The organism is Streptomyces cirratus (assembly GCF_014650775.1).
In the GTDB taxonomy this organism is placed as follows: domain Bacteria; phylum Actinomycetota; class Actinomycetes; order Streptomycetales; family Streptomycetaceae; genus Streptomyces; species Streptomyces cirratus.
This window is the reverse complement of record NZ_BMVP01000016.1, coordinates 56772-113967: the sequence shown is the minus strand read 5'-3', so window position 1 is coordinate 113967 and position 57196 is coordinate 56772. Positions and strand designations below refer to the sequence as shown.

General features: G+C 71.7%; 55 protein-coding genes and 1 riboswitch (2 of these 56 only partly in view). Of the genes, 41 read left to right on the top strand and 14 right to left on the bottom strand.

Annotated features, from left to right (window positions below; all coding sequences use genetic code 11):
* The 27 genes from IE207_RS28175 to IE207_RS28045 form a co-directional block, all read left to right on the top strand.
* Window positions 1–1601 carry the 3' portion of a thiamine pyrophosphate-binding protein gene (locus IE207_RS28175; protein ID WP_190187133.1) on the top strand. The gene continues 37 nt to the left of window position 1, outside the view, so only the last 1601 of its 1638 coding nucleotides appear in the window; the start codon falls outside the window, past its left edge; its stop codon occupies window positions 1599–1601.
* Between the two features lie 60 nt (window positions 1602–1661).
* Window positions 1662–2093: a nuclear transport factor 2 family protein gene (locus IE207_RS28170; protein WP_190187132.1), complete on the top strand. Its 432-nt coding sequence runs from the start codon at window positions 1662–1664 to the stop codon at window positions 2091–2093.
* Window positions 2094–2122: 29 nt separating this feature from the next.
* The gene (locus IE207_RS28165) at window positions 2123–2578 is read left to right on the top strand and encodes a nuclear transport factor 2 family protein (RefSeq protein ID WP_190187131.1); all 456 of its coding nucleotides are present in this window, start codon (window positions 2123–2125) and stop codon (window positions 2576–2578) included.
* A gap of 13 nt (window positions 2579–2591) precedes the next feature.
* Complete coding sequence (locus IE207_RS28160; RefSeq protein ID WP_190187130.1) at window positions 2592–2972, top strand: nuclear transport factor 2 family protein; 381 nt, start codon at window positions 2592–2594, stop codon at window positions 2970–2972.
* A 12-nt stretch (window positions 2973–2984) separates the two neighbouring features.
* Window positions 2985–4589 (top strand): GMC family oxidoreductase, encoded by a 1605-nt coding sequence (locus tag IE207_RS28155; protein WP_190187129.1) that lies wholly within the window; start codon window positions 2985–2987, stop codon window positions 4587–4589.
* Window positions 4582–5193, top strand: a complete 612-nt coding sequence (locus tag IE207_RS28150) for a DJ-1/PfpI family protein (RefSeq protein WP_190187128.1) — start codon at window positions 4582–4584, stop codon at window positions 5191–5193. The genes IE207_RS28155 and IE207_RS28150 overlap by 8 nt, the downstream gene beginning before the upstream one ends.
* Window positions 5193–5648 carry a VOC family protein gene (locus IE207_RS28145; protein WP_190187127.1) on the top strand — a complete coding sequence of 152 codons (456 nt, stop codon included), beginning with the start codon at window positions 5193–5195 and terminating at the stop codon, window positions 5646–5648. Before IE207_RS28150 ends, IE207_RS28145 begins: the two co-directional genes overlap by 1 nt.
* Before the next feature lie 3 nt (window positions 5649–5651).
* Window positions 5652–7472 carry an AGE family epimerase/isomerase gene (locus IE207_RS28140; RefSeq protein ID WP_190187126.1) on the top strand — a complete coding sequence of 607 codons (1821 nt, stop codon included), beginning with the start codon at window positions 5652–5654 and terminating at the stop codon, window positions 7470–7472.
* Between the two features lie 52 nt (window positions 7473–7524).
* Window positions 7525–7857 (top strand): STAS domain-containing protein, encoded by a 333-nt coding sequence (locus tag IE207_RS28135; RefSeq protein WP_229874074.1) that lies wholly within the window; start codon window positions 7525–7527, stop codon window positions 7855–7857.
* Entirely contained in the window at window positions 7854–10001 is a 2148-nt protein-coding gene (gene glgX, locus IE207_RS28130) for a glycogen debranching protein GlgX (RefSeq protein ID WP_190187124.1), read from the top strand. The genes IE207_RS28135 and glgX overlap by 4 nt, the downstream gene beginning before the upstream one ends.
* A gap of 16 nt (window positions 10002–10017) precedes the next feature.
* Entirely contained in the window at window positions 10018–10329 is a 312-nt protein-coding gene (locus IE207_RS28125) for an STAS domain-containing protein (RefSeq protein ID WP_190187123.1), read from the top strand.
* Between the two features lie 14 nt (window positions 10330–10343).
* Window positions 10344–10799 carry an ATP-binding protein gene (locus IE207_RS28120; RefSeq protein ID WP_190187156.1) on the top strand — a complete coding sequence of 152 codons (456 nt, stop codon included), beginning with the start codon at window positions 10344–10346 and terminating at the stop codon, window positions 10797–10799.
* Window positions 10781–12031 carry a PP2C family protein-serine/threonine phosphatase gene (locus IE207_RS28115; RefSeq protein ID WP_190187122.1) on the top strand — a complete coding sequence of 417 codons (1251 nt, stop codon included), beginning with the start codon at window positions 10781–10783 and terminating at the stop codon, window positions 12029–12031. Before IE207_RS28120 ends, IE207_RS28115 begins: the two co-directional genes overlap by 19 nt.
* Complete coding sequence (locus tag IE207_RS28110; protein WP_190187121.1) at window positions 12031–12774, top strand: MinD/ParA family ATP-binding protein; 744 nt, start codon at window positions 12031–12033, stop codon at window positions 12772–12774. The genes IE207_RS28115 and IE207_RS28110 overlap by 1 nt, the downstream gene beginning before the upstream one ends.
* 70 nt (window positions 12775–12844) lie before the next feature.
* On the top strand, window positions 12845–13585 hold the full coding sequence (locus IE207_RS28105) for a type 1 glutamine amidotransferase domain-containing protein (RefSeq protein ID WP_190187120.1): 741 nt from the start codon (window positions 12845–12847) through the stop codon (window positions 13583–13585).
* 33 nt (window positions 13586–13618) lie between these two features.
* On the top strand, window positions 13619–15112 hold the full coding sequence (locus tag IE207_RS28100) for an aldehyde dehydrogenase family protein (protein WP_190187119.1): 1494 nt from the start codon (window positions 13619–13621) through the stop codon (window positions 15110–15112).
* Between the two features lie 9 nt (window positions 15113–15121).
* A complete protein-coding gene (locus IE207_RS28095; RefSeq protein WP_190187118.1) occupies window positions 15122–15736 on the top strand; it encodes an NADPH-dependent F420 reductase in 615 nt (204 codons plus the stop codon).
* Complete coding sequence (locus tag IE207_RS28090; RefSeq protein WP_190187117.1) at window positions 15721–16233, top strand: (2Fe-2S)-binding protein; 513 nt, start codon at window positions 15721–15723, stop codon at window positions 16231–16233. The genes IE207_RS28095 and IE207_RS28090 overlap by 16 nt, the downstream gene beginning before the upstream one ends.
* Before the next feature lie 4 nt (window positions 16234–16237).
* The gene (locus IE207_RS28085) at window positions 16238–18643 is read left to right on the top strand and encodes a xanthine dehydrogenase family protein molybdopterin-binding subunit (RefSeq protein ID WP_190187116.1); all 2406 of its coding nucleotides are present in this window, start codon (window positions 16238–16240) and stop codon (window positions 18641–18643) included.
* Complete coding sequence (locus IE207_RS28080) at window positions 18640–19464, top strand: FAD binding domain-containing protein (protein ID WP_190187115.1); 825 nt, start codon at window positions 18640–18642, stop codon at window positions 19462–19464. Before IE207_RS28085 ends, IE207_RS28080 begins: the two co-directional genes overlap by 4 nt.
* A 30-nt stretch (window positions 19465–19494) precedes the next feature.
* Window positions 19495–20754, top strand: coding sequence for an MFS transporter (locus IE207_RS28075; protein ID WP_190187114.1), 1260 nt, complete (start codon window positions 19495–19497; stop codon window positions 20752–20754).
* On the top strand, window positions 20751–22229 hold the full coding sequence (locus IE207_RS28070; RefSeq protein ID WP_190187113.1) for an ATP-binding protein: 1479 nt from the start codon (window positions 20751–20753) through the stop codon (window positions 22227–22229). Before IE207_RS28075 ends, IE207_RS28070 begins: the two co-directional genes overlap by 4 nt.
* A 31-nt stretch (window positions 22230–22260) precedes the next feature.
* Window positions 22261–22602, top strand: a complete 342-nt coding sequence (locus IE207_RS28065; RefSeq protein ID WP_190187112.1) for a nuclear transport factor 2 family protein — start codon at window positions 22261–22263, stop codon at window positions 22600–22602.
* An 84-nt stretch (window positions 22603–22686) separates the two neighbouring features.
* On the top strand, window positions 22687–23334 hold the full coding sequence (locus tag IE207_RS28060; RefSeq protein WP_190187111.1) for a TMEM175 family protein: 648 nt from the start codon (window positions 22687–22689) through the stop codon (window positions 23332–23334).
* 72 nt (window positions 23335–23406) lie between these two features.
* Window positions 23407–24690, top strand: a complete 1284-nt coding sequence (locus IE207_RS28055; RefSeq protein ID WP_190187110.1) for an IS701 family transposase — start codon at window positions 23407–23409, stop codon at window positions 24688–24690.
* Entirely contained in the window at window positions 24690–25844 is a 1155-nt protein-coding gene (locus IE207_RS28050) for an XdhC family protein (RefSeq protein ID WP_190187109.1), read from the top strand. Before IE207_RS28055 ends, IE207_RS28050 begins: the two co-directional genes overlap by 1 nt.
* Before the next feature lie 227 nt (window positions 25845–26071).
* Window positions 26072–27514, top strand: a complete 1443-nt coding sequence (locus tag IE207_RS28045; RefSeq protein ID WP_190187108.1) for a GuaB1 family IMP dehydrogenase-related protein — start codon at window positions 26072–26074, stop codon at window positions 27512–27514.
* Between the two features lie 68 nt (window positions 27515–27582).
* On the opposite strand, the gene IE207_RS28040 is transcribed toward IE207_RS28045, so the two are convergent.
* The 6 genes from IE207_RS28040 to IE207_RS28015 form a co-directional block, all read right to left on the bottom strand.
* Window positions 27583–28830 carry a sensor histidine kinase gene (locus tag IE207_RS28040; protein ID WP_373304779.1) on the bottom strand — a complete coding sequence of 416 codons (1248 nt, stop codon included), beginning with the start codon at window positions 28828–28830 and terminating at the stop codon, window positions 27583–27585.
* Window positions 28827–30569: a sodium/solute symporter gene (locus tag IE207_RS28035; RefSeq protein ID WP_190187107.1), complete on the bottom strand. Its 1743-nt coding sequence runs from the start codon at window positions 30567–30569 to the stop codon at window positions 28827–28829. The genes IE207_RS28040 and IE207_RS28035 overlap by 4 nt, the downstream gene beginning before the upstream one ends.
* A gap of 128 nt (window positions 30570–30697) precedes the next feature.
* The gene (locus IE207_RS28030) at window positions 30698–30973 is read right to left on the bottom strand and encodes a hypothetical protein (protein ID WP_190187106.1); all 276 of its coding nucleotides are present in this window, start codon (window positions 30971–30973) and stop codon (window positions 30698–30700) included.
* A gap of 204 nt (window positions 30974–31177) precedes the next feature.
* Window positions 31178–31987, bottom strand: a complete 810-nt coding sequence (locus tag IE207_RS28025; protein ID WP_190187105.1) for a LytR/AlgR family response regulator transcription factor — start codon at window positions 31985–31987, stop codon at window positions 31178–31180.
* A 119-nt stretch (window positions 31988–32106) separates the two neighbouring features.
* On the bottom strand, window positions 32107–33039 hold the full coding sequence (locus IE207_RS28020; protein WP_190187104.1) for an SCO0930 family lipoprotein: 933 nt from the start codon (window positions 33037–33039) through the stop codon (window positions 32107–32109).
* 117 nt (window positions 33040–33156) lie between these two features.
* On the bottom strand, window positions 33157–34173 hold the full coding sequence (locus tag IE207_RS28015; RefSeq protein WP_190187103.1) for a GDSL-type esterase/lipase family protein: 1017 nt from the start codon (window positions 34171–34173) through the stop codon (window positions 33157–33159).
* A gap of 370 nt (window positions 34174–34543) precedes the next feature.
* Here IE207_RS28015 and IE207_RS28010 point away from each other — a divergent pair, with 370 nt between their 5' ends.
* Both IE207_RS28010 and IE207_RS28005 read left to right on the top strand, forming a co-directional pair.
* Window positions 34544–35998 (top strand): amino acid transporter, encoded by a 1455-nt coding sequence (locus IE207_RS28010; RefSeq protein ID WP_190187102.1) that lies wholly within the window; start codon window positions 34544–34546, stop codon window positions 35996–35998.
* 10 nt (window positions 35999–36008) lie between these two features.
* A complete protein-coding gene (locus IE207_RS28005) occupies window positions 36009–36464 on the top strand; it encodes an Lrp/AsnC family transcriptional regulator (protein ID WP_190187101.1) in 456 nt (151 codons plus the stop codon).
* A 58-nt stretch (window positions 36465–36522) separates the two neighbouring features.
* Here the strand turns inward: IE207_RS28005 and IE207_RS28000 are convergent, their stop codons facing one another.
* Window positions 36523–36825 carry a WhiB family transcriptional regulator gene (locus IE207_RS28000; RefSeq protein WP_190187100.1) on the bottom strand — a complete coding sequence of 101 codons (303 nt, stop codon included), beginning with the start codon at window positions 36823–36825 and terminating at the stop codon, window positions 36523–36525.
* A 234-nt stretch (window positions 36826–37059) separates the two neighbouring features.
* A complete protein-coding gene (locus IE207_RS27995) occupies window positions 37060–37806 on the bottom strand; it encodes a GNAT family N-acetyltransferase (RefSeq protein WP_190187099.1) in 747 nt (248 codons plus the stop codon).
* A gap of 331 nt (window positions 37807–38137) precedes the next feature.
* Here IE207_RS27995 and IE207_RS27990 point away from each other — a divergent pair, with 331 nt between their 5' ends.
* On the top strand, window positions 38138–38938 hold the full coding sequence (locus IE207_RS27990; RefSeq protein WP_190187098.1) for a carbon-nitrogen hydrolase family protein: 801 nt from the start codon (window positions 38138–38140) through the stop codon (window positions 38936–38938).
* A 65-nt stretch (window positions 38939–39003) separates the two neighbouring features.
* A complete protein-coding gene (locus IE207_RS27985) occupies window positions 39004–40698 on the top strand; it encodes a flavin monoamine oxidase family protein (protein WP_190187097.1) in 1695 nt (564 codons plus the stop codon).
* An 87-nt stretch (window positions 40699–40785) separates the two neighbouring features.
* Here IE207_RS27985 and IE207_RS27980 read toward each other — a convergent pair whose 3' ends face one another.
* From IE207_RS27980 to IE207_RS27955, 6 genes are all read right to left on the bottom strand, one after another.
* Entirely contained in the window at window positions 40786–41463 is a 678-nt protein-coding gene (locus tag IE207_RS27980) for a DUF5995 family protein (RefSeq protein ID WP_190187096.1), read from the bottom strand.
* 76 nt (window positions 41464–41539) lie between these two features.
* The gene (locus IE207_RS27975) at window positions 41540–42934 is read right to left on the bottom strand and encodes a uracil-xanthine permease family protein (RefSeq protein WP_190187095.1); all 1395 of its coding nucleotides are present in this window, start codon (window positions 42932–42934) and stop codon (window positions 41540–41542) included.
* Between the two features lie 79 nt (window positions 42935–43013).
* The gene (locus tag IE207_RS27970) at window positions 43014–44234 is read right to left on the bottom strand and encodes an MFS transporter (RefSeq protein ID WP_190187094.1); all 1221 of its coding nucleotides are present in this window, start codon (window positions 44232–44234) and stop codon (window positions 43014–43016) included.
* 463 nt (window positions 44235–44697) lie between these two features.
* The gene (locus IE207_RS27965) at window positions 44698–45456 is read right to left on the bottom strand and encodes an SDR family oxidoreductase (protein ID WP_190187093.1); all 759 of its coding nucleotides are present in this window, start codon (window positions 45454–45456) and stop codon (window positions 44698–44700) included.
* Between the two features lie 30 nt (window positions 45457–45486).
* Complete coding sequence (locus tag IE207_RS27960) at window positions 45487–46407, bottom strand: RNA polymerase sigma-70 factor (protein WP_268250209.1); 921 nt, start codon at window positions 46405–46407, stop codon at window positions 45487–45489.
* A 72-nt stretch (window positions 46408–46479) separates the two neighbouring features.
* Window positions 46480–48849 (bottom strand): chitinase C-terminal domain-containing protein, encoded by a 2370-nt coding sequence (locus IE207_RS27955; RefSeq protein ID WP_190187092.1) that lies wholly within the window; start codon window positions 48847–48849, stop codon window positions 46480–46482.
* A gap of 321 nt (window positions 48850–49170) precedes the next feature.
* A riboswitch (FMN riboswitch) is annotated at window positions 49171–49301 on the top strand.
* 216 nt (window positions 49302–49517) lie between these two features.
* On the opposite strand from IE207_RS27955, the gene ribD reads away from it, so the two are divergent.
* From ribD to IE207_RS27905, 10 genes are all read left to right on the top strand, one after another.
* Window positions 49518–50600, top strand: coding sequence for a bifunctional diaminohydroxyphosphoribosylaminopyrimidine deaminase/5-amino-6-(5-phosphoribosylamino)uracil reductase RibD (gene ribD, locus IE207_RS27950; protein ID WP_229874092.1), 1083 nt, complete (start codon window positions 49518–49520; stop codon window positions 50598–50600).
* Window positions 50601–51224: a riboflavin synthase gene (locus IE207_RS27945; RefSeq protein ID WP_190187090.1), complete on the top strand. Its 624-nt coding sequence runs from the start codon at window positions 50601–50603 to the stop codon at window positions 51222–51224.
* Window positions 51221–51874, top strand: coding sequence for a nicotinamide mononucleotide transporter family protein (locus IE207_RS27940; protein ID WP_190187089.1), 654 nt, complete (start codon window positions 51221–51223; stop codon window positions 51872–51874). Before IE207_RS27945 ends, IE207_RS27940 begins: the two co-directional genes overlap by 4 nt.
* Entirely contained in the window at window positions 51871–53172 is a 1302-nt protein-coding gene (locus IE207_RS27935) for a bifunctional 3,4-dihydroxy-2-butanone-4-phosphate synthase/GTP cyclohydrolase II (RefSeq protein WP_308433673.1), read from the top strand. The genes IE207_RS27940 and IE207_RS27935 overlap by 4 nt, the downstream gene beginning before the upstream one ends.
* Window positions 53173–53221: 49 nt before the next feature.
* Window positions 53222–53707 carry a 6,7-dimethyl-8-ribityllumazine synthase gene (ribH, locus tag IE207_RS27930; RefSeq protein ID WP_007262951.1) on the top strand — a complete coding sequence of 162 codons (486 nt, stop codon included), beginning with the start codon at window positions 53222–53224 and terminating at the stop codon, window positions 53705–53707.
* 35 nt (window positions 53708–53742) lie between these two features.
* Window positions 53743–54024 (top strand): phosphoribosyl-ATP diphosphatase, encoded by a 282-nt coding sequence (locus IE207_RS27925; RefSeq protein ID WP_190187088.1) that lies wholly within the window; start codon window positions 53743–53745, stop codon window positions 54022–54024.
* A gap of 78 nt (window positions 54025–54102) precedes the next feature.
* Window positions 54103–54951, top strand: a complete 849-nt coding sequence (hisG, locus tag IE207_RS27920; protein WP_190187087.1) for an ATP phosphoribosyltransferase — start codon at window positions 54103–54105, stop codon at window positions 54949–54951.
* Between the two features lie 64 nt (window positions 54952–55015).
* Window positions 55016–55477, top strand: coding sequence for a PH domain-containing protein (locus tag IE207_RS27915; protein ID WP_190187086.1), 462 nt, complete (start codon window positions 55016–55018; stop codon window positions 55475–55477).
* 196 nt (window positions 55478–55673) lie between these two features.
* Window positions 55674–57023, top strand: coding sequence for a hemolysin family protein (locus IE207_RS27910; RefSeq protein ID WP_190187085.1), 1350 nt, complete (start codon window positions 55674–55676; stop codon window positions 57021–57023).
* Window positions 57020–57196, top strand: the start of a protein-coding gene (locus IE207_RS27905) for a hemolysin family protein (RefSeq protein ID WP_190187084.1). 900 nt of this gene lie beyond the right edge of the window; the window shows 177 of its 1077 coding nt (coding positions 1–177); it begins with the start codon at window positions 57020–57022; its stop codon lies off the right edge, out of view. Before IE207_RS27910 ends, IE207_RS27905 begins: the two co-directional genes overlap by 4 nt.

Here is a 57196-nt window from a genome sequence, read left to right as displayed (position 1 = left end):
AGTTCAAGGCCGACGGCCTGAATGTGATGTTCGGAAATCCGGGGACGGTCGAACAGGGATTCCTCGACGCGGTCGACGCGGCAGCGGACTTCCGGTACGTCCTCGCCCTCCAGGAGACCGTGGCCGCCGGCATCGCCGACGGCTACGCCCGGGCCACCGGCGGCGCGGCCCTGCTCCAGCTGCACTCGGGGGTGGGGCTGGGCAACGGCATCGGCATGCTCTACCAGTCGCTGCGCGGCCACACCCCGCTCGTCGTGGTCGCCGGCGACGCCGGGGTCCGCTACGACGCCATGGACGCGCAGATGGCGTCCGACCTGGTGGCGATGGCCAAGCCGGTGACGAAGTACGCGACCCGGGTCACCGACCAGCGCTCCGTACTGCGCACCGTCCGGCGGGCCGTCAAGATCGCCCTGACCCCGCCGCGCGGACCGGTGTTCGTGGCGCTGCCGATGGACGTGCTGGACGAGCTGAACTCCGAGCCCGTACTGCCCGCCACCGTGCCGCTCACGGACGTCTCGCCCTCACCCGCCTCGGTGGGCCGGGCGGCCGAGCTGCTGGCGGCCGCCGAACGCCCGGTCGTGCTGGTCGGCGACGGGGTGGCGCTCTCCGGAGCCCAGGCCGAACTCGTCGCCGTCGCCGAGCTGCTGGGCGCCGACGTGTACGAGGTCGACTCCTCCGAGGTGAACATCGCGGCGTCGCACCCGCTGCGGCGCGGCCAGACGGGCCACATGTTCGGCCCGCACAGCAAGCAGCTGATCGAGGACGCGGACGGGGTGCTGATCGTCGGCACGTACGTCTTCCCCGAGGTGTTCCCCGAACTGGAGAGCCCCTTCCGGGCCGGCGCGAAGGTCGTGCACATCGACCTCAACGCCTACGAGATCGCCAAGAACCACCCCGTGGACCTGGGCCTGGCCGCCGATCCCAAGCAGGCGCTGCGCGCGCTGGCGGGCGTACTGGAGCACCGGCTGACCACCGCCCGGCGAGCCGCGGCGGCCGCCCGGCTCGACGCCCGCTCCCGGGAGCGGGCCTCGCAGGCGGACGCGCCGGACACCGACGGAACGCCGATGGCGGCCTTCCTGCGGACCCTGGCCGAGCGGACGGGCGGCGACCTCATCGTCTTCGACGAGGCGCTGACCACCTCGCCCCTGGTCACCAAGTACCTCCCGGCGGAGCGGCCCGGCGACTACCACCTCACCCGGGGCGGCTCGCTCGGGGTGGGCTTCCCGGGGGCGGTCGGAGCCAAGCTGGCCCGCCCGGACCGCCTCGTCGTCGGCTTCGCGGGCGACGGCGGGTCGATGTACACCTACCAGGCGCTGTGGACCGCGGTCCGGCACGGGATCAACGCCAAGTTCGTGGTCTGCAACAACCGCAAGTACCGGCTGCTCGACGACAACATCGCCCAGTACTGGCGGGAACGGGACATCGCCGAACACGACTTCCCGGGCTCCTTCGACCTCTCCCACCCCGAGATCGACTTCGCCGGGCTGGCACGGGCCCTCGGCGCGGACGGGACGCGGGTGGAGAAGCCGGACGAGGCGGTCGCGGCCGTGGGCCGGATGCTGGCCCACCCCGGCCCGTACCTCGTGGACATCCAGATCTGATCACCGCACCACCCACCACGCCCTGACACCACCGCACCGGTACGGACAGGAGGAGACCGCATGCCCGTCGAGCGGCTGACCGAGGACGCGATCCGCACTTTCGCCGAGAACTGGTACGTGGCCCTGGACCAGCACCTTCCGCTGCAACAGGTACTCGCCATGATCACCGAGGACCTGGAGTTCAAGGTCCCCGAGGACACCTTCCTCGGACACGAGGGCTTCGGCCGCTGGTACGCCGCCGTGACCTCCCGCTTCTTCGACGAGGTCCACACCGTCACCAAGGTCGAGCCCGTCATCGAGGGCGACCGGGCGATCGTCCGGGTCCTCGTGAACTGGCAGGCCAAGATCTGGGACCCACCGGCTCCGCGCAGCCAGTGGCTCGGCTTCGACGCCGACCAGACCTGGGTCGTCGTGGCCGGCGAGGACGGCCCGCTGATCAAGCAGTACACCGTCAACGAACTGGCGCCGATGCCCGGTTCCGGCTCCCTCTGACCGGCTGCGAAGACGTAGGAGGAACGGCGATGACCGAAGTGACACGGGAGCGGGTGCAGGCGGCCTACCAGGCGCTCGGCTCCGGCGACCGGGCGCGCATCCTGGAGTACTACTCCGAGGACCTGCGCTGGCTGGTGCCGGGCAACCATCCGCTGGCCGGCTGGTACGAGAGCCTGGACGCCTTCCTGGAGCTGATGGGGCAGACCCACAAGCTCACGGGCGGCACCTTCCGGATGGACGTCCAGGCGGTGCTCGTCGGTGAGGACTGCAGCGCCGACGTGTGCCGCAACGTCGCCGTGCGCGACGGCGCGGACGAGGCGAGCGCGTCCCCGTACGAGCGGATGGACTACCCGGTCTTCCACTTCATGCGGTGGCGGGACGGGCGGATCGTCGAGGGCCGCGACGGCCTCTTCGGCGACACGGCGACCGCCTTCAGCCAGTTCTGGGCGCCCTTCGCGCCGGACGGAACCCGCAGGGACCGATAGGGGGATGAGTGCGATGAGCGCGTCGGACGCACGAGAGATTCTGCGCAAGTACTACGAGTACGCCAATGCCGGGGACTGGGACAGCTGGTGCGACCTGTTCGCCGACGACCAGGTCATGGACGAGCAGCTGGCCGGACACATCGAGGGCCTGGAGGTCCTGCGCTCGATGATGAAGGGCATGGGGACCATGTACCGGGTCTTCCGGAACGAGCCCGTGCACTTCCTCGTCGACGGGGAGAAGGCCGCGGCCGTCTCCCACCTCACCGCCGTCAGCGCCTCCGGCGAGGCCATCGAGGCCGAGGTCATGAACTTCTTCCGGATCGTGGACGGAAAGATCGTCTACATGGCGAACTACCACGACACCGTGCCCTTCCAGGTGCTCGGCCAGGGCTGAGGGGCGGGCGTGATGGCGAGAGATGAGTACGACTACATCATCGTGGGATCCGGTACCGCCGGCAGTGTCCTGGCGAACCGGCTCTCCGAGGACCCGGACGTCTCCGTCCTCGTCCTGGAGGCCGGCGGCGACCGCATCCCGCCCGAGGTGGACGACCCGTCCTCCTGGTACAAGCTGCTGGGCGGACCCGTCGACTGGGGCTACACCAGCGTCCCGCAGCCGGGGCTCGACGGCCGCCGTACGTACGAACCGCGCGGCAAGGCCCCGGGCGGCAGCAGCAACCTCTACATCATGATGCACATCCGGGGCCACGCCTCGGACTTCGACAACTGGGCCTACCAGGGCGCCGCGGGCTGGTCCTACGAGGACGTACTGCCCTACTTCGCCCTCCTGGAGGGCCAGGAGGACGCCACGGCGCCCACCACCGGCACCCGTGGCCCGCAGCGCATCACCAACGCCGGGCAGCACGGCCCGAACCCGGTCTCCCGCGCCTTCATCGACGCGGCCGTCGAACTCGGCCACCAGGAGATCGCCGACTTCAACACGGACGGGCCCCGGCGCGGCCTCTTCGGCACCGGCTGGCACCACATCGACGTCGCGGACGGCCGCCGCCAGGGCGCGCTCGCCGCCTACCTGGAGCCGGCGCTGGAGCGGGCCAACCTGACCCTGCGCACCAGCGCGCAGAGCACCCGGCTGCTCTTCGACGGCGACACTTGCACGGGAGTCGAGTACGTCCAGCTCGCACCGCCCGCCCCGATCCCGGGCCGCGTGGTGGGCGACGGGCACAGCGCCGAGGCCGAGCCCGGCCCGCACACCGTACGGGCCCGCCGGGAGGTGATCGTGGCCGCCGGGGCGATCGAGTCCCCGAAGCTGCTGCTGCTCTCCGGCATCGGCCACCCCGAGCAGCTGCGCGAACACGGCATCGGGGTCACCGCGGCCCTGCCCGGCGTCGGCGAGAACTTCCACAACCACGTGCTGACCGGGCTGATGGCGGAGGTCACCCAGGAACTGCCGCCACCGGCGCAGAACCTGTCGGAGAGCGCTCTGTTCCTGTCCTCCCGGCCCGGCCTGCCCGCCCCGGACCTGCAGATCGCCTTCGTGCACGTGCCGTTCGACGTGATCGTCGGCAAAAACCACCCCAACACGGTGAGCATCCTGCCCGGCGTCGTCCGGCCCGTCTCGCGCGGCTGGATCAGGCTCGCGAGCACCGACCCGCTGGCCCACCCGCTGATCAACCCGAACTACCTGGGCGACCGGTGGGACCTGGAGCGCATGGTGCAGGGCGTCAAGCTCGCCCGGGAGCTGTTCGCGACCTCCGCGTTCTCGCCCTGGTACAAGCAGGAGCTCCAGCCCGGGCCGGGCCACGCGGGCGACGACGAGCTGCGGACCTTCGTGAAGCAGAAGTCGGAGAGCTACCACCACCAGGCCGGTTCCTGCCGCATGGGCATCGACGACCTGTCCGTCGTCGACCCGGAGCTGCGGGTGCACGGCGTACGCAACCTGCGCGTCGTCGACGCCAGCGTGATGCCCGCCGTCCCGTCGGGCAACTGCCACACCGCCATCGCGATGATCGCCGAGCGCGCGGCGGACTTCCTGAGGGGGACCTCCCGTGCCTGACGCCGTACTGCGCGAGGGCGCGCTGTCCGGGACCCGGATCGCGGTCCTGGTCGAGAGCGACTTCTACGAGCCCGAGATCTCCTACTACCAGCGCCGGTTCGCCGAGGAAGGCGCCGAGGTCGACTTCCTGACCCGGCTGTGGGGCAACGACTCCATCACCTTCACCGGGCACGAGTACCGGGCGCCCTTCACCGCCGACAAGTCCCTGGAGGGGCTGAGCGACGAGGAGCTGCGCCGGTACGCGGCGATCATCGTGCCCTCGGGCATGGTGGCCGACCGGCTGCGCTACACCGAGGACGTGGACGTGCTGGCGCCCGCCACGGAGCTGCTGCGCCGGGCGTTCGAGGAACCGACGGTCCTCAAGGGGATCATCTGCCACGGCATGTGGCTGGCCGCCTCGATCCCCGAGAAGATCCGCGGCCGCAAGGTGGTCTGCCACAACAACCTCATCGGCGACGTCCGGAACATGGGCGCCGAGTACGTCAACGAGGACGTGGTGGTCGACGGTGACCTCGTCACCGGCCGCACCGGGGCCCACCACCACCTCTTCGCCCGCCGGCTCATCGAGCTGATGGCGGCCGGGCGGGGCCGGGGGGCGGCCTGATGGCCGGGATGGTCTGGTCGCACGTGGGCCTGAACTGCACCGACCAGAAGACCACCGAGGAGTTCTACACCCGCTACTTCGGCTTCGCCCGGGCCAGGGTGGTCGACCTCGGCGAGTCGCAGATCGTGTTCCTGCGCAAGGGGGACGCGTACCTGGAGCTCTTCGCGGCCGGCCCCGGACAGGGCCGCCCGGCGCCGGGGCCCGCGACGGCGCAGGCCGAGGGGGACGGGCCCCAGACGCCGGGCCGGATGCGCCACCTGGCCTTCCAGACCGACAGCGTGGACGCGTTCCTGGCCGATCTGGGCGACGCGGCGGAAGTGACCCTGGGCCCGCTGGACTTCGACGACTTCATCTGCGGGTGGCGGACCGTGTGGGTCCGCGATCCCGACGGGGTGATCGTCGAGGTCAGCCAGGGATACGAGGACGACAGCTCTCACGACAAGGACGGTGTGTGAAACATGGCTGACGCCGTGAGTTTCTCCTTCTCCGACACGATCGCGGGCTACGTCGTCCGCTTCGACTCCCACGGCCGGCTGCTGCGGCTCAAGACCTCCGACGGCCGCGAGTTCGACGTGTCGCTGGCCGGGGACCCGAGCGCCGAACTGGTCCGCAACCTGGACGAGCCGTACATCGACGCCTCCGGACACATCGACGAAATGCTTTCGCCGGGCCGGCTGCTGTTCGTCTACGGCGTGCACTACCCGGGTCCCGGCGGGCGCTTCGACGCCAAGCGACTGGTCTTCCTGGGCCGCGGCGCCGAGGACTACCGGTTCGAGGAGCCCAGCTGGTGGATCAAGCAGATCGAGTCGCTGGCCGACTTCTACAAGCGGGCCCAGTTCGGTGACGGGCCGGTGGACTTCACCGAGTACCGCACCGAGATCCGGCTCGGCGGCGACAAGACCGCCAGCCACGTCCAGGAGACCGACACGATCTCCCGGCTGGTCTACGGCATGGCCTCGGCCTACCTGCTGACCGGCAAGGACGAGTACCTGGAGGTCGCCGAGCGCGGCACCGAGTACCTGCGCAAGCACATGCGGGTCGTGGACAGCGAGGAGGACGTGGTCTTCTGGTACCACGGCATCCGCGTCGACGGGGACAGCGAGCGCAAGCTGTTCACCTCGGAGTTCTCCGACGACTACGACGCGATCCCGATGTACGAGCAGATCTACGCCCTGGCCGGCCCCGTCCAGACGTACCGCGTCACCGGAGACGTACGCATCAAGAACGACGCGGACGCCACCATCCGGCTGTTCGACAAGTTCTTCAAGGACGAGGAACTGGGCGGCTACTACTCGCACATCGACCCCATCCTGTTCAGCGCCGACCACGAGTCGCTGGGCGAGAACGCGGAGCGCAAGAACTGGAACTCGGTCGGCGACCACGCGCCCGCGTACCTGATCAACCTGTACCTGGCGACCGGCGACCAGAAGTACGCCGACTTCCTGGAGTACACCTTCGACACCATCGCGGACAGGTTCCCGGACTACAAGAACAGCCCCTTCGTCCAGGAACGCTTCTACCGCGACTGGTCGCACGACACGACGCACAGCTGGCAGCAGAACCGCGCCGTGGTCGGGCACAACCTCAAGATCGCCTGGAACCTGATGCGGATGAACTCCCTCAAGGCCAAGCCGGCCTACGAGGAGCTCGCCCGCAAGATCGGCGAGATCATGCCGGCCGTCGGCAGCGACCGCCAGCGCGGCGGCTGGTACGACGTGGTGGAGCGGGTGAAGGAGGACGACGAGGAGTCGTACCGCTTCGCCTGGCACGACCGCAAGGCGTGGTGGCAGCAGGAGCAGGCGATCCTCGCCTACCTCATCCTCAACGGCACGGTCGGCGGCGACGACTTCCTGCGCGAGGCCCGGCAGGCGGAGTCCTTCTACAACACCTTCTTCCTCGACCACGACGAGGGAGCCGTCTACTTCAACGTGCTCGCCAGCGGTACGCCGTACCTGCTCGGCACCGAGCGGCTCAAGGGCAGCCACTCGATGTCCATGTACCACTCGGCGGAACTGTGCTACCTCTCCGCCGTCTACAACAACCTGCTCATCAACGGCCGGGAAATGGACTTCCACTTCCAGCCCGACCCCAGCGACCTGCCCGACCGCCTCCTGCGCGTCTCGCCCGACCTCCTGCCCGCGGGCTCCGTCGAGGTCGCGTCCGTCGAGATCGACGAGAAGCCGTGGACGGACTTCGACGCGAAGGGCCTCACGGTCCGGCTGCCCGACGTCCAGAGCCGGGTCAAGGTCAAGGTCCGGCTGCGGCCGGTCACCAGGTAATGCCCAACGGGGGGCGCCCCACCATGAGGGGAAGAAGACAATGACTCTTCACGTGAAAGAACGCCGGAACAAGGGCGGCACGGTACTCGTCGCCACCGGTGAGATCAACAGCGAGACCTCGGGGCAGCTGCTCCAGGCCCTGCTGCCGCTCGTCCGCGAGGGCCGGTCGCTGCGCATCGACCTCACCGCCGTCACCTACGTCTCCAGCGCCGGCCTGCGCACCCTGCTGGTCGTCTACCGCGAGGCCCAGCACGCCGGGGTCGCCGTCACGCTGTACGGGGTGAGCGAGGAAGTGCGGTTCGTCATGTCGGCCACCGGCTTCCTGGACTTCTTCGCCGCCGGCGAGGCGGAGGCGGCCAACGCGAAGGCCCGGGCCGCGCGATGAGCGAATCGACGACCGAACAGGTACTGCGCGTCGACGCCTACCCCACCCACGAGGTGGGCGGGTACCGCGTCCGCGCCGGCAAGCCGTTCCCCTTCGGGGCCAACGTGGTCCCCGGCGGGGTCAGCTTCTCCGTCTTCTCCGACCAGGCCACCTCCATGACCCTGGTCATCTACAAGCGCGGCGAGGCCGAACCGATGGCCGAGCTGGAGTTCCCCGAGGAATTCCGCACCGGCTCCGTCTTCGCGATGACGGTCTTCGGCCTCGACCACGAGAACATCGAGTACGGGTACCGGGCCGACGGCCCCTACGACCCCGTCACCGGGCACCGCTTCGACGCCCGGCAGGTCCTCTCCGACCCCTACGCGCGGCTGATCTCGGGCCGCGACGTCTGGGGCGTGGAGCCGGACCGAAGCCGCGGCTACCAGTACCGCTCGCGGGTCTGCCTCCAGGACTTCGACTGGGGCGACGACACCCCGCTGCGGATCCCCGCAGAGGACCTCGTCGTCTACGAGACCCACGTGCGCGGCTTCACCCGCCACCCCTCCTCGGGGGTCACCGCCCCCGGCACCTTCGCGGGGCTGCGCGAGAAGATCCCGTACCTCAAGGAACTCGGGATCAACTGCATCGAGCTGCTGCCGGTGTTCGAGTTCGACGAGAGCGACAACCCGCGCAGCAACCCGGAGACCGGCGAAAAGCTCTACGACTACTGGGGCTACAACACGGTCGCGTTCTTCGCGCCCAAGGCCGGCTACGCGGCCACCGGACGCTACGGGATGCAGGGCGACGAGTTCCGCACCCTGATCAAGGACCTGCACGCGGCCGGCATCGAGGTCATCCTCGACGTCGTCTTCAACCACACCGCCGAGGGCAACGAGCAGGGCCCGACGATCTCCTTCAAGGGGCTCGACAACGCCACGTACTACATGCTCACGCCCGAGGGGTACTACTTCAACTTCAGCGGCACCGGCAACACCGTCAACTGCAACCACCCCGTGGTCCGCAACTTCGTGCTCGACTGCCTGCGCCACTGGGTGGCCGACTACCACATCGACGGCTTCCGGTTCGACCTCGCGGCCATCCTCGGCCGCTCCGCCGACGGCACCCCGCTGCCCAACCCGCCGCTGCTGGAGTCGCTCGCCTTCGACCCGGTGCTGCGGCACACCAAGCTCATCGCCGAGGCCTGGGACGCCGGCGGCCTCTACGAGGTCGGCAACTTCCCGGCCTACGGACGCTGGGCCGAGTGGAACGGCAAGTACCGCGACACCGTCCGCAGCTTCCTCAAGGGCGACCCCGGCGTCACCGGGGAACTCGCCACCCGGGTCGCGGGCTCGCCCGACCTGTACTCCAGCCGCGGGACGTCGGCGTCGGTCAACTTCCTGACCGCGCACGACGGGTTCAGCCTCGCCGACCTGGTCTCGTACAACGACAAGCACAACGAGGCCAACGGCGAAGGCAACAACGACGGCGGCAACGACAACGCCAGCTGGAACTGCGGGGCCGAAGGACCCACCGACGACCCGGAGATCAACGCGCTGCGGCTGCGCCAGATGAAGAACGCCCTGGCCATCCTCTTCACCAGCCAGGGCATCCCGATGCTGCTGTCCGGCGACGAGGTCGCGCGCACCCAGCAGGGCAACAACAACACGTACTGCCAGGACAACGAGCTGTCCTGGTTCGACTGGGACCAGGTCGACCAGAACAGTGAACTGCTGCGCTTCACGCGGGAGATGATCGCCTTCCGCAAGCACCACCGGGAACTGCGCTCCACCTCCCACCCCACCGGACAGATGCGGGACTCCCTGGGGCTGCCCGACATCAGCTGGCACGGCGAGCGGGCCTGGCAGCCCGACTGGTCGCAGGAGAGCCGGCTGCTGGCGGTGGCCCGCTGTGGCACCGGGGACGACGACGTGGTGTACGTGGCGATGAACGCGCACTGGGAGTCGCACGACCTGGAGCTGCCCGCCCTGCCGGGCGGGCGGACCTGGCACCTGTTCGCCGACACCTCGGCCGAGGCGCCGTACGACATCCGTACCCCCGGTGCGGAACAGGAGCTGGACAACGCCGGCAAGTACCTGATCGGCCCCCGCTCCGTCGTGATCCTCGTGGGCCGTACGAACGAGCCCGGGACGACCGGGACGTTCTGACCGAAGGAGACCTGTCATGCCGCTTTCCGTGACCCTGAGCATCGAGGGTGACACCACCGTGATCGAACTGGAGGGCGAGCTGGACGCCAAGACGGCCCCGGACTTCCACCAGACCATCGAGAAGGCCGCGGGCCACGGCACCAGCACCGTCGAGATCCGGATGGCCGGCGTCGGCTACATGGCCAGCGCCGGACTGCGCTCCCTGGTCTTCGCCCAGCAGAAGGTGGCCGACCACGTCACCATCAAGGTGGTCGGCGCCATCGAGCCCGTCTCCCGGACCATCCGCACCGCCGGACTGGACCGGAGCATCCAGCTCTCCGACGACTGACGGCCGTGGGCGACATGGTCGAGCCGGCGAGCAAACCCTCCGTACTGGACGTGCCCGCGAAGATCGGGGCGCTGGGCGAGATCGCCGCGTTCGTCCTGCGGCTGGCCGGCCGGGCGGGCCTGGGCAAGCAGGCGACGTACCGGATCCGGCTGGCCGTGGACGAGCTGGCCACGAACATCATCATGCACGGGTACCGGGGCGGTTGCGGACGCATCACCGTCCGCGGCCGCTCCGGCCCCGGCGGAGTGCGGATCGTCCTGGAGGACACCGCACCCCCCTTCGACCCCGTCGAGGGCTGCCTGCCCCCCGCCACCGGGGTACCACCGCAGCGGCGGCGGGTCGGCGGGCTCGGCATCCACCTGGCACTCACCAGCGTGGACGAATACAGCTACGCGCGCATGGACGGCCGGAACACCAGCACGCTGACTGTGAAGGCTGAGGGGACGGACCCATGCCCTCCACGACCGTGATCATCCTCGACGAGTACCCGCCTCCCACGCCCGAGCTGCTCGACGCGCTCAGGCTGATGGACGCGGAACTCGTCCCCCGCACCCTCGGGGAACTGCTGCGCGGCCCACTGGAAGTGCTGCCCGTCGCGGACGTCCTGCTCGCCCCGGCCGAGGCCGACGGCGAAAGCATCCGGTCAGCCGTACGCCGGCTGCGCCGCTGGGCCGGGGCCCCGATCGTGGTCGTCTGGACGGTGACCGAATTCGCCGCACTGCAACACCACGTGCGGCTCGGCCACGACTACCTCGTACCGCCGTTCCTGCCGGCCCTGGTCGGCGCCCGGCTGCACAGCTGCTCCGAGCGGGCCGGGCTCGGCCGCACCCTGCGCGAGGCGGACGCCCGCGCCGAACTGATGGGTTACGAGAAGGAGCTGGAGATCGGCCGGGAGATCCAGGCCGGCTTCCTGCCCGAATCGCTGCCCGTCCCGACGGGCTGGGAGATCGACGTACGCTTCCGGCCCGCACGGCAGGTCGCCGGGGACTTCTACGACGTCTTCGAGATGTCCCGGGGCCGTCGGCTCGCGGTGGTCGTCGCCGACGTCTGCGACAAGGGCGTCGGAGCGGCCCTGTTCATGGCCCTCATCCGCTCGCTGCTGCGGCACACCGCCGAGAACAGCGGCCTGCAGCACCTGATGGCGGCGGGCCGCACGGGCGGCAGCCGCCGCACCCCAGTCGTCGGGGCGACCCCGCTGCTCAACGCGGTCACCGCCACCAACGGCTACCTCACCCGCAACCACCTGCGGCAGGGCTACTTCGCCACCCTGTTCTTCGGCGTGCTCGACCCGCTCACCGGAAGCCTCGTCTACATCAACGGCGGCCACAACCCGCCCCTGCTGCTGTCCGGCTCCGGCGACGTGCCCGTACCGCTCGACGTCACCGGACCGGCCGTCGGCGTACTGCCCGACTGCGTCTACACCCTCGGCTACGCCCAGCTGAACCCGGGCGACACCCTCTTCGTGTTCACGGACGGGGTACCCGAGGCCCGCTGCTCGGACGGAACCTTCCTCGGCGACGAGCGGATGCTGGAACTGCTCGGCGGGCCCCCGGCGAGCGGCAAGGACGTCGTCGACCGGATCGACCTGGCGGTGCGCGAGCACACCGGCAGCGCCGAACAGCACGACGACGTCACCATGCTGGCCCTGCACCGGCCACGTGCGGCGCGGGGGCCGCACGCGGACCGAATGGCGGCGGCCTGATGACCCGCACCATCGTGGTGCACTCACACCGCGGCGGTACCGGGAAGTCATCGGTACTGGCGAACCTCGCGCTGCTGATCGCGGCCGGGGGGAGCCGGGTGGGGGTGGTCGACACCGACATCCAGTCGCCCACCCTGGACCTGCTGTTCCGGCTCGCGCCCGGCGCCTCCCTGGCCGACTACCTCCTCGGCCGCTGCGAGATCGAGGCCGCCGCCCGGCAGACCGGCGTACCGGGGCTGTACGTGGTACCGGCCCGGACCGGGACGGCGGCCCTGCGCGAGCTCATGTCCACCGGCTACGACGTGGGGCTGCTGCCCGAGGGCTTCGACCGGCTCGCCGAGCACTACGCCCTCGACGTGCTACTGCTCGACACCCACGCCGGACTCAACAACGAGTCGGTGACGGCCATGGCCAGCGCCGACGTGGTGGTGATCCTGGCGCGCGCCGACCGCGTCGACCTCTCGGGGGTCGAGGAGACCGTCTCCCTCGCCGGGCGCCTGGCCTGCCGCCGGGCCCTCGTCCTGAGCATGGCCCCTGAGGGCATCGACCGGGTGGACGCCCGCCGGCGCGCCGAGGAGGTCTACGGCGCACCCCTGGCCGGAATCCTTCCGTACGTACCGGAAATGGCCGCCTTGTACGGCGAGCGCATATTCGCAGAAGCCCATCCCGACCACCCCCTGGTCGGTGAATTCCGCACCATCATCTCGGCGCTGGACGCACGTGACGAAGTATCACGCGCCTGACGCTCCCCCCTTACGCCCCCCGCGGGGGCCGTGTTGAATCGGCAGCGATTCCAGAACAAGGAGATCAGTCATGAAGATCCTCGTCGTCATGACGGCAAAGGCCACGCTCCATCTGCTCGACGGGGAACAGCACCCCTCGGGATTCTGGGCCGAGGAATTCGTCGTGCCCTACACCCTCTTCCGCGCCGCCGGCCACACCGTCGACGTGGCGACGATCGGCGGCCAGGCCCCGACGGTCGACCAGACCAGCATCGACCCGCAGTTCCTCCAGTGGGTCCGCCCGGCGGGCTCCCCCGACGAGGACGCCGCCAACGCGGCGGAATACGTACGGGTCATCGAGAACACCCCGCAGCTCAAGAACCCGATCGCGCTCGAAGCCCTCGGTGAGAAGGACATCGCCGACTACGACGGGATCTACGTCAGCGGCGGCCACGGCGCCATCGGGGACCTGCCCAAGTCCGACGAGCTGGCCCAGATCCTGCGATGGGCCATCGCCCAGGACAAGCCGCTGGCCACCGTCTGCCACGGCCACACCTCGCTCCTCGCGCTGCGCGACGGAGAGGGCCGCTGGCCGTTCGAGGGCTACCGGATGACGGCCTTCTCGCACAGCGAGGAGCTCGTCACCAACATGGCCGGCCGGCTCCCGCTGATCCTGGAGGCCGAACTCACCCGCCTCGGCGCCCGCTACGAGAAGGCCGAGGCGATCTGGGACTCCCACGTCGTCGTCGACCGCAAGCTCACCACCGGCCAGAACCCGTACTCCTCCAAGGCCCTCGCCGAGACCTTCTTAGCGCAGCTCGCGAAGGGCTGACAGGCCCCCCGCACCCCGACACGGAAGGCAGCCATGACCAAGCGTGAGCTGAGCGGCCAGCCCCTCGCCAACCCCGGGAAACTCTTCATCGGCGGCAGATGGGTCCCGTCCCAGGACGGCCGGACCGAACCGGACGTCAGTCCCGTGGACGGGCGGGAGATCGTGCCGGTGGCCCAGGCCACTGCCGCCGACGCGGACGCGGCCGTGGCCGCCGCCCGGGCGGCGTACGAGGAGGGCCCCTGGAGCAGACTGTCCGCCCAGGAACGGGCGCTGCGGCTGAACCGGGTCGGGGAGCTCATCGAGCGGGACCTCGAGGAGATCGCCCTGCTGGAGACGGTGGACATGGGCAAACCGTTCGCCTTCTCCAGCACCGTCGACGCCCCCATGGCCGCCCAGCTCATGCACTACTACGCGGGCGCGGTCACCCGTGTCGACGGCTCCTCCAGGGCGCCGGCGGGCGGCCAGCTCGCCTACACCCTGCGCGAACCGCTGGGGGTGGTGTGCGCCATCACCCCCTTCAACTTCCCGCTGCTGCTGTCGATGACCAAGATCGCCCCGGCCCTCGCCGCGGGCAACACGGTCGTCCACAAGCCGTCCCCGGCCACCCCGCTCACCGCACTCAAGATCGCCGAGCTGTTCCAGGAGGCGGAGATCCCGGACGGGGTGCTGAACGTCATCACCGGACCGGGCGTGGAACTGGGGGAGACCCTCACCGACCACCCCGGCATCGACAAGATCGCGTTCACCGGCTCCACCGCCGTCGGCCAGGCCATCATCCGCAAGTCGGCCGGCACGCTCAAGAAGGTCACGATGGAACTGGGCGGCAAGTCCGCCAACATCGTCTTCGCCGACGCCGACCTCGACGCCGCCGAGGAACTGGCCTTCTTCGGCATCTACTACAACAAGGGCGAGATCTGCACCGCCGGCTCCCGGCTGCTGCTCCAGCGCCCCGTCCACGACGAACTGGTCGAACGGCTGGTACGGCGGGCCGCCGCCCTCAAGCCCGGAGACCCCCGCGACCCGGCCACCCTGTTCGGGCCGCTGGCCCACCGCGGCCAGTTCGACAAGGTCAGCTCGTACATCGAGATCGGCGAGAAGGAAGGCGCCGTCCTGCGGACCGGCGGCACCGGATGGACCCCCGAGGGCGCCGGCCCGGGCCTGTCGGGCGGCCTGTACTTCCTGCCGACCGTCTTCACCGGCGTCGACAACGGGATGCGGATCGCCCAGGAGGAGATCTTCGGCCCGGTCCTGTCGATCATTCCCTTCGACACCGAGGAGGACGCCGTACGCATCGCCAACGACAGCGCTTACGGCCTCGCCGCCGGGGTGCACACCAAGGACCTGCGGCGCGCCCACCGGGTCGCCTCGCAGATCAAGGCGGGCACCGTCTGGGTCAACTGCTACAACCAGTACGACCCCTCCGTGCCCTACGGCGGCTACAAGGCCTCCGGTTACGGCCGTGAGTGCGGGCCCGAATCCCTCGAAAGCTACACCCAGACCAAGTCGGTCTGGATCGGCATGGACTGAGGAGCGTCAATGCGGACAGGCATCATCGGCGCCGGGCGGATCGGCACGGTACTCGCACGGATCCTGGTCGCCGCCGGCCACGAGGTCGTGCTCGCCAACGCCCGCGGGCCCCGGACCCTGGCCCCGCTGTTGGCCGAACTCGGCGCCGCGGCCTCGGCGGCCGGGCCCGCCGAGGCCGCGGGCCGGGCCGACCTCGTGGTGCTGATGGTGCCGTTCGACCACGTGCGGGGGCTGCTGCCGCCGCACGTGGTGCAGGACAAGGTCCTGGTGGACGCGACCAACGCGTTCGGCGGCCCCGGGACCCCCGCCGATCTCGGCGGACGCGGCTCCAGCGACATGGTCGCCGAGTGGTACCCCGGCGCCCGGGTCGTGAAATCCCTGAACACGATGCATTTCGAAACCCTCGCCGTGGCCGGTACCGCAGGGGGCGAACGACTGGCCCATTTCACGGCGGGAGACGACGGAAAAGCGAAGGAAATCGTCGCGGGAATCATCTCGGACCTGGGATTCGCCCCCGTCGACACCGGTCCGCTGCACTCCGGAGGAATTCTCCAGCAGCCCGGCGGACCCCTCTTCAACCGGCCGCTCACGGAAGCGCAGGCGCTCGCATGGATCTCTCACTGAACGTGAACGGAAGACCCGAGCAGTTCTCGGCCCCGCCGAACGAACTGCTCGTGGAACGGCTCCGTGACGGCCTGGGTCTGACCGGCACCAAGGTCGGCTGCGACACTGGCCAGTGCGGCACCTGCGTCGTCCGCATCGACGGCAGGTCCGTCAAGAGCTGCCTGGTCCTCACCGCATCGGCCGCCGGCTCCCGGGTCACCACCATCGAGGGCGTCACCACCCTCGGGGGTGAACTCACCGGCCTCCAGGAGGCCCTGCGCGAAGAGCACGGCACCCAGTGCGGCTTCTGCACCCCCGGCATGGTCATGGCCCTCGGGGAACTCGTGGACAACACCGCAGGCCGTGAGGCGCCCACCGAGCCCGAGATCCGCGAGTGGCTCACCGGCAACCTGTGCCGCTGCACCGGTTACCACAGCGTCGTACGCGGAGTGCAGCGCGCCTGCTCCGCCGCCCGCGCCGGGGAAAGCGCCGCCACCGCGCCCGGACAGGAGGTGTGAGGCCATGACCGCCGTAACGGGGGAGAGCGCTCTCCAGGGCAACGGAGTGCTGGGACAGCCGCTGGACATCCGCGAGGATCCGCAGCTGCTGCGCGGCGAGGCCACGTACGTCGCGGACATCGACCTGCCGGGCACCGCGCACATGGCCATCCTCGGCAGTCCGGTCGCCCACGCGAGGATCCTGTCCATCGACACCAAGGCCGCGCAGGAGCTGCCCGGCGTGCTGAAAGTGGCCACCGCGGCCGACTTCACTGATGTCATGCCCCTGCCCTGCATCTGGATACCCGGCGGGGTCGAGAGCCACTTTCCGCCCCACCCCTACGGACTTCCCGGCGCCCGCCCGGTCCTGACCGGCGACAGCGTCCGGCACGTCGGCGACCCGATCGCCGTGGTCGTCGCCGAGACCCCGCGCCAGGCCGCCGCGGCCCTCGCCGCCATCACCGTCGAGTACGAGCCGCTGCCCGTGGTCACCCGCGCCGACGAGGCCCTCGCCGAGGGTGCGCCCCAATTGCACGAGGCCGTCCCCGGCAACCTGAACGCGTACTGGACCTGCGGCGACAAGGACCGCACCGACGCGGCCATCGCCGAGGCCGAAGTCACCGTCGAGCTCGACCTCGTCAACCAGCGCACCATCAACAGCCCCATCGAGCCCCGGGGCGCGGTCGGCGACTACAACGCCGCGACCGACGAGTACACCCTGTACGCCTCCACCCAGGGTCCGCACAACCACCGGTTCCTGCTCGCCGCGCTGGTCCTCGGCATCCCCTTCAACAAGCTGCGCGTGATCGCCCCGACCGTGGGCGGGAGCTTCGGCACCAAGGGCTACCTCTACCCCGACATGGCGCTGGTCCTGCTGCTCTCCAAGGCGCTCGGCCGGCCGGTGAAGTGGGTGGACACCCGCACCGGCCTGATGAACTCCACCGTCCAGGGCCGCGACCACCGCCAGCACGTCACCCTCGCGGGCACCCGCGACGGCCGCATCACCGCCGTGCGCGCCACCAGCTACGCCAACCTGGGCGCCTACCCCTCCACCATCGGCCCCGGCGTCGCCACCGCGCTGATGGGACGCTCCATCAGCGGCATGTACGACATTCCCGCCGCCTTCTGCGAGGTCTACGCCGCCTTCACCAACACCGTCTCGCTCGGCGCCCAGCGCGGCAGCGGGCGCGCCGAGGCCGCGTTCCTGATGGAGCGCCTCGTCGACCGGTACGCCTTCGAGATCGGCATGGACCCGGCGGCCGTGCGGCGCAAGAACCTCGTGCCGAAGGAGAAGTTCCCGTACGACAACGGCCTCGGCTGGACGTACGACTCCGGTGACTACCGGCTGAACTTCGACCGGGCCATCGAGCTGTCCGGCTACGCCGACATGCCCGCCCGCAAGACGGAGGCCCGGACCCGTGGCAAGCGGCTCGGCGTGGGCATCGCCTCCTACGTCGCCATCTGCGGCGTGGGCCCCTCCACCCGGATGTCGAAGGAAGGCATGCTCGGCGGCACCTGGGAGAGCGCGAACATCCGCGTCCACCCGACCGGCGAGGTCACCGTGACCGTCGGCTCCGCCTCCACCGGCCAGAGCCACGCCACCGTCTTCGCGCAGGTCGCCGCCGACGAACTCGGCATCGACCCGGCGCAGGTCCAGGTCCTGGAGGGGGACACGCAAAAGGCCCCGTACGGGCAGGGCACCTACGGCTCGCGCTCCTACAGCATGGCCGCGCCGGCCGTCGCCCTCACCGCCCGCAAACTCAAGGCGAAGCTCGTCAAGGCGGGCGCCGTCTTCCTGGGCGTTCCCGAGGACAAGGTCGTCTACGAGGGCGGAGGCGTCCACGAAGAGGGCAACGAGGAGAACGCGAAGACCTTCGCCGAGCTGGCGATGGCCATGTGGTACGGCTGGGGACTGCCTCCCGAGATCGAACCCGCCTTGGACGAGACCACCCACTTCGACCCGCCGGACTTCAACTATCCGTTCGGGACGCACGTCGCGGTGGTCGAGATCGACGAACTGACCGGCGAGACCGAGGTGGTGGCCTACACCGCCGTGGACGACGCGGGCAACATCGGCAACCCGAAGATCGTCCGCGGTCAGATCGAGGGCAGCATCGTGCACGGCCTCGGCCAGGCCCTCATGGAAGCCGCCGAATACGACGAGGACGGGCTGCTCATCAGCTCCGACCTGAACCACTACGCCCTGCCGCGCGCAGCCGACGTGCCCTTCTTCACCCTGGACAAGACGACCACGCCCAGCCCGCACAACCCGCTCGGCGCGAAGGGGGCCGGCGAGATCGCCACCGTGCCGCCCGCCGCCGCCGTCGTCAACGCCGTCGTGGACGCCCTCGGCGACCTGGGCGTCCGGCACATCGACATGCCCCTCACCCCCGAGAAGGTCTGGCGCCACCTGAGAGGGGAAGCCCAGTGATCCTCACCGAGTTCGACTACGTACGGCCCGTCGGCCTCGAAGAGGCGCTCACCCTCCTCGCCGGCACGCCCGGCGCCCGGGCCCTGGCCGGCGGCCAGAGCCTGCTGCCCGACCTGCGCACCGGCGCCGCCCGGGCCCGCCTGCTGGTCGACGTACGGCACCTGGAGGAACTGCGCGGCGTCGAAACCGCCCCGGACGGGACGCTGCGGATCGGGGCGCTGACCACGCTCGCCGAACTCGCGGCGCACCCGCTGGTGCTGGAACGGGCCCCGGAGATCGCCGCCGCGGCCCGCGCCAACGGCGACCCCCAGGTCCGCAACCTCGGCACCACCGGGGGGAACCTGGCCGCCACCGGCCGGGCCACCGACCTGCCGGTCGCGGCCATCGCCGCCGGCGCGGAGGCCGAACTGGCCGGCCGCCACGGGCGCTCCACGGTCACTGCCGAGGAACTCGCCGCCTCCGGAGTTCCGGCGGAGACCGTGATCACGGCCCTGCTGGTGCCGCCCGGGGGACCGGCGGGCGCCTTCGAGAAGAGCGCCGACCGCGCCACCCGCTACCCGCTGTGCGCGAGCGCCGTACGCATCACCACCGACGGTCCCCGCATCGCGGTGACCGGAGCCACCGCCCGTGCCCTGCGCCTGCGCGGGGTCGAGGACCGGCTGGGCGCGGGCCCGTACACCACGGACAACGTGCTCGCGGCCTTCCGCGCCGAACCCCGGGAGCTGTTCGTCCCGGGCCGGGGCACCTCGGCCGAGTACCTCGGCCACCTCGCGGGGGTCCTGACCGCCCGCGCACTGGCGAGGGCCCAGGCGCACGCCTGATCACCGCCCACCACGGGGGAGTTGACGAGAGTGGCCGAACCGACCAAGACCACCACGGGGGACATCGTGCAACCGGCCGGCCCGCAGGCCGGTGCGCCCAGAGGCTCCGGCTTCTGGGTGGTGGGCGCCGTCCTCGTCCTGCTCATGCTCTCCTCCTCCGTGCCCTCCGCCCTCTACGTGCTCTACCAGCAGAAGTGGGGCCTGTCGTCGGGCACCATCACCGTGGTCTTCGCCCTGTACGCCGTCACCGTGCTGGCCGGGCTGCTGCTGTTCGGGTCGCTGTCCGACACCCTCGGACGGCGGCCCGTGCTGGCCGCCTCACTGGTCCTCGCGATCGTGTCCATGGGCCTGTTCGCCGGGGCCCAGGGGCTCGGCCTGCTGCTGGCCGCCCGCGCCGTACAGGGGCTGGCGGTCGGCCTCGCCACCGGGGCGATGGGCGCGGCCCTGCTGGAGTTGACCCCGCGCTCCAAACCCGCACTCGGCGCCCAGGTCAACAGCGCGGGCCCCACCGTGGGCATCGGGCTCGGCGGGCTCGGCGCGGGGCTCCTCGTCCAGTACGGGCCCGCCCCGACCGTACTGAGCTACGCCCTGCTCGTCGGGGCCTTCGCGCTCACGCTGGTCGGGGTGGTCCGGATGGGCGAGAGCGCACCGGGGTTGCAAGGTGGCCGCTTCCGGATCGTCCCGCGCCGCATCCGGATACCGCCGGGCGCGGGCGGCCGGTTCGCCGTCCTGGTGCTCACCATCGTCGCCGTCTGGTCGGTCGGCGGCTTCTACCTCTCGCTCGGCCCGCACCTGGCCCTGTCCCTGCTCCGCAGCACCAACTACCTGGTCGGCGGGGCCACCGTCGCCCTGCTCGCGGGCGCCGCGACCGGCGCGCAGCTGCTGCTCGGCCGCACCGAGGCGCTGCGCACCGCGGTCATCGGGCTGCTGGGGCTGCTGGCCGGCCTGGCGCTGGTACTGCTGGCCCTCGGGCTGGGCTCAGCACCCGTCTTCCTCATCGCCACGGCCGTGCTGGGCAGCGGCTGGGGCGCCGCCTTCCTCGGCTCGTTCCGCGCCCTCAGCACACTCGCGGAACCCGAGCACCGGGGCGAACTCACCGCCGCCGTCTACGTGTTCGCATACCTCGCCATGAGCGTCCCGTCGGTGCTCGCCGGAATGCTGACCAACATCCACGGCCTGCACCGCACCTCGGTCGGCTTCATGGCCGTCGTCGCCGGGGTGTGCGCGCTGGCCCTGATCGTCACCTTGCGGCTGTCCGCCCGTACGCGGGCAGAGGGGAGTACGGCATGAGCGGCCCGGAGTTGCGGTCTGCCCTGCGCGAGCTGGAGATCTTCGCCGGTCTCACCGAGGAGCAACTGGACTGGCTGGTCTCGGTCACCGAACCCCGGGTGCTGTCCGACGGCGAGGTGCTCTTCCGCGACGGGGACGAGGCCACCTGCTTCCACGTGCTGCTCTCCGGCGGCCTCGTCGTCACCAAGGTCATCGACGGCCGGGAGGAGGTGCTCACCCGGCACTCCACCGAGGAGGAGAGCGCCGCTGCCGAGGAACACGACGGCAAGCCCTCCGCCGCGCACCGCTTCACCGGGGAGCTGCCGCTGCTGACGGACGGCTCCTACGTGGCCACCGCGTCCGCGTCCGGACCCGCGACCACGGTCGTCGGCTACCCGAAGCCGGTGTTCTTCGAGATGCTGACCCGCTGCCACGGCGTGGCGGCCGTCCTGCTGCCCGTACTGGCCTGGCGGATCAAGTCCTCCGAGGTGCAGGCCCGCAAGCGGGCCACCGTCGAGGCGCTGGGCACGCTCGCGGCGGGCCTCGCACACGAGCTGAACAACCCGGCGGCCGCGGTGGCGCGCGCGGCCCAGGAGCTCGCCCCCGCCCTGGAGCGGCTGACCCGCACCGCGCACGCCTGGGGCGCGGCCGCCTCGGGGGCCGAACGCTCCTTGCTGGACCGGCTCACCGACGAGCTGGACAAGCTGCCGCCGCCGCAGACCTCCGACCCGCTGGCGCAGGCGGACGCCGAGGAGGAGATCGCCGACTGGGCCGAGGAGGCGGGCAGCGAGCGGCCGGGGCTCCTCGGCTCGGGCGTCTCGGACCTCGGCCTGGAGCTGGGCTGGCTGCAGGAGCGGCTGGAGGGGATCGGGGAGCCGGCCCTGCCCGCCGCCCTGGACCACCTGGCGGCGCTGCTGGAGATCCGCTCCCTGGCCGCCGAGCTGCGGGCCGCGGGTCCGCGCATCTCCCAGCTGGTCGCGGCCACCCGCGATTACGCCAATCTCGACCGGGCCCCCGAACAGCGCTTCCCGGTGACGGACGGACTGGAGAACACGCTGGTCGTGCTCCGCTCGAAGCTCTCCGGCATCACCGTGGTACGTGAGTACGAGCCCGGCCTGCCGGAACTGACCGGCTACCCGGGCGAGTTGAACCAGGTGTGGACCAACCTCGTCGACAACGCGGCCGAGGCCATGGAGGGGGCCGGGACCCTCACCCTGCGCGCCCGGCCGGAGGGCGTGTGCATGGTCGTGGAGGTCGTCGACACCGGCCGCGGCATCCCCGAGGACGTCCTGCCGCGGATCTTCGAACCCTTCTACACCACCAAGGACGTGGGGAAGGGCACGGGCCTGGGGCTGCACCTGAGCTACCGGATCGTGACCCAGCGCCACCACGGGTCGATCGCGGCCCGTTCCCGTCCGGGGGAGACCCGGATGGTCGTCCGGCTGCCGCTCGCCACACCGCCGCCGGCGGCGGCCGCCGGTTCCAGCACCAGTTGAGCCACCACCAGCCCACAGAGTGGAGTCGAACATGGCCACGTACGACATCTCCAAGCTGCACCCTGTTTTCGTCCGCCAGATGGAGGCGCTCGCCGCCCTCGACATCGAGGCGGTCATGAAGAACTACACGGACGACGCGGTGCTCGTGCGCTTCGAGGGGGCTTCGGTGGGCATCGAGGCCGTTCGCGAGACGTTCACCGGCTACCTCTCGGTCAAGCCCACGCTGGTCGAACTCCAGGAGTACATCGAGACCGAGGACACGATCTTCTACCGCGCGATCATGAACCTGAACGGTCAGCCGGAGCACGCGTTCGGGACACTTGTGGTCCGCGATGGCCGGATCTGGCGTCAGACCGCCGGGTTCGGCAGCTGAACCCCGAGAACTGGGTAGCGTGTGCGGGGAGGGCGGGGGCAGCGCTCTCCCCGCATGCGCGGAACGAGTGACAAAGGGGAGTCAATGGAACGCGAAACCGGTCGCGTCGAGGCATTCAGTGACGGCGTGTTCGCCATCGTCATCACCATTCTTGTTCTGGAACTCAAAGTTCCGAAAGAAACGGGATCGGAGTTCTGGAGCGGGGTGTGGGAGCAGTGGCCCCATTACGCCGCCTATGTGGTGAGCTTCCTCATCATCGGCGTGATGTGGGTGAACCACCACACCATCTTCAGTCACCTCAAGCGGGTCGACCGTCCGCTGTTGTTCCTGAATCTCCTGGTGCTGATGGTGGTGTCGGTGATCCCGTACACCACCACCGTGCTCGCCGAACACCTCATGGAGGAAGGCGGATCGGCCAACGCGGCGGCGATCCTCTACAGTTCGGTCACCGTGGCCTACGCCCTGGCCTTCCTCGCCTTCTGGTGGTACGTCACGCGGGTCGGCCACCTCTTCCACGAACGGGTGGACAAAGAAGGTGCCCGGGCGACCCGAATGCGGTTCGGCCTGGGGGCGGTCGCGTACCCCATGACGGTGCTCCTGTCCTTTTTCTCCGCACCGCTCACTCTCGTCGCACACTTCCTGATCGCGCTCTACTATGCGGCGAACCAGATCCCGATCCCACTCGTGGTAGAGGAAGAGCGGCTCGCAACTGCCGGCGACCTCAGGAAGTAGCCGCCCTGGCCTACGGCCGTTCTGCGCGGTCAAGTAGGGTATTGGATCTAGCTGGTCGCGGGGGAGGCCCAGATGGCTCGCGTAGTCCTGCCGGAGGATTCCGCACAGGAAATCTCCGAGTTGATCGATGTCCTGATTTCATTGTTCTTCGAGTCATTACCCCGGCGGGACCAGCGAAACTGGGCCCGCGTTTATCTCAACGGACTCGTGCGGACCAACGGGAAGAAAACGATCCGCAACCTCGCCGGGACCGGCGCCAGTTCCGTCGAACAGAGCCTCCAGCAGTTCATCAGCAAGTCCCCGTGGGACTGGACCCCCGTACGCCGGTCCCTCGCCCAGCACATCGAACGCACCGCCCAGCGGCCGCTGGCCTGGGTGGTGCAGCCGATGGTCATCGAGAAGGCCGGCGACCGCTCCGTCGGTGTGGGCCGCCAGTTCGTGCCCCAGCTCGGCCGCACCGCCAACTGTCAGCAGGCCGGCGGTATCTGGCTCGCCTCCAGCGAGGCCAGCTTCCCGGTCGAATGGACCCTCACCCTCCCCGGGCCCTGGACCAGTGAACTGCTGCGCCGGCGCCGGGCCGGCATCCCCGACACGGCGCGCTCGCTCACCCCCGCCCAGGACGCCGTGCACGCCGTCCAGCGCATGGCCGCCACCTGGCAGCTCCAGCGGCGCCCGGTGGTGATGGAGGTCTCCAACAGCGACCTCCCGCAGTGCATCGAGTCCTTCGCGCTCCAGGACATCCCCTTCGTCTTCAAGGTCGACGGCTCGCTGCCCGTCTCCTTCGGCGGGTCCGGACGCCACAAGCCCGGACCGCACACCGCCCCCGCCCGTGAGCTCATCGACTCCCTGCGCTCCCAGCGCCGGGTCGTCGAATGGACCCGCCACGGCCGCGCCGAGGGTGCGGTGACGCTGCTGACCTCGGCCTCCATCCTCGCCACCCCCAGCGAGGACCGGCCCGCCCCCGCACCTCCCACCCCGCTGCTGCTCGTCGGGGCCTGGACGGAGACCGCCCTGCTGCCGTCGGAGTTCTGGATCACCAACATCGGGGACCGGCCGCTCGCCCAGCTCTTCCTGCTGGCCAAGCTCACCGACCGGGTCTCCCTGGACTTCGCCGAGACCTGCGAACCCGTCGGGATCCGCGACTTCGAGGGCCGCTCCTTCCGCGGCTGGCACCACCACGCCACCCTCGCCAGCGTCGCCCACGCCGCCCGGCTCCTCGGCAGCGCCGGCGCCCGCCTCCCGGACACCGCCGCCGCCCTGCCCTACCGGGGACCGACCCGGCCCCGCCCGGCGGCCGTCCTGCCGCCGAGGCCGCTCATACCGGGGCAGACCGCCCGCCGCGAATACATACGCTGATGCTGGACATCGCGGGGGAACTCCGCACCTGGTGCGCCGAGCGGCGCGAGTTCGCGCTGGCCACCGTGGTCGCCGTCAGCGGCAGCGCGCCGCGCGGGCCCGGTGCCTCACTGGCCGTCGACGCCCGGGGCACCGCCCTCGGCTCCCTGTCCGGGGGCTGCGTCGAGTCCGCCGTCCACGAGCTGTGCCTGGAGGCGATCGCCACCGGGGAAGGGGGCGTCCACCGCTTCGGGTACAGCGACGACGACGCCTTCGCGGTAGGGCTGACCTGCGGCGGAGTCCTGGACGTGCTGATCACCCCGGTGCGCGGGCACGACCCCGTGCGGCCCGTCCTGCGCACGGTGCTCGACCGCGCCGGGGCCGGCACGCGCACCGCGTTCGCCCGGGTGGTCGCCGGGCCGCCCCGGCAACGCGGCCGGGCGCTGGCCGTCCACGCGGACGGCTCCTACGAGGGCCACCTGGACGGTGGAGCCGCCCTGGACCGGGCCGCCGCCGAACGGGTGCGGGACCTGCTGCTCGCCGGGCGGACCGGCACCGCCGAGCTGGGCACCGCCGGCGGCCTGTGCGGGGCGCCCCTGACCCTGCTGGTCGAGTCGGCCGCGGAAACGCCCCGGCTGATCGTCTACGGGGCCATCGACTTCGCCGCCGCCCTGGCGCGGATCGGCGCTTTCCTGGGGCACCGGGTCACCGTCTGCGACGCCCGGGCCGTCTTCGCCACCCCGGCCCGCTTCCCCGGCGCCGACGAGGTCGTCGTGGAGTGGCCCCACCGCCACCTCGCCGCCGAATGGGAGGCGGGCCGGCTCGACGCCCGTACCGCAGTCTGCGTCCTGACCCACGACGCGAAGTTCGACGTACCGCTGCTGTCCCTGGCCCTGCGGCTGCCGCTGGCGTACGTGGGGGCCATGGGGTCGCGGCGCACCCACACCGAGCGGGCGGCCCGGCTGCGGGAGGAGGGCCTGCCGGAGGCCGCGCTGGCCCGGCTGCGTTCACCCATCGGCCTGGACCTGGGCGGCGGCACCCCCGAGGAGACGGCCCTGGCCATCGCCGCCGAGTTCACCGCCGTCCGGCACGGCGGAACCACGAGCCCCCTCGCCGGCCGGCCCGGCCCGGTGCACGCGCGGCCGGGCCGGACCGTGCCCGCACACGCGCGATGACCTGGCGGACCCGGCACCGAGGTCCCCGCCCTCCCGGAATCCGCCCGTACGGTGCACCCCGCTCGCTTGCCGGGACGGGGTTCCGTAGGAACAGACCACAGGGGCCCGGTATGTCCTGGAGGATCGGACCGGGCTGCATAAACACCGGGCCATGGGAGAATGAAGTACGTGCGTTTCCTCGGCTGACCCGTCGAGGGCCAACTCCGATCGACTGGGATGTTCAGCACGTGCGTTTCCTCAATGACCAGAAGCCGCCGTACGACCTGACGTACGACGACGTTTTCATGGTGCCGAGCCGGTCCGCGGTCGGTTCCCGTCAGGGCGTCGACCTCTCCTCGCCCGACGGCACCGGCACCACCATTCCGCTCGTCGTGGCCAACATGACCGCCATCGCGGGACGCCGGATGGCCGAGACCGTCGCCCGCCGCGGCGGCATCGTCGTCATCCCGCAGGACATCCCGATCGAGGTCGTCACCGACGTCATCTCCTGGGTCAAGACCCGCCACCTCGTGCTGGACACCCCCATCACCCTGGCACCCACCCAGACCGTCGCCGACGCCCTGTCGCTGCTGCCCAAGCGGGCCCACGGCGCCGGAATCGTCGTCGACGCCGACAACCGGCCCGTCGGTGTCGTCACCGAGCACGACCTGACCGGCGTGGACCGTTTCACCCAGCTCTCCGAGGTCATGTCGAAGGAGCTGCTGCTCGTCGACGCGGACATCGACCCCCGCGAGGCCTTCAACAAGCTCGACGCCGGCCACCGCAAGCTGGCCCCCGCCGTCGACAAGGACGGCAGGCTCGTCGGCATCCTGACCCGCAAGGGCGCCCTGCGCGCGACCCTCTACACCCCGGCGACCGACGCCAACGGCAAGCTGCGCATCGCCGCCGCCGTCGGCATCAACGGCGACTTCGTCGGCAAGGCCAAGCAGCTGCTCGACGCGGGCGTGGACACGTTGGTCATCGACACGGCCCACGGCCACCAGGAGTCGATGATCAGCGCGATCAAGGCCGTCCGCGCGCTGGACCCGCACGTCCCGATCGTGGCGGGCAACATCGTCGCCGCCGAGGGCGTCAAGGACCTGATCGACGCCGGCGCGGACATCATCAAGGTCGGTGTGGGCCCCGGTGCCATGTGCACCACCCGCATGATGACCGGCGTGGGCCGCCCGCAGTTCTCCGCCGTGCTGGAGTGTGCTGCGGAGGCCAAGAAGTACGGCAAGCACGTCTGGGCCGACGGCGGCGTCCGGCACCCGCGCGACGTGGCGATGGCGCTGGCGGCAGGCGCGTCCAACGTGATGATCGGCTCCTGGTTCGCCGGGACGTACGAGTCCCCGGGCGACCTCCAGCAGTCCGCCGACGGCCGGTTCTACAAGGAGTCGTTCGGCATGGCGTCCGCGCGTGCCGTGCAGAACCGCACCTCGGAGGAGTCGGCGTACGACCGGGCGCGCAAGGGCCTGTTCGAGGAGGGCATCTCCACTTCGCGGATGTTCCTGGACCCGGCGCGGCCCGGCGTCGAGGACCTGATCGACTCGATCATCGCGGGCGTGCGGTCGTCCTGCACGTACGCGGGCGCGGGCTCGCTCGCCGAGTTCGAGGAGAAGGCCGTGATCGGCGTCCAGTCGGCGGCCGGCTACGCGGAGGGCAAGCCCCTGCACGCCAGCTGGAGCTGACCCGCCCCACCCCTGTGGCCCCGCCCCCGTCCGCCCGGACGGGGGCGGGGCCACGGGCAATACGGCGCTCAGGCGCGGTGGCGCGGTGCCCCGGGGCCCGCAGGGTGGACGCCGGGCCGGTATTTGGGGATCCGCACCGTGACCTTCATCCCGGCGCCGACGCCCGTCTCGATGACGAGCCCGTAGTCGTCCCCGTACACCTGCCGCATCCGCTCGTCCACGTTCGGCAGCCCCACCCCGGACGAGGAGCCCGTTCGTTCACCGGCCAGGATGCGGCGGAGCAGGGCCGGATCCATCCCGACGCCGTTGTCCTCGATGGTCAGCACCGCCTCCGAACCGGCGTCCCGGGCGGCGATGGTGATCTTGCACCGGGCGGTGGAGTCCTCCAGCCCGTGCTTGACCGCGTTCTCCACCAGCGGCTGGAGACACAGGAACGGCAGCGTCACCGGCAGTACCTCCGGCGCCACCTGCAAGGTCACCGTCAGCCGGTCGCCGAACCGGGCCCCGGCCAGGGCCAGGTACTGCTCGATGGAACGCAACTCCTCGGCGAGCGTGGTGAAATCCCCGTGCCGCCGAAACGAGTACCGCGTGAAGTCGGCGAACTCCAGCAGCAGGTCCCGCGCCCGCTCCGGGTCGGTACGCACGAACGAGGCGATCGCGGCCAGGGAGTTGAAGATGAAGTGCGGGGAGATCTGCGCCCGCAGCGCCTTGATCTCCGCCTCCATCAGCCGGGTCCGCGACCGGTCCAGCTCCGAGAGCTCCAGCTGGACCGACACCCAGCGCGCCACCTCCGTCGCGGCGCGCACCAGCACCGCCGACTCCCGCGAACCGTACGCGACGAGCGCGCCCAGCACCCCGTCCTCACCGGTCAGCGGGGCGAACACCGCCCACTTGAGGGGGCAGTCGGGCCGCTGGCAGTCCGTGCGCAGGCTCATGCTGCGCCCCGACTCCAGCATCAGCGCCACCCGGGCCATCGCCCGCCGCTGGTGGTGGTCGCCGCCCGGCCCGTCCCAGGCCAGCACCGCCTCCCGGTCCGTGAGGCACAGCGCCTCGGTACCGAGGAGCGACCGCAGCCGCCGCGCGGCCTTGCGGGCGGCGTCCTCCGTCAGCCCCGCGCGCAGCGGGGGAGCGGCCAGCGAAGCGGTGTGCAACGTGTGGAAGGTGGCCCGCTCGACGGGGGTACCCAGGTCCAGCCCCGCGGCCCGCTCCCCGCGCCGGGCCTGCCACCTGCCGCCCGCCCAGCCGAGGGCCAGCAGCGCGGCCGCCGCCAGCAGGGCGACCGCCGCCGGCACCGCCCCTGTCAGCCCCTGCGTCACCGACCCGTCCACCGCGCGCCCCCGCTCCGGTCGCCGACGACGTCCTCCGGCAGGTGCAGCCGGGCCAGGGTCGCGGCCGTCCCGGCCGGGATGCGGGAACGGGTCGCCAGGGACACCGTCACCATCGTCAGGAACCCGAGCGGAACCGACCACACCGCCGGCCACGCCAGCAGGGTGTGCGTCCAGCCCGCCGGTACGAGGCCGCCCCGGGTCGCCACCACCGCGCCGAGCGCCGCCCCGCCGCCCGTGACCAGCCCCGCCACCGCGCCCGGCGGGGTCAGCCCGCGCCACCAGATGCCCAGCACCAGCAGGGGGCAGAAGGACGACGCCGACACCGCGAAGGCCAGCCCCACCGCGTCCGCCACGGGCACGTCCGACGAAGCCACCGCCCCCACCAGCGGCACCAGCATCGCCACCACCACCGCGAACCGGAACGTCCGCACCCGGCGCCCCGGCAGCACGTCCTGGTGCAGCACCCCCGCCACCGCCATCGTCAGCCCGGAGGCCGTGGACAGGAACGCCGCGAAGGCACCCCCGGCCAGCAGCGCCCCCAGCAGCTCCCCGAGCAGGCCGCCCAGCATCCGCCCCGGTAGGACCAGCACCGCGGCGTCGGCGTCCCCGGTCAGGGCCAGCTCGGGCGCGTAGATCCGGCCCAGCGCCCCGTACACCGGCGGCAGCAGGTAGAACACCCCGACGAGACCGAGCACCACCAGCGTGGTGCGGCGGGCGGTCCGGCCGTCGGGGCTGGTGTAGAACCGCACCGCGACGTGCGGCAGCCCCATCGTGCCGAGGAACGTGGCCAGGACCAGCCCGTACGTGGCGTACAGCTGGTGCCCGTGACGGTTCCCGGACAGCGGCTCCGACCAGCTGGACGCGCCCAGCCCCGCCTCCGCCCGGGCGTCCGGCACCACGCTGTCCGGGGTGAACCGGAGCAGCGCGTGGGCCCGTACGGTGTGCTGCCCGGCGGCCAGGGTCACGGGCTGAGCCGTGTACGAGCGGCCGTCCACCTGCCCCGTCACCGTCAGCGTGAGCGGCTCGCCCAGCGAGATCCGCAGGTCCTGGGCGGCGGTGACGGCGGTGTGCTCGCGGAACACCGCCGGGGCGTCGAAGGTGGCCCGCGGCGCCCCGTCCCCGGCCCAGGCGCCGATCAGGAAGAACGCCGGGACCAGCAGGGCGGTGAACTTGAGCCAGTACTGGAAGGCCTGCACGAAGGTGATGCTGCGCATCCCGCCCGCCCCCACGGCCGCCGTGACCACGGTGGCGACGACGACGCCCCCCACCCAGTGCGGAGCCCCGGTCAGGATCTTCAACGTCAGCCCGGCCCCTTGCAGTTGGGGCAACAGGTACAACCAGCCGACGCCCACCACGAACAGCACCGCGATCCGCCGCACGGCCCGCGACTCCAGCCGGGCCTCGGCGAAGTCCGGCAGCGTGTACGCGCCCGAGCGCCGCAACGGGGCCGCCACCAGGACCAGCAGCACCAGGTACCCGGCCGTGTACCCCACCGGGTACCAGAGCATCTCGGGCCCCTGGAGCAGCACGAGCCCCGCGATCCCGAGGAAGGAGGCGGCGGAGAGGTACTCGCCGCTGATCGCCGCCGCGTTGAGGCGGGGGCCGACGGTGCGCGACGCCACGTAGAAGTCGGAGGTGGTCCGGGAGATGCGCAGACCCAGCGCGCCGACCAGCACGGTGACCAGGACGACGACGGTGACCGCGGTCAGCGCGTACGTCTGGTTCACCGGCGCGTCCTTCGGCAGGCAGAGGGGTCCGGCGAGTGTACGCAGCGCCGCACGCCGGGCGACAGACACGATCAGGCACGAAGGTGGCCGAACAGACCGCCCTGGGGCGGGCGCTTCGACGGGGGAGCTCAGACGGCCGGGTCGCGGTGCTCCGCGCAGTCCCGCAGGGCGATCTCCAGCTCCACGTACGACTCTTCGGCACGCCGGAAAGCGAGCGTCAGCGCCGCCTCCGCACGCGGCGGCAGCTGCTGCCGGGCGCCGTCCTGGGCGTCGTAGAGCACATCCGCCCAGCGCGCCGCCACGCTGCGCAGCCGGGCGAGCAGGGCCTCGGCCTCGACGGGTCCGGCCGGCCGGGTGCGGGGCAGTCCGGTGAGGGCGTCCACCAGCGCCTTGATGTCGGGCATGTAACGGGCTCCTCCCGGGCCGGAAGATCCACGATACGCGCGGACCGCTCGGCCGGGGCGGGTGCCGTCCACCGCTGCGGCCGACGGGCCCGGCGGATCGCCGTACGCCCGTCCCGGCGCGACGAACGGCGACCGGAGCGCGCCGGACGGTCGGCGGCCGCCGTACACCGCGGGCCGGACGGCGGGCGCGCCCGGGGCCGGCCGTCAGCCGGTCGCGTGCCGCATCAGGAGGTCGCGCAGCTCCCGCGAGTGGCGGCGGCTCACCTGGAGTTCCGCCGCCCCGACGCGGACGCTGGTGGTGCCCCCGTCGAGCCGCAGTTCGTCGATCCGGCCGAGCGCCACCAGGTGCCGGCGGTGGATCCGGACGAAGCCGCGCGCCGCCCAGCGTTCCTCCAGCGTCGACAGCGGGATCCGTACCAGGTGGCTGCCGTCGTCGGTGTGCAGCCGGGCGTAGTCGCCCTGGGCCTCGACGTAGGCGATGTCGGAGATCGCCACGAAGCGGGTCACGCCGCCCAGTTCGACGGCGATCTGCTCCGTGGACCGGTCGGCGACGGCGACCTCGGGGGCCGCTCCGCGCTGCGCGGGTACGGCCGGGTCCGCCGCGGCCTCCGGCTGCGTGGGGCGGCCCAACTGGGCGCACGCCCGGCGGACGGCTTCCGCCAGCCGCTCCGGCCGCACCGGCTTGAGCACGTAGTCCACCGCCTTCAAGTCGAAGGCCTGGACGGCGAATCCCTCGTGAGCGGTGACGAACACGACGAGCGGGGGCCGCGCGAACCCGGCCAGCAGCCGGGCGACGTCCAGCCCGGTCAGCCCGGCCATGTGGATGTCGAGGAAGACCACGTCGATGCCGTGGAGCCCGTCCGGGCCGCTCTCCAGCGCCCGCGTGACCCGGCGCAGGGCCTCCGTGGCGTCCGAGGCACCCACGGCGCTGCTCACCCGCGCGTCGGAGCGCAGCAGGTAGAGGAGTTCTTCGAGGAGGGGCTTCTCGTCGTCGACGGCGAGTACGCGCAGCATGGAGCCGAGTCTAGGTTCCGCCCGGCCCCGGCGGAACGGTGTCACGACACGGGTGCGCGGCCCCGGTCCTCGGGGGGAGGGGAGGACGGGGCCGCGCGGTCAGGTGGTGTGCGGGGGCCCTACTGGGCCGTGATGAGCTTGCCGTCGGGGGCGACCGCGTACCAGGTGCCGCCCACGCCCTGGCCGTTGGTGTCACCGGCCTTCTTGTCGCCGGTGAAGGTGTAGACGGGCCAGCAGTTCACCGTCTGCTGCTTCTTGCCGTCGGGACGGTCCAGCACCAGGTAGTTCTTCTCGATGATGCCCTTGGCGTTCGCCTTGTCCACCGGCGGCACCACCGGCCATTTGGCGACGCAGTCGCCCTCGCACTTGGAGACCATCGGCCAGGCGGTGTCCGGCTTGAACCGGTAGACCGTCATCCCGTTGCCGTCGACGATGTGCTCACCGAGCTTGGGGTCCTTCGCCACGGTCAGCGCGCCCGTCGTCTGACCGGCGCCCGCGGGCGCGGCGGCCGGCTTCGCGGCCTTCTTGCCGTCCGGTGCCGCCGCGAACCAGGTGCCGCCCACGCCCTGGCCGTTGGTGTCGCCCGCCTTGGTGTCCTTGGCGAACCGGTACACCGGCCAGCCCGCCACCGTCAGCTGCTTGCTGCCGTCGGTGCGCACCACCTCGCCGAGCAGCGCGGCGTCCATGCCGGCGGCGGCCGTGGCGTCGCCGGCCGCGACCGCCGGCCAGGCCTTCGCGCAGTCGCCGTCGCAGTTGGACTTGGGCGGCTTGGCGGTGTCCTTGTCGAAGCGGTAGAGGGTGAAGCCGGCGCTGTCGGTGAGCACTGGGCCCAACTGGTCGTTGGCGGCGATCGCCAGCTGACCGGCGCCCTTCGCGCCGGCGGCGCCGGCCGCTGCCGGGTCGGCTCCATAGGGGTCCGCGGCGGGAGCCTGGGCGGCGGCCGCGGCCGGCTTGGTGGTGTCGGCCGCCTTGTCGTCGCCGCCGCACGCGGTCGCCGTCATCGTGACGACGATCGCGATCGCGGCCAGGGAAGTTCCGCGCTTGATACCCATGTTGATCTCTCCCACGTGTGGTGTCCGCCGAGTCCGTCGCCGGAGCGTCGGCAACTTGTGCAGGACACGTCGTGGGGGGAGCGCTCTGTTCAGCCGGGGCGGTGTGTCCTCTTTCACCTATCCCGCGTCGAACCCGGCCCGCCGCATGGCCGTGACCACAGCGAGGCCCAGAACCCGGTGTCCCTCGTCGTCGGGGTGCAGCCCGTCCGCGAGGTGCTCGGGTCCGAGCAGGTCCCGGCCCGGCAGCAGGGCCAGGCGGCCGTCCCCGGCGGTGATCCGGTCGCGGACGGCGCGCTCCATGGCGTCGCGCAGGGCGCCCAGGGTGGCGCCGAGCCGGTTGGGTGTGCGCTCGGCCTCGGGACGCAGCACGGGGGACAGGAGCAGCAGCGGGGTCTGCGGGTGGCCCTGCCGGACGAGGCCGATGAACGCGCGGGTGGTCTCGTAGAGCATCGGAGCGGAGAACGGCACCCGGGACCAGCAGTTGGTGCCGAAGGCGAGCGTCAGGGCGTCGGCGGGGAGGCGCGCGATCTGTTCGGCGGTGGCCAGTTCCCCGCGTGCGGAGCCCGCGTAGCCCAGGTTGACGGTGTCCCAGCCCAGTTCCCGGCCGGCGACGGCCGCCCAGCCGTGGGCGGGGCGCGTGGACCACCAGCCCTCGGTGATGGAGTCGCCGTGCACCACCCAGCGCGGGGTCCGCGGGGCGGGGGCCAGGGGGCCGCCGATCCCGCGCACGCCGAGTATCAGCGGCGACTGGGCCTCGGGCGGGTGGACGGTGAACGGTCCGCCGCCGCCGGGCAGGTCGATTCGTACGACGGCCTCCGCGGCCGGCTCGGTCCACACCTCGTGCACCGCCCTGTGGCGGTCCCAGAGGGCGAAGCCGTGTGCGATGTCGCGCAGCGTGTCGGTGGGGCCGGGGACGGTCGCCCGGTAGCGGATCTCGACCGCGCGGGCCTGCCCGGGGGTGAACTCCAGCCGGACCCCGATGGGCAGCGCGGCCCGCTCGCCGGTGTCCCAGGGCAGCCGCATGGTGTCCGCCGGGTCCGCGCGCACCGGCCGGCCCTCGTCGAGCCAGGCCACTCCGCGCAGGAAGGGGCCCGGGTCCTGCCACGCGTCGTCCGCGCCGCTCACTTCTCTCACGCATCGCCTCCGTCGTCGGGTGCGGGAACCGCTTCGACTCGTACCCCGCCCGGAGGGGTTCGACCGCCGTGCGGCCGAACCCGCGGAAAGGGGGTGCAAAAGCGGTCTGCGCAGTGATCGATCATCCGCGCGCAACAAAGGGCCATCTGGGACAGATCCGCGCAACGATCGTGCGGCAATGTGCAAGGATGGTGCATTACGGGCGCTATCACTCAGCTCGTAGGCTCACTCGCTGTACGTGGAGTGGCGCGGACCGCCTGCTCGGCGGTCCCCCATGCCCAGGCAGGCTCCCCTGCTCGCCTGTTCCTGCTCCGGACCGCTGCGGTCGACGCCTGAGAGTCCCCATCCGCAGTGTCAAAGGAGTCCTTTCGTGCTCGAAACCGGCCAGGCGCCACCGCTCACGTCCGAGCCCAGCAAGCCTGCCCATCCTTTGCTGCGCCGCAAGCCGGTCGAGCAGCTGGTCGCCGAGGGCGGCCAGGGTGAGGGCGGCTCCCTGCGCCGCTCGCTCACCATGTGGCAGCTGACGATGATCAGCATCGGAGCCACCCTGGGCACCGGCATCTTCGTCGTCCTGGGCGAGGCCGCCCCCAAGGCCGGCCCGGCCGTGACGATCTCCTTCATCATCGCGGGCCTCACCGCCCTGTTCTCGGCGCTCTCGTACGCCGAGCTGGCCGGGTCCGTCCCGGTCTCCGGATCCTCGTACTCCTACTCCTACGCCACCATGGGCGAGTTCATCGCCTGGATCTGCGGCTGGTGCCTGGTCCTGGAGTACGCGGTGTCCGTCGCCGCCGTCGCCGTCGGCTGGGGCCAGTACCTCAACGAACTGCTCGACGGGACCATAGGCGTCACCCTCCCCGAGAAGATCGCCGCCCCGATGGGCGAGGGCGGCTGGATCAACCTGCCCGCGCTGATCGTGGTCCTGCTCGCCATGGTCTTCCTGATGCGCGGCGCCAAGGAGAGCGCCACCATCAACTCGATCATGGTCGGCGTGAAGATCGTGACGCTCGTGCTCTTCATCGGCATCGGCGTCATGGGCATCAAGTCCGGCAACTACACGCCGCTGGCCCCGCTCGGCGTCACCGGCATCAGCGCCGCCGCCTCCACCCTCTTCTTCTCCTACATCGGCTTCGACGCCGCCTCCACCGCCGGTGAGGAAGCCAAGAACCCGAAGAAGGACCTGCCGCGCGCGATCATGCTCTCGCTGGGCATCGTGACGGTCCTCTACGTCCTCGTCGCCTTCGTCGCCGTCGGCGCCATGCCGTGGCAGGACTTCGCGGGCACCGAGGCCGCGCTCGCCCAGATCATGACCAACGTCACCGGCACCAGCGTGTGGGGCGTCGTCCTCGCCGCCGGCGCGGTCGTCGCCATCGCCTCCGTCGTCTTCGCCGTGCTCTACGGCCAGACCCGCATCCTCTTCGCGATGTCCCGCGACGGCCTCGTCCCCAAGGTCTTCGCCAAGGTCGACGCCAAGACCGGTGCCCCCCGCGCCAACGTGGTGATCGTCTCGCTCTTCTGCGGCGCGCTGGCCGCCTTCATCCCCCTGGGTGAGCTGGCGAACGCCACCAGCATCGGCACGCTCTTCGCCTTCGCCCTGGTCAACGTCGCCGTCGTCATCCTGCGCCGCACCAAGCCCGACATGCCCCGCACCTTCAAGGTGGCGCTGTTCCCGGTGACGCCGATCCTCGGCTTCCTCGCCTGCGCCTACATGATGTACAGCCTGCCGGGCGCCACGTGGGTCGCGTTCGGTGTCTGGATGGCCGTCGGCCTCGTGGTCTACTTCCTGTACGGCATCCGCCGCTCCCGATTGGCCACGGCAGAGAAGTGATCCACCCGCAGTGCGACTGAACGATCTCGACGAACGCATCGTGCACGCCCTCGCCGAGGACGCCCGCCGCTCCTACGCGGACATCGGCTCCGAGGTCGGGCTCTCCGCCCCCGCCGTGAAGCGGCGCGTGGACCGGCTGCGCTCGGAAGGGGCCATCACCGGCTTCACCGTCCGCGTCGACCCGGCCGCCATGGGCTGGGAGACCGAGGGCTTCATCGAGATCTACTGTCGCCACAACACCTCGCCGGACGACATCCGGCGAGGTCTGGAGCGGTACCCCGAGGTGGTGTCCGCGTCGACCGTCACCGGCGACGCGGACGCCCTCGTCCAGATCTTCGCCTCCGACATGCGCCACTTCGAGCGGGTCCTGGAGCGCATCGCGGGCGAGCCGTTCGTGGAGCGCACCAAGTCGGTGCTGGTCCTCTCCCCGCTGCTGCGCCGCTTCACCTCCGGCGCCCCGGCGTAGCCCCGGCTGGGACGATCTCCCGGCCGCCCGGCGCCCAGGACCGCCCGGACGGGGGACCCTAAGCAGACTGCCTGACGCGGGCCGGCGTGCGGTCGTCAAGCAGGGCCCGGCGTTCTTCCTCGGTGAGGCCGCCCCAGACCCCGAACGGCTCGCGGGTCGTCAGCGCGTGCTCCAGGCAGGCCGCTCGCACCGGGCATCCGGCGCAGACCTGCTTGGCCGCCTCGTCCCGTACCTCGCGGTCCTCGCCCCGCTCACCGGCGGGGTGGAAGAACCGGTTGGAGCCGAGGTCCCGACAGGCGGCACGGGCCTGCCACTGCCAGTAGTGGTGGGCGGAACCCGGCAGGCGGGAGACGTCGGACATGGCGGTTCCTTTCCGTGGGAAGTCGTCGGTACCAGCGCGTGTGACCCTTCCCCGCGCACTGAAACCCCTTCCCCCCTACGGGAATCCCCGCGCTCCCGCTCACACCCGCCGCACATCGGGCCGGGGGGCGGGGCGGACGCCCGCCAATTGCGTGCCCACCGCCGCCCCCCTGTTCATCACTCAACCCGTCGCCGACGCTACGGGAGCGGCCGGCCGCACTCAATGAACCCCGTGTTACGCCTTCTTTTCCGCGTCCGGGGCCGCGTCCGGGCCGGCGCCGGGGGTGCGCAGCCCGATGAACACCGGCTCGCGCCGCAGGGTGAACCCCATCGACCGGTACAGCCGGATCGCGCCGGTGTTCGCGGCGGCCGCGTGCAGGAAGGGAACGTCCCCCCGCTCTCGCACGGCGGCGGCCACCGCACGGACCAGCCGCCCGGCCAGGCCCTCGCCCCGGTGGCCGGGATGGGTGCACACCGCGCTGATCTCCGACCAGCCCGGCGGCCGCATCCGCTCCCCGGCCATCGCGACCAGCCGGCCCTCGCGCCGGATCCCGAGGTAGGTGCCCAGCTCCACGGTGCGCGCGGCGAACGGGCCCGGCTCGGTCAGGCGCACCAGCTCCAGCATCTCGGGCACGTCCGCCGGACCCAGCCGCACCGCCTCGGCGTCGGCCTCGGCCCGTACCCCGCCCCCGTCCAGCTGCACGCCCGGGATGGAGCGCAGCGTCCGCCACCCGTCCGGCGGGACGGGCAGGCCGGTGAGCCAGACCTCCTGTCCGGGGCCGACCAGCGACGCCAGGTCCGCCCAGGCCCGCGGGTCCGCCGGGTCGGCGAGGGCGGCGAAGGGGTTGGCGTCCGGCCGGTAGCGCGCCGCGCGGCCCGCCACCTCGGCGAAGTCCCGGTGGGTGCCGGTGAGGGCGGCCCAGACCGGGTTGTCGAGCGGGTGGGCGCCGGTGGCGGTGGGGGTGCCGGAGTCGGGGGGCATGGAGTGCGGGATCCTTCGGGTCGGGGCGTCGGGGCGTCGGGGCGTCGGGGCGTCGGGGGACGGCCATGGTCGTCAGCGTCCGCGCGGGACGCTTTATGCCCGCCTGACCAGCGGCCCGTCACCGTCCGGCGCCCGCCCCCGCGTACCCTCGTACGTACGCCGTCGGCCCACGGGGAGCGGGCCGCGCAGGCTCGGCGCAACGAATCTCCGTACCGGCCGCGAAACACGCAACGAATCGATGCTCCGAGCGCAACGGAGACGTCTTGTCGCGGTCGAACGGACGAACGTACCGTCTAGTGACACCCCTCCCACCCGTCACAGAGGTACGCCCATGCCCCCGCTGCGCACCGCTCTCCTCCAGAGCTCCGGAGTTCTCGGCGACCCCGCCGAGAACCTCAAGAGGCTCGACGAGGCCGCAGCGCGCGCCGCACAGGGCGGGGCCGGGCTCCTCGTGACCTCGGAGATGTTCCTGACCGGCTACGCGCTGGACCTCCAGGACATCCCCGGGCTCGCCGAAGCGGCCGACGGCCCGTCCGCCGTCGCCATCGGCGAGATCGCCCGCCGCCACGGTGTCGCCGTCCTGTACGGCTACCCCGAGCGGGCGGGTGCGGCGGTCTACAACTCCGCGCAGCTCATCGGCCCCGACGGGACCGCGCTGGCGAACTACCGAAAGACCCACCTCTTCGGCTGCTTCGAACAGGACGTCTTCACCCCCGGCGACGCCCCCGTCGTCCAGGCGGACCTGAACGGCCTCCGCGTCGGCATCATGATCTGCTACGACGTGGAGTTCCCCGAGAACGTCCGGGCCCACGCGCTCGCCGGGACCGACCTCCTCCTGGTCCCGACCGCGCAGATGCACCCGTTCCAGTTCGTCGCCGAACAACTGGTCCCGGTACGGGCCTTCGAGAACCAGATGTACGTCGCGTACGTCAACCGGACCGGCCCCGAGGGCGAGTTCGAGTTCGTCGGCCTCAGCTGCCTGGCCAGCCCCGACGGGGTCACCCGCACCCGGGCCGGCCGCGGTGAGGAGATGGTCCTCGGCGACGTCGACCCGGAGCTGCTGCGGGTATCGCGAGAGACCAACCCGTACCTGCGCGACCGCCGGCCGGGGCTCTACGCCTCGCTGGTCTGATCTGCCCGGGCCGCCCCCGCCCACCCCCACCTGCCACACAGTCCGTTCGCAAGGAGCCGTACCCCATGACGTCCACGGTGCCCCCCGCCGTCCCGCACAGCGACGGACAGCCCCCGATCACCATGTTCGGTCCGGACTTCCCGTACGCGTACGACGACTTCCTCGCCCACCCGGCGGGGCTCGGCCAGATACCGGCAACCGAGTTCGGCACCGAGGTCGCCGTCATCGGCGGCGGACTCTCCGGCATCATCTCCGCCTACGAGCTGATGAAGATGGGCCTGCGGCCCGTCGTCTACGAGGCCGACCAGATCGGCGGCCGCCTGCGCACCGTCGGCTTCGAGGGCGCCGGCACCGAGGGCCTGACGGCGGAGATGGGCGCCATGCGCTTCCCGCCGTCCTCCACAGCCCTCCAGCACTACATCGACCTCGTCGGACTGGTCACGGAGCCCTTCCCGAACCCGCTCGCCGAGTCCACCCCCTCCACGGTCGTCGACCTCAAGGGCGAGACGCACTACGCCGAGACCATCGCGGACCTCCCGCAGATCTACCGCGACGTGTCCGCCGCCTGGAACGCCTGCCTGGACGAGGGCGCCGACTTCTCCGACATGAACCAGGCGATGCGCGAGCGGGACGTCCCGCGCATCCGGGAGATTTGGGCGAAGCTCGTCGAGAAGCTGGACGACGAGACCTTCTACGGCTTCCTCTGCAAGTCCGAGGCCTTCCAGTCCTTCCGCAAGCGCGAGATCTTCGGCCAGGTCGGCTTCGGCACCGGCGGCTGGGACACCGACTTCCCGAACTCCATCCTGGAGATCCTGCGCGTCGTCTACACCGAGGCCGACGACCACCACCGCGGCATCGTCGGCGGCTCGCAGCAGCTGCCGCTGCGCCTGTGGGAGCGCGAGCCCGAGAAGATCGTCCACTGGGCCCAGGGCACCTCGCTGTCCTCCCTGCACGACGGCACCCCGCGCCCGGCCGTGACCCGCCTGCACCGCACGGCCGGCAACCGCATCACGGTCACCGACGCCGACGGGGACATCCGCACCTACCGGGCCGCGATCTTCACGGCGCAGTCCTGGATGCTGCTGTCGAAGATCGAGTGCGACGACACGCTCTTCCCGATCGACCACTGGACGGCGATGGAGCGCACCCACTACATGGAGAGCTCGAAGCTCTTCGTGCCGGTGGACCGCCCGTTCTGGCTGGACAAGGACGAGGAGACCGGCCGCGACGTCATGTCGATGACGCTGACGGACCGGATGACCCGCGGCACCTACCTGCTGGACAACGGCCCCGACCAGCCGGCCGTCATCTGCCTGTCGTACACCTGGTGCGACGACAGCCTCAAGTGGCTGCCGCTGTCCGCGAACGAGCGGATGGAGGTCATGCTCAAGTCCCTCGGCGAGATCTACCCCAAGGTCGACATCCGCCGCCACATCATCGGCAACCCGGTGACGGTGTCCTGGGAGAACGAGCCCTACTTCATGGGCGCGTTCAAGGCGAACCTGCCGGGCCACTACCGCTACCAGCGCCGCCTGTTCACCCACTTCATGCAGGACCGCCTCCCCGAGGACAAGCGCGGCATCTTCCTCGCGGGCGACGACATCTCCTGGACGGCGGGCTGGGCCGAAGGCGCGGTCCAGACGGCGCTGAACGCGGTCTGGGGCGTCATGCACCACCTCGGCGGCTCCACCGACGCCACCAACCCCGGCCCGGGCGACGTCTACGACGAGATCGCCCCGGTCGAACTCCCCGAGGACTGACCCGCCCTCGGCCCCTGATCACGGGCCGCCCCCGCGCCTCCCCCGGCGCGGCGGCGGCCCGTTCTCATGCCCGGGCAGCCGGCCGGATCAGGTGGCGAAGGCCCGGGCCGCCGTACGGGGCCGCAGGTTCGTCGGAGTCAGCAGGCAGCGGCCGACCAGGCCGACGCCCGCGTCGAGGGATTCGCGGAACTCCTCGGCGAGCTCCGGGGCGCCGCGCAGCGTCCACAGCAGGCGGGCCGCCGCCCAGGCGCCCGAGCGGGCGCGGTCCAGGCTCCAGGAGCCGAGCAGGTGCGTCAGCGGGTCGGCGACCTCCAACAGGTCGGGGCCCGGCATCAGGTCCTCGCGGATGCGCTCCTCCAGACAGACCAGGACGTCCCCGACCCGGTCGAAGTCCGCCTCCAGCGCCGCCGGTTCGCAGCCCAGGTGGCGGCAGGTGGAGACCACCGCCAGAGCCAGGTCGTGGCCGATGTGCGCGTTGATCCCGGCCAGCGCGTGCTGGAGCGGGTGCACACCGGGGTGGCGGCGGTACTGGAGCAGCGGCCGCCAGCAGGCCGGGGCGCGGTCCGCCTCCACCGCCGCCAGGTAGCGCTCGGCGAAGCGGACCGTCAGGGTCTGGGCCCGGCGCGGGACGGGGAAGTCCCCGTCCCGGACGCGCCGCCGGAGCGCCTCCGTCACCGTCAGGTAGACCCGGTTGAAGACCGCGACACCGTCCTGCGCGGGCAACCGCTCGTCCAGGGCGCGCATCCGCGCGAGCACCGCTTCCATGGGAGGCAGCGTCGCAGCCGGGACCGCCCGATCGGGGAACTTGGCCGTGGGCTTCCCCGGTTCGGGCGAAACTCCGTCAACCGCGCGTGTCCGGGGTGTCCGGGTCGTCGTAGCCGGAGGCGCCCGCGTCGAGCAGCGGCTGCTGCTCCTTGAGGTGCGCGGGGGCGAAGTACCGCAGGGCGTGGTAGCCGCCGACCACCACGATCGTGCCGAGCGCGATGCCGCCCAGCTCGAACGTGCCGGTGACGTGCAGCTTGACGCCGCCGACTCCGATGATGATGCCCGCGGCGGCCGGTACCAGGTTCAGCGGGTTGCGCAGGTCCACCCCGGCGTTCAGCCAGATCTGCGCGCCGAGCAGGCCGATCATCCCGTACAGGATCACGGTGATGCCGCCGAGCACCCCGCCGGGGATCGCGGCGACGACCGCCCCGAACTTCGGGCACAGGCCGAACAGCAGGGCGAAGCCCGCCGCCGCCCAGTACGCGGCCGTCGAGTAGACACGGGTGGCCGCCATGACGCCGATGTTCTCGGAGTAGGTGGTGTTGGGCGGCCCGCCGAGCGCGGTGGACAGCATGGAGGCGGCGCCGTCGGCCGCGATGGCGGTGCCGAGCTTGTCGTCGAGCGGGTCGCCGGTCATCTCCCCGACGGCCTTGATGTGCCCGGCGTTCTCCGCGATCAGCGCGATGACGACCGGCAGCGCCACGAGGATCGCCGACCACTCGAAGGCCGGCGCGTGGAAGGAAGGCAGCCCGATCCAGTCCGCCTCGGAGACCGCGGAGAGGTCGAGCCGCCAGTGGTCGACCGCGGGTCCGCCGCCCACCGTCGAGTGGATCTTGCCGAAGAGCAGGTCGAAGACCCAGGAGACCGCGTACCCGAAGACCAGGCCGAGGAAGATCGCGATCCGGGACCAGAAGCCGGGCAGGCACACCACGGCCAGTCCGGTGAAGACCATCACCAGCAAAGCCGTCCACTGGTCCTGCGGCCAGTACGTCGACGCCGTCACCGGAGCCAGGTTGAAGCCGATCAGCATCACTACGGCGCCCGTGACCACCGGCGGCATCACCGCGTGGATGACCCGCGCCCCGAACCGCTGTACGGCCAGACCTGCCAGGAACAGCGCCACGCCGACCACGAACACGGCCCCCGTGACGACCGCGCTGTCCCCGCCGGCCGCCCGGATCGCCGCGGCGACGCCCACGAACGAGAGGGAGCAGCCCAGGTACGAGGGCACCCGGCCGCGCGTCGCCAGCAGGAAGAGGACGGTCGCGACGCCCGACATCATGATGGCGAGGTTGGGGTCCAGGCCCATCAGGACCGGCGCGACGAAACTCGCGCCGAACATCGCCACCACGTGCTGCGCGCCGAGCCCGACGGTACGCGGCCACGACAGCCGCTCGTCCGGCCGGACCACCGCGCCGGGGGCGGGGGTCCGCCCGTCGCCGTGCAGGGTCCAGCCCACGCCGAAGCCCATGTCCACCACTTCCGTTCCGCCGGCCGGTCACCGATAGCGGCTGCAGCCGGTCGACCACCCGCGCGAGCCAGCGGACATCCTACGGCCGGGCAGCAGCCGGTTCGTCCTGATCGGACGGCCCGCCGTCCTCCTCGCCCGCCGCTCCGCGGCGCAGCACCGCCGCCCCCGCGACCAGGGCGAACGCCAGGAGAGTGACGAGCCCGAACGACACCACCAGCGACGTCGCGTCGGCCACCGCCCCGATCGCCGAGGGCGCGATCAGGCCGGAGGTGTACGTGATCGTCGCCACCCCGGCGATGGCCTGCGCCGGAGCGGGCCCGCTGCGCGCCGCCGCCGCGAAGACCAGCGGCACGACCACCGCGATGCCGAGCCCGAGCAGGGCGAACCCCGCCAGGGCCCCCGCCGGATGCCGGAGCGCGACCACCGACAGCCCGCCCGCGGTGGCCAGTGCGCCGCCCGCCCGCACGGTGCGCACCGGGCCGAAGCGGTCCACCACCCGGTCCCCGGCGAGCCGCGCGACGGCCATGGTCAGGGCGAACGCGGTGGTGCAGGCGGCCGCGAGGCCCGCGTCGGTGTGCAGCACGTCGCGCAGGTAGACGGCGGACCAGTCCAGGCCCGCGCCCTCGGCGAAGACGGCGCAGAACCCGACCGCACCGATGAGCAGCGCCGACTTCGGCGGCAGCGTGAAGTGCGGGGGTGCCTCGGCCTCCGCGTCCCCGCGCGGGTCCAGGACCCCCCGGACGGCGATCAACCCGGCCGCCGTCAGGGCGAGCGCGGCGAGGAGGTGGTGCAGCCGGGCATCGGTACCGGCGTGGGCGGCGACGGTACCGGCGGCCGAGCCGATCAGTGCCCCCACGCTCCACATGCCGTGCAGGGAGGACATGATCGAGCGGCCGAGCCGGTCCTCGGTCTCCACGCCGAGCGCGTTCATCGCCACGTCGGCCATGCCGGAGGTGGCGCCGTAGACGAACAGGGCGCCGCAGAGGGCGGGCAGGCCGGGGGCGAGGCCGGGCAGGACGAGGGAGGCGGTCCACAGGGCCAGCAGGCCGCGCAGCGCGGTACGGGTCCCGAACCGATGGCTGATCCGGCCGGCGAGCGGCATCGCGAGGGCGGCGCCGAGGGCGGGGAAGGCGAGGGCCAGGCCGAGCGTGCCGGAGTCGAGGCCGGCGTGTGCCTGGATCCAGGGGATGCGGGTGGCGAACGAGCCGGTCACCGCCCCGTGGACGCAGAAGACGGCGGCTATCGCGAGCCGGGCGCGGCGCAGGCGCGCGGGGGTGAGGGCGGTGTCCCCGGTCGTCATGCCGACAACCTACCGGTGGTTGCCGCGCCGCCCTTTGCGCTGCTCCGCCCCGCGCCTCGATCGCGGGCGGGGCCGGATTGGCCGCCGGGCGCGAGCGGCTCCGGCTGCGCCGGGCCGTGCGGGGCTCTGCCCCGGGCCCCGCGCCTCGATCGCGGGCGGGGCTGGTTTGGCCGGCCCGGCGGCCTGTTGCGAGTGGGCCCGGTTGTGCCGGGCCTTGCGGGGCTTCGCCCCGGACCCCGCCCTCGATCGCGGGCGGGGCTGGATTGGCCGCCGGGCCTTGCGGGGCTCTGCCCCGGGCCCCGCGCCTCGATCGCCGGCGGGGCTGGTTTGGCCGGCCCGGCGGCCTGTTGCGAGTGGGCCCGGTTGTGCCGGGTTGCGCCCGGGGCCCGCGGCGCAACCGTCGGCGGGCTGGATTTGCCGGCCGGGCGCGAGCTGTTCCGGGCCTGGCCACCGGCCCCGCGTCTCATTCGCGGATGGGGCGGTCATGGGGCGTCTTGAGGAACTCCGCGAAGCTCTGGCGGCCCACCGCGTGGGTCGGGGTCAGGTGGCCGCCGTGGCGGAAGGCCGCGTAGGCCTTGCCGGCCAGGGGGACGCCGAGGACGCGCCGACGGCGGCCCGTCGCCGCGAGGCCCGCGCGGGCGAGCTCCGTCAGGGAGTGGATCTCCGGGCCGCCCATGTCCGGGACCCGGCCCGCCGGCTCCGGCACCGCCAGCTCCGCGAGCCGGTCCGCGACCTCCTCGGCCGCGATCGGCTGCATCCGTACCCCCTTGGGCACCGGCACCACCACCGGCAGCTTCCCCATCACGTTCACCGCCTTCGCCACGAGGTCGTGGAACTGGGTCGTCCGCAGGATCGTGAGCCCCAGCCCCGACTCCTCCAGCATCCGTTCCACCTTGAGCTTCGTCACGTAGTAGCCGTACGGCACCACGTCCACCCCGACGATCGAGATGTAGACGATGTTGCCGACGGTCCCCGCCCGCCGGGCCGCCTCGATCAGGTGCCCGGCCGCCACGTCGTCACCGCCCCTCGGCGAACTCGCGCAGTGCACGACGACCTCCACGCCCGCCATCGCCGCGTCCAGTCCGCTGCCGTCCCGGAGGTCGACGGGGTACTCCTTCGCGTGCCGGCTCAGGACGCGGACCTCGTGGCCCGCCTCCCGCAGCCGGGTGACGACGAGCGCCCCGACGGTGCCGGTGCCTCCGGTGACCAGGATCGTGTTCATGGTGGTGTCGTCCTTCCGGGACAGGTGCGTTTACCAGCCAGGACCGGGCAGCCTCCCCGGATGTGACAGCTGCCGCCGCAGGAATTGCAGCTTTTCCGGGTTCAGGACCGCCCGAATGCCGTTCACCAGCCCGTCCGGCCCGTCCCCGAACTCGACGACCAGCACGCTGACCTCGCCGAAGACCAGCGCGGGCATCCCGTTGACCTCCGCCAGGGCGACCGGCAGGCCCGACGCGAACTTCTCCAGAACGCCCACCAGGAACCGGGCCACCTTGTCCCGACCCACGATCGGCCGCCGCGCCGCGCTGACCACCCCGCCGCCGTCCGACACCAACCGTGCGTCGGCGCTCAGCAGGGTCTCCAGCCGCGCCACGTCACCGTCGCGCGCGGCCGCCATGAAGGTGTCCACCAGGCCCTGCCAGCGCTGCGGGTCCGGTGGCCGCAAACGCGGACGCTGGGCTTCCACCCGCTGGGCCGCACGCCGGTACAGCTGGCGGGAGTTGGCCTCGGTGAGGTCGAGCAGCTCGGCGATCTCCCGGTGCCCGTACGCGAAGGCCTCGCGCAGCACGTACACCGCCCGCTCCACCGGCGTGAGCTGCTCCAGCAGCACGAGCAGGGCCATCGAGACGCTGTCCCGCCGCTCCGCGGAGTCCAGCGGGCCGAGCGTGCCGTCCGAGGTGAGCACCGGTTCCGGGAGCCAGGGACCGACGTACTCCTCGCGCCGGGCCCGGGCCGAGGTCAGGCGGTTCAGGCACAGGCGGGTCACGGTCTTCGCGAGCCAGGCGCCGGGGTACTCGACGTCGTCCCGGTCGGCCGCGCTCCAGCGCAGGTACGCGTCCTGGACGGCGTCCTCCGCCTCGTGTGCGGAGCCCAGCATCCGGTAGGCGATGCCGAACATCCGGCCCCGGTGTTCCTCGAAGTCGGCCGCGGAGGCGGCCACAGGCGTGCTCACATCAGCAGCGTACGCGGGAGGACCCGGTGGCCGCCGGGCCACCGGGTCCTGACCTGCACTCACCTCGGGTTGTCAGCAGGCACCCTGGTCCTTCCAGACGCCCCAGTCGCCCGTGGTGCCGGGCTCCTCGTTCTGCGTCCACCACTGGGCCTTCCAGGTGTGGCCCTTGTGGGAGACGAGGTTCCCGCTGTTGTAGACCGTGCCCGCGACGTACGCCGGAGCGGTGCAGGTCCCGCCGGGGGGAGTGGTCGGGGGCGTGGTGGGGGGCGTCGTGGGCGGAGTGGTCGGGGGAGTGGTGGGCGGCGTGGTCGGGGGCTGGGTGCCACCCGGCTCGACCACCGTCGTGCCGCGCGCCAGATCCCCGGCGAGGGCGTAGGTGGTGCCGGAGATGTTCACCGTCCAGTTGGAGGGCGTGGAGACCGGCAGGTAGTAGTTGAACGCCAGGTCCACCGAGGTGCCGGGAGCCAGTGTCTGCCAGGCCGGCAGCTTCAGCGAGACCCGCTGGAAGTCGCCCTTGAGGCCGCCGACATTGTTGCCGCTGTGGCCGGTACTGATCACCTTGGTGCCGAAGCCCGACTGGTCCGAGGCGTTGGCCGGGGCCGAGGTCCCGTAGTCGAACTGGAACTCGGTGCCGCCGGGCAGCGTGGCCTTCGTGTTGTTGGTGATCCTGAGCTTCGGGGTGATCGGGTAGTTGGCGTCGCCCAGCTTGAAGTCGGTGAACTCCGTCCTGATGTCCACGGCCTGGGCGGGCGGCGTGCCGCCCGCCGTCTTCGCCCCGTACGGCGCGGCCGACTTGAACTTCTCGTACATCGTCGTGGTGAGCGTGTCGCCCATCTCGTACTGGCCCTTGGCGGCGTTGTACCCGTAGTCGCCCGCCAGTTCCCAGACCATCGTGCCGCCGATGCCCCTGTTCACCACGTAGTCGGCCTTGGTGGCGACGGACTGTTCGTCCTCCGTCGACAGGAAGACCTTCTTCTGGTCGTTCCACAGCCACGGCGCCACCAGCGTGGAGTCGTACTTGCGGACGTAGGTGCCGGTCAGCGTGGTGGTCGCCGGGAAGCCGTACTTCGTGACGTAGTCGCCGACGACCCCCTTCTCCAGGTTCTTCGCGTGCCACATCGGGTTGGAACCGGCCGGGGACTCCTTCCCCGCCGTGTCCAGGTCGTGCCAGAGGTTGTCGATGCCGACCGCGCCGTCACCGCACTTGGTCAGTCCGGCCCCGGCCGGACAACTGGTGGCCGGGGCCTTGCCCCAGAGGCCGTCCGTGCCGCCCTGCACGTTCTTGAAGCCGCGGGTGTAGTACGGCAGGCCCATGTTGATGCGGCCGGCGGGCATCGAGCCGCGGAAGTAGTGGTAGGCCCAGTCGGAGTTCAGATAGCCGATGCCGCCGTACTGGGAGGTGGAGTAGACGCCCGCGGCGGCCAGTTCGCCGTCCTTGCCGTCGTCGAAGAGGGAGGCGTTGGGGCCGACGTACTCGTTCCAGGCGCCGTGCAGGTCGTAGGACATGATGTTGACGTAGTCCAGGTACTTCTGCACCTGGAACGTCTCCATGCCCCGCAGCAGGTAGCCGGAGGAGGGCGCGGCGACCGAGAGCAGGTAGTGCCTGCCGTCGGCGGCGCCCGCGCGGTCGAGCCTCTCGCGCAGCGACTTCATCAGCGCGGCGTAGCCCTTGACCAGTCCGGCCCGGCGGGCGTTGGAGAGCTGCCAGTCCAGCGGGTTGCCCGCGTCCTTCATCGTCGTGGGGTACTCGTAGTCGATGTCGACGCCGTTGAAGCCGTACTTGCGGATGAACGCGACGGAGGAGTCGGCGAAGGTGTCGATGCCCGCCTGGTTGACGGAGCCGTCGGCGTTGGTTGCCATCGAGTAGAAGCCGCCGGAGGCGACGCGGTTGCCGTCGTCGCCGAAGTAACCGCCCGTCTCCGCCCAGCCGCCCACCGAGATCAGCGTCTTGACGTTCGGGTACTGCTTCTTGAATTTGTTCAGCAGGTTGAAGTGGCCCTTGTAGGGGAGGGCCGGGTCCATCTCGGCTCCGGCGACGTCGGGCCAGGTCATTGCGGTGGCGGCGTTGGCGGAGTTGTCCGCGCCCACCGAGATCTTGTTGTCGGCACCGACGTGGGCGAAGGCGTAGTTCAGGTGGGTGACCTTGGACCACGGGACGTTGTTGGCGAGGTAGGCGGGGGTGCCGTCCTTGCCGGTACGCCAGCCGGTGAAGTAGCCGATGACGCGCCGCTGGTGGTCGGCGCCCATCTTCTCTCGGCCTTCGGAGTCGTAGACCGAGCAGTACGGGACGTCGACACCGGGCGTCGTGTACAGCCCGTCGGGGCGGCAGCCTTGGTTGTCGGCGGCCTGGGAGACGCCCGTCGAGAGCCCGGCGACCAGCAGTCCGGCGATCGCTGCACCGGATGCCAGGAGCATGGCTCTCGTACGTGTGGGGGACGGCATTGTGCCTCCTGGGGAGGGGAGGATGGCGGGACACGACCTTGGGCAGCGTGGGGCAACGTGCGGAAGAGTGGCGCTGGTTGGCCCGCGGCGTGCGCACGCCGACGGACCGCCTCCCGGGGAAGATGAAGGGAACGTTAAGAGGACTAGACCATCGCGTCAATAGGTCTGGACCAAAGGGCGCACGGCCGCGTGCGGGGCCTGCGCCGCGCTGCGAGTGGCGCAATAGCTCCGCTCAAGAACGGCCGGTTTGTGATCCAGGCCACAGCGCCTCACCCGCATGGCCGCAGATCGGCCGTGGCACACTGGCCCTAGTACCAGTAGCAGCGCACTCCGGGGTCGGTGCAATTCCGAACCGGCGGTTATAGTCCGCGACCCGTCCGCATCCAGCGGCCGGTTGACCAGGTGAAATTCCTGGACCGACGGTTAAAGTCCGGATGGGAGGCAGTGCGCGGCGGGCCAGTCACCGGTACGCCGCCGTCGGCGGTCCATCGGGCGTATCCCACGGGATACCACCGAACGGACCCGCTTTTCCGGCCCGGCGTCCCCGCGTGTGCTTCCCGCTTCATCTGTCGTATCCCGACAGGCCCCGGAGTCCGTGCCCGATGAGGCAGGAGGACCCGGTGGCGACAGACGCCACGCAGAACGCACCCGAGACGGGTGCCGCCGCCATGCGCCGGGCGATCGCCCTCGCGGCCCGCGGACTCGGCTCCACCAGCCCCAACCCCGTCGTCGGCTGCGTCATCACCGACGCCGCCGGAACGGTCGTCGGCGAAGGCTGGCACCAGCGCGCCGGCGGTCCGCACGCCGAGGTCCACGCCCTGCGCGCCGCGGGCCCCGCCGCCCGCGGCGGCACCGCCTACGTCACCCTCGAACCCTGCAACCACACCGGACGCACCGGACCCTGCGCGCAGGCCCTGATCGAAGCGGGCGTCACCCGCGTCGTCTACGCCGTCCCCGACCCGAATCCGCAGGCCAGCGGCGGCGCCGCCACCCTGCGCGCGGCCGGGGTCGAGACCGAGGGCGGGTTCCTGCGGGCCGAGGCCGAGGCGGGCAACGCCGCCTGGCTGACCTCCGTACGCCTCGGCCGCCCCCACGTCACCTGGAAGTACGCCGCCACCCTCGACGGCCGCAGCGCCGCCGCCGACGGCAGCAGCCGCTGGATCACCTCCCCCGAGTCCCGCGCCGACGTCCACCGGCTGCGCGCCGAGGCCGACGCCGTCCTCGTGGGCGGCGGCACCCTGCGCGCCGACGACCCGCACCTCGCCGTACGCGGCGTCGAAGGGGCCACCCAGCCCCTGCGCGTCGCCCTCGACACCCACGCCGCCCTCCTCCCCGGAGCACGCGTCCTCGACGACGCGGCCCCGACCCTGCTCGTCGTCGCGGAGAACGCCGACACCCGGCACCTGCCCGGCGTCGACCTGCTCCGGCTGCCCCTGCGCGACGGCCGCGTCCCCGTCCCCGAACTCCTCGCGGCCCTGCACGCCCGCGGCGTGCGCTCCGTGTTCCTCGAAGGCGGCCCCTCCCTGGCGGGCTCCTTCCTCGAAGCCGGGGCCGTCGACCGCGTCGTCGGCTACCTCGCCCCCGCCCTGCTCGGCTCCGGCCCCGCGGCACTCGCCGACGCCGGCATCACGACCATCGCCCGGGCGGTGCGCCTGCAGATCACCGAGGCCGTCCGCATCGGCACCGACCTGCGCATCACCGCCGTCCCCACCGCCACCGCCGTCCCCACCACCGCCCCCAAGGAGCACTGAGTGTTCACCGGAATCGTCGAAGAACTGGGCGAGGTCACCGCCGTCGAGCAGCTCGCCGAAGCCTCGCGCTTCCGCCTGCGCGGCCCCCTCGTCACCGAGGGCGCGAAGCACGGCGACTCCATCGCCGTCAACGGTGTCTGTCTGACCGTCGTGGAGACCGCGGACGGCCAGTTCACCGCCGACGTCATGCAGGAGACGCTGAACCGCTCCGGCCTCGGCGCCCTGGCCAAGGGCTCGCGGGTCAACCTGGAGCGTCCGATGGCGCTCGGCGGGCGCCTCGGCGGCCACCTCGTCCAAGGACACGTGGACGGCACCGGCGAGATCATCTCCCGCACCCCCTCCGAGCACTGGGAGATCGTCAAGGTCGCCCTCCCGGCGAACCTGTCGCGCTACGTCGTGGAGAAGGGCTCCATCACCGTCGACGGCGTCAGCCTCACCGTCGTGGAGGCCGCCGCCGACTGGTTCACGGTCAGCCTCATCCCGACCACCCTCGCCCTGACCACGCTCGGCCTCAAGCAGCCCGGCGACCCGGTCAACCTGGAGGTCGACGTCCTCGCCAAGTACGTGGAACGTCTGCTGGCCGCCGGAGTGGACCCGCTGCGCACCGAAGGAGAAGCCAAGTGAGCGCCCTGACCTGGCTCAACACCGAGGCCTTCGAGATCGTCGGCCAGAAGGTCATCTGGTCCGACATGATCGGCAACCTGATGGGCCTGGCCGCCCTCGCCCTCGGCTGGCGCCGCTCCATCTGGACCTGGCCCGCCCAGCTCCTGTCCGGCCTCATCCTGATCGCCGCCTACGCCTCCGCCCACCTCCCCGGCGGCGTCGGCAAGCAGCTCCTGGTCATCGGCGTGGCCGTATGGGGCTGGCGCGCCTGGCAGCGCGGCAGGCAGCAGGCCCAGGACGGCTCCATCGCCGTACGCACCGCCACCTGGCGCGAGCGCGGCCTGCTCCTGGCCGGAGCGGCGCTCGGCACCCTCGCCGTGGGCGGCCTCTTCACCCTGTTCCCGAACCTGTCGTGGAGCCCGTGGGCCGACGCCTACATCTTCGTCGGCACCATCGTGGCCATGGTCGCCCAGGCCCGCGGCCTGGTCGAGTTCTGGTTCGCCTGGCTCCTCGTCGACCTCGTCGGCGTACCGCTCGCCTTCACGGGCGGCCTCGCCTTCTCCGGCCTCGTCTACGTCGTCTACTTCGCGCTCGTCCTGTGGGGCGCGTACGACTGGTACCAGCGCTCGCGCACCACCACCGCCCCGGCCCTCGAAGGAGCAGCGGCATGACCCCCCTCAAGCCCGTGCCGGACATGCCCGAAGGCCTCACCGCGCAGACCTTCCGCCTCGACCCGGTCGAGCAGGCCATCCGGGACATCGCGGCCGGCCGCCCGGTCGTCGTCGTCGACGACGAGGACCGCGAGAACGAGGGTGACCTCGTCATCGCCGCCGAGAAGGCCACCCCCGAGATCATCGCGTTCATGATGAGCGAGTGCCGCGGCCTGATCTGCGCCCCCATGGAGGGGCCCGAGCTGGACCGCCTCGAACTTCCCCAGATGGTCCAGCACAACACCGAGTCGATGAAGACCGCCTTCACCGTCTCCGTCGACGCGAGCGCCGCCCACGGCGTCAGCACCGGCATCTCCGCTGCCGACCGCGCCACCACCCTGCGGCTGCTGGCCGCCGGCACCTCCGGGCCCTCGGACTTCGTCCGCCCCGGCCACATCTTCCCGCTGCGCGCCAAGGCCGGCGGCGTCCTCGTCCGCAACGGCCACACCGAGGCCGCCGTCGACCTGGCCCGCCTCGCGGGCCTGCGCCCGGCCGGCGCCATCGTGGAGATCGCCGGTGAGGACGGCGTGATGCTGCGGCTGCCCGAGCTGATCCCCTTCGCCCGCAAGCACGGTCTGACGATCATCTCGATAGAGGATCTGATCGCCTACCGCCGCTCCGCCGAGCCGACCGTCCGCCGCGAGGCCGAGGTCAACCTGCCGACCGCCTTCGGCACCTTCACGGCCTACGGCTACCGCTCCACCGTCGACGGGGTCGAGCACGTGGCCCTCGTCCACGGCGAGGTCGGCGACGGCAGCGACATCCTGGTCCGGATGCACTCCGAGTGCCTGACCGGAGACATCTTCCAGTCCCAGCGCTGCGACTGCGGCCCGCAGCTGCACGCCTCCATGGCCCGCATCCAGGCCGAGGGCCGCGGCGTGGTCGTCTACCTGCGCGGACACGAGGGCCGCGGCATCGGACTGCTGTCCAAGCTGCGCGCGTACGAACTCCAGGAGCGCGGCCGCGACACCCTGGACGCCAACCTGGAGCTCGGCCTGCCCGCCGACGCCCGCGACTACGGGGCCGGCGCGCAGATCCTCGCCGACCTCGGCGTGCACAGCGTGCGGCTGCTCACCAACAACCCCGACAAGGCGGACGCCCTCGTCGGCCACGGCATCGCCGTCGCCGGCCGGGAGTCGATGCCGATCGAGGCGGGCGAGCACAACCTGCGGTACCTGCGCACCAAGCGCGACCGGATGGGCCACGACCTGCCCTGGCTGGACGGCCCCGTGACCACCTCCGCCTGCGGCAACCAGTAACCCCGTCACCACCCCACCCCCCTACGTACGAACAACGAGGAGCAGAGCTGTGAGCGGCAAGGGCGCACCCGAACTGAGCGTGAAGAACTGCGGCGACCTGCGGGTCGCCGTGATCGCGGCCCAGTGGCACGAGAAGGTCATGGACGGGCTGGTCGACGGCGCCCTGCGGGCCCTGCACGAGCTGGGCATCGACGAACCCACCCTGCTGCGCGTCCCCGGCAGCTTCGAGCTGCCGGTCGTGGCGAAGGTACTGGCCGGTCGCGGCTACGATGCCATCGTCGCCCTCGGTGTGGTCATCCGCGGCGGCACCCCGCACTTCGACTACGTCTGCCAGGGCGTCACCCAAGGCCTGGTACAGGTATCGATCGACACCGGAGTCCCCGTCGGCTTCGGCGTCCTGACCTGCGACAACGACGAGCAGGCGCTGGACCGCGCCGGGCTTGAGGGGTCGAACGAGGACAAGGGACACGAAGCGGTCACCGCCGCCGTCTCCACCGCCATGACCCTGCGGACCGTCAGCGAACCCTGGCGCTGAGTGGCGGCGGGGGACCCCTTATTCTGAGGACCATCATGGCGAACAAACCCTCCAAGAGCTTCGAAGAGCTCTTCACCGAGCTCCAGCTCAAGGCCGCCAACGGCGACCCCAGCTCCTCCCGCACCGCCGAGCTCGTCGGCAAGGGCGTCCATGCCATCGGCAAGAAGGTCGTCGAGGAGGCCGCCGAGGTCTGGATGGCCGCCGAGTACGAGGGCAAGGAAGCCGCCGCCGAGGAGATCTCCCAGCTGCTCTACCACGTCCAGGTGATGATGGTCGCGCGCGGGATCTCCCTCGACGACGTCTACGCGCACCTCTAGGCCGGAGCCCTGCCCGCGGGCCCCCCGCCCGCACCACTCTTTTCGCACCTACGAACCTACGCACCCGAGGAAGCCCCCATGCTGCGCATCGCCGTCCCCAACAAGGGTTCACTCTCCGGACCGGCGTCGGCGATGCTCCATGAGGCCGGCTACCGGATGCGCAAGGAGTCCAAGGAGCTCGTGGTCGTCGACCCCGAGAACGAGGTCGAGTTCTTCTACCTCCGCCCCAAGGACATCGCGATCTACGTGTCCTCCGGCAAGCTCGACATCGGCATCACCGGCCGGGACCTGCTGCTCGACTCCGGCGCCAGCGCCGAGGAGATCCTGCCGCTGAACTTCGGCCGGTCCACCTTCCGCTACGCCACCCTGCCCGGCACTGCGAAGGGCCCCGAGGACTTCGCCGGGATGACGATCGCGACCTCGTACGAGGGGATCGTCGCCAAGCACCTCGCCGACAAGGGCATCGACGCCTCCGTCGTCCACCTCGACGGCGCGGTCGAGACCGCCATCCAGCTCGGCGTCGCCCAGATCATCGCGGACGTCGTGGAGACCGGCACCAGCCTGCGCAACGCCGGCCTCGAAGTCATCGGCGAGCCCATCCTCACCTCCGAGGCCGTCGTCATCCGCGGCAACGGAACCGACCCGGACGACCCGCAGGCCCAGCAGTTCCTGCGCCGCCTCCAGGGCGTCCTGGTGGCCCGCAGCTACGTGATGATGGACTACGACTGCCGCGCCGAGCACCTGGAGCGCGCGGTCGCCCTCACCCCCGGCCTGGAGTCGCCGACCGTCTCCCCGCTGCACAACGAGGGCTGGGTCGCGGTCCGCGCCATGGTTCCCGCCAAGGAAGCCCAGCGGATCATGGACGACCTGTACGAGCTCGGCGCGCGCGCCATCCTCACCACCTCGATCCACGCCTGCCGTCTCTGATACCCCACCCGTCACTGACACCCCTCTCGTCACTGCCGGCACCTCGCAGAACCGAGCGCACACCATGGCCGACGCCGCCGCCCAGCCCGAACCGCCCGCCCTGCCGGTCACCTTCCGGCCGACCCGCACGCGGGCCGTCCTGCTGGGCGCCGGCCTCGCCATCTTCGTCACCATCACGGCGATCGCCCTGCTCCTGGACCTGCACCCCGGGGAGCGGATCAGCTTCGTCTTCACCGCGCTCCTGCTCAGCTCCGTCCTCGTCCTGCTCAGCCGCCCCAAGGTGTCCGCGGACGAAGCCGGGGTCACCGTCGTCAACCTCACCCGCACCCGCCGCCTGGAGTGGGCGCAGATCCTGCGGGTGAACCTCCGTCCGGGCGACCCCTGGGTCTTCCTGGACCTGAGCGACGGCACCAGCCTGCCCGTCCTCGGCATCCAGCCCGGCATCGCCAAGGCCCGGGCCATCAGCGACGCGCGCGCCCTGCGCGCCCTCGCCGAAAGCCACGGAACCGGCACGAAGGACCACTGAGCCCGGGCATCACCGCTGCGTCCCATTGCGGCGGCGATCCCAATGACTACCCTGGTGGCGGGGCGCAGCCGTGCGCCCTCCCACCGGCCCCGGACCCCGTGGCCCGTGGGCAACTGCGACTTGAGGAGTGACTCCCTCCAGCAATGGACGGATCGTCCGGTAGTACCCGCGCCGCCCTCCCCGTGGAGGCGGCGGCATGACCATCCCGCTACTCCTTCTCGTGGCGGCATTCGCCCTGATCCTCGCCAACGGCTTCTTCGTGGCGGCCGAGTTCGGCCTCGTCACCGTGGAACGCCCCGAGGCGGAACGCGCCGCCGCCGACGGTGACCGCCGTGCCCGCACGGTCGTCAGCGCCCTGCGCGAGCTGTCCTTCCAGCTCTCCGGCACCCAGCTCGGCATCACCATCACCTCCCTGGTCGTCGGCATGCTCGCCGAACCGGCCCTCGCGGCTCTGCTGTCGAGGCCGCTCGGCGCGACCGGCCTGCCCCCGGGAGCCGTCTCCGGCGTCGCCGTCGTCATCGGGATGCTGCTCGCCTCCGCCGTCCAGATGGTCGTCGGCGAACTCGTGCCGAAGAACTGGGCGGTCTCCCGGCCGCTCCAGGTGGCCCGGTTCGTCGCCGGACCGCAGCAGTCCTTCTCCCGCGCCTTCCGACCGGTCATCGCGGCACTGAACGCCGTGGCGAACCGTCTCGTACGGGCGCTCGGCGTGGAGCCGGCCGAGGAGATGGCGTCCGCCCGCACCCCCGGCGAGCTCGTCTCCCTGGTCCGCCATTCGGCCCAGGCCGGCGCCCTGGAGCAGGACACCGCCGACCTGTTCGTACGGACCCTGTCCCTGGGCGGGCTCACGGCCCAACACGTGATGACGCCCCGGGTGAAGGTCAGCGCCCTCCAGCACACCGCCACGGCGGCCGACGTGCTCAACCTGACCCGGGCCACCGGCCTGTCCCGTTTCCCCGTCTACCGCGAGCGCATCGACGAGATCACCGGCGTCGTCCACCTCAAGGACGCCCTCGCCGTACCCGAGGCGGAACGCGCCCGCACCACCGTGACCCGTATCTGCGTCGCCCCGCTGCTGGTGCCCGGCTCCCTGCCGGTACAGCCGCTGCTGGAGCGGCTGCGCAGCGAACAGCCGATGGCCGTCGTCGTCGACGAGTACGGCGGCACCGCCGGTGTCGTCACCCTGGAGGACATCGTGGAAGAACTCGTCGGCGAGGTCCGCGACGAGCACGACCTCGCGGAGGACGACAGCCCCGAGCTGGCAGCCGTGCCCGCCGAGGACGGCCGCCCGTCCTGGGAGGCCGACGGAAGCTGCCGCGTGCACACCCTGCGCCGGATAGGCCTGGAGGTACCCGAAGGCCCGTACGAGACCGTCGCCGGTCTCGTCGCCGACCTGCTCGGCCGGATCCCCGCCCCCGGGGACCGCGCCGAACTCCCCGGCTGGAAGCTGTCCGTCCGCCAGGTCCGCCGCTACCGGGCCGAACGGGTCCGGCTCGTGCGCACCGCCCCGCTCACCGCTCCCGCCGAACTCGAGGCGGTCGGCCGGTGATCGCGCTCCAACTGCTCTTCGCCCTGCTGCTCGTCCTGGCCAACGGATTCTTCGTCGGAGCCGAGTTCGCCCTGGTCTCCGTACGCCGCAGCCAGATCGAACCCCTCGCGGCCGGCTCCAAGCGGGCCCGCCAGGTGCTGCACGGCCTGGAGAACCTGCCCCGCATGATGGCC

Coding starts and splice junctions, on each gene's coding strand:
- IE207_RS28170 (WP_190187132.1), top strand. CDS start 1,662: ATGCCCGTCGAGCGGCTGACCGAGGACGCGATCCGCACTTTCGCCGAG.
- IE207_RS28165 (WP_190187131.1), top strand. CDS start 2,123: ATGACCGAAGTGACACGGGAGCGGGTGCAGGCGGCCTACCAGGCGCTC.
- IE207_RS28160 (WP_190187130.1), top strand. CDS start 2,592: ATGAGCGCGTCGGACGCACGAGAGATTCTGCGCAAGTACTACGAGTAC.
- IE207_RS28155 (WP_190187129.1), top strand. CDS start 2,985: ATGGCGAGAGATGAGTACGACTACATCATCGTGGGATCCGGTACCGCC.
- IE207_RS28145 (WP_190187127.1), top strand. CDS start 5,193: ATGGCCGGGATGGTCTGGTCGCACGTGGGCCTGAACTGCACCGACCAG.
- IE207_RS28140 (WP_190187126.1), top strand. CDS start 5,652: ATGGCTGACGCCGTGAGTTTCTCCTTCTCCGACACGATCGCGGGCTAC.
- glgX (WP_190187124.1), top strand. CDS start 7,854: ATGAGCGAATCGACGACCGAACAGGTACTGCGCGTCGACGCCTACCCC.
- IE207_RS28125 (WP_190187123.1), top strand. CDS start 10,018: ATGCCGCTTTCCGTGACCCTGAGCATCGAGGGTGACACCACCGTGATC.
- IE207_RS28120 (WP_190187156.1), top strand. CDS start 10,344: ATGGTCGAGCCGGCGAGCAAACCCTCCGTACTGGACGTGCCCGCGAAG.
- IE207_RS28115 (WP_190187122.1), top strand. CDS start 10,781: ATGCCCTCCACGACCGTGATCATCCTCGACGAGTACCCGCCTCCCACG.
- IE207_RS28110 (WP_190187121.1), top strand. CDS start 12,031: ATGACCCGCACCATCGTGGTGCACTCACACCGCGGCGGTACCGGGAAG.
- IE207_RS28105 (WP_190187120.1), top strand. CDS start 12,845: ATGAAGATCCTCGTCGTCATGACGGCAAAGGCCACGCTCCATCTGCTC.
- IE207_RS28100 (WP_190187119.1), top strand. CDS start 13,619: ATGACCAAGCGTGAGCTGAGCGGCCAGCCCCTCGCCAACCCCGGGAAA.
- IE207_RS28095 (WP_190187118.1), top strand. CDS start 15,122: ATGCGGACAGGCATCATCGGCGCCGGGCGGATCGGCACGGTACTCGCA.
- IE207_RS28090 (WP_190187117.1), top strand. CDS start 15,721: ATGGATCTCTCACTGAACGTGAACGGAAGACCCGAGCAGTTCTCGGCC.
- IE207_RS28085 (WP_190187116.1), top strand. CDS start 16,238: ATGACCGCCGTAACGGGGGAGAGCGCTCTCCAGGGCAACGGAGTGCTG.
- IE207_RS28070 (WP_190187113.1), top strand. CDS start 20,751: ATGAGCGGCCCGGAGTTGCGGTCTGCCCTGCGCGAGCTGGAGATCTTC.
- IE207_RS28065 (WP_190187112.1), top strand. CDS start 22,261: ATGGCCACGTACGACATCTCCAAGCTGCACCCTGTTTTCGTCCGCCAG.
- IE207_RS28060 (WP_190187111.1), top strand. CDS start 22,687: ATGGAACGCGAAACCGGTCGCGTCGAGGCATTCAGTGACGGCGTGTTC.
- IE207_RS28055 (WP_190187110.1), top strand. CDS start 23,407: ATGGCTCGCGTAGTCCTGCCGGAGGATTCCGCACAGGAAATCTCCGAG.
- IE207_RS28050 (WP_190187109.1), top strand. CDS start 24,690: ATGCTGGACATCGCGGGGGAACTCCGCACCTGGTGCGCCGAGCGGCGC.
- IE207_RS28030 (WP_190187106.1), bottom strand. CDS start 30,973: ATGCCCGACATCAAGGCGCTGGTGGACGCCCTCACCGGACTGCCCCGC.
- IE207_RS28025 (WP_190187105.1), bottom strand. CDS start 31,987: ATGCTGCGCGTACTCGCCGTCGACGACGAGAAGCCCCTCCTCGAAGAA.
- IE207_RS28020 (WP_190187104.1), bottom strand. CDS start 33,039: ATGGGTATCAAGCGCGGAACTTCCCTGGCCGCGATCGCGATCGTCGTC.
- IE207_RS28000 (WP_190187100.1), bottom strand. CDS start 36,825: ATGTCCGACGTCTCCCGCCTGCCGGGTTCCGCCCACCACTACTGGCAG.
- IE207_RS27995 (WP_190187099.1), bottom strand. CDS start 37,806: ATGCCCCCCGACTCCGGCACCCCCACCGCCACCGGCGCCCACCCGCTC.
- IE207_RS27990 (WP_190187098.1), top strand. CDS start 38,138: ATGCCCCCGCTGCGCACCGCTCTCCTCCAGAGCTCCGGAGTTCTCGGC.
- IE207_RS27985 (WP_190187097.1), top strand. CDS start 39,004: ATGACGTCCACGGTGCCCCCCGCCGTCCCGCACAGCGACGGACAGCCC.
- IE207_RS27980 (WP_190187096.1), bottom strand. CDS start 41,463: ATGGAAGCGGTGCTCGCGCGGATGCGCGCCCTGGACGAGCGGTTGCCC.
- IE207_RS27975 (WP_190187095.1), bottom strand. CDS start 42,934: ATGGGCTTCGGCGTGGGCTGGACCCTGCACGGCGACGGGCGGACCCCC.
- IE207_RS27970 (WP_190187094.1), bottom strand. CDS start 44,234: ATGACGACCGGGGACACCGCCCTCACCCCCGCGCGCCTGCGCCGCGCC.
- IE207_RS27965 (WP_190187093.1), bottom strand. CDS start 45,456: ATGAACACGATCCTGGTCACCGGAGGCACCGGCACCGTCGGGGCGCTC.
- IE207_RS27955 (WP_190187092.1), bottom strand. CDS start 48,849: ATGCCGTCCCCCACACGTACGAGAGCCATGCTCCTGGCATCCGGTGCA.
- ribD (WP_229874092.1), top strand. CDS start 49,518: ATGCGCCGGGCGATCGCCCTCGCGGCCCGCGGACTCGGCTCCACCAGC.
- IE207_RS27935 (WP_308433673.1), top strand. CDS start 51,871: ATGACCCCCCTCAAGCCCGTGCCGGACATGCCCGAAGGCCTCACCGCG.
- IE207_RS27925 (WP_190187088.1), top strand. CDS start 53,743: ATGGCGAACAAACCCTCCAAGAGCTTCGAAGAGCTCTTCACCGAGCTC.
- hisG (WP_190187087.1), top strand. CDS start 54,103: ATGCTGCGCATCGCCGTCCCCAACAAGGGTTCACTCTCCGGACCGGCG.
- IE207_RS27915 (WP_190187086.1), top strand. CDS start 55,016: ATGGCCGACGCCGCCGCCCAGCCCGAACCGCCCGCCCTGCCGGTCACC.
- IE207_RS27910 (WP_190187085.1), top strand. CDS start 55,674: ATGACCATCCCGCTACTCCTTCTCGTGGCGGCATTCGCCCTGATCCTC.